This is a genomic window from Romboutsia lituseburensis, assembly GCF_024723825.1.
Taxonomy (GTDB): domain Bacteria; phylum Bacillota; class Clostridia; order Peptostreptococcales; family Peptostreptococcaceae; genus Romboutsia_F; species Romboutsia_F lituseburensis_A.
In genome coordinates this window covers 3,575,635-3,633,305 of sequence record NZ_JANQBQ010000001.1, presented here as the reverse complement: position 1 = coordinate 3,633,305, position 57,671 = coordinate 3,575,635, and the positions used below count along the sequence as shown (strand labels likewise).

The following is a 57,671-nucleotide window of genomic DNA, read 5'->3' as shown; positions in this document are numbered from 1 at the left end:
TTTACATTCCTCTTTAAAAACTCTCCATAGATTATTATGGTTACTTGCTGGATTTATATAGGATTCTTTATACGCATTTATATATTTTTGAGGAAGATTATTTCCTGGAAATAATTTGTTTAACTGATCAAAATAATATTGTCTTTGGTTTTGCCTAAGTGTAACACCTAACCCATAGGAAAAAACAAACTTTGCATTACTTTCATAAGCCTTCTTTATTATATTTTTTATGTTTTCTTCGCTATCATTTATAAATGGTAATATTGGCATTAATAATACACCTGCATATATGCCATTATCAGATAATTTTCTTATAGCTTCAAATCGTCTAGAGCTTTCACATACATTTGGTTCTATTTTTTTGCAAAGATTATCATCATAAGTTGTTATAGTTATTTTTATTAAAGCCGGTGAATGAGATTGTATTCTTTTTAATATATCTATATCTCTTACAACTAGATCACTTTTGGTTGCTATTGCTACTCCAAATCGATTACTATCTATCTCTTCTAATGCTTTTCTTGTAAGATTTAACTTTCTTTCAAATGGATTATAAGGATCACTCATTGCTCCTGTTCCTATTACACCCTTATTTCTCTTATTTCTAAGTTCATTTTTTATTATTTCTGTAGAGTTTTCTTTTGCTCTAACTCTATCAAAATTAATAATTTGATAGCAATTGCTTCTAGAATCACAATATATACACCCATGACAACAGCCTTGATATATATTCATGTTGTAATTAATTCCAAACCAATTATCATTATTCTTAGCCTGAGATACAATTGTTTTTGCCTTTATATATTGCATAACATCTTCATCCCTTTTTAATTATTATAAATTTTATTTAATACAAGCTTATATTAAATATATATTTATATTACCATAACAAAATAAAAGAGTCTTAATTTTAAAATTAAGACTCTTTTATTTTTAATTTATATTTTTTACTCAATACTAATTTTTTCATTAACTTTAGATTTATGCTCTTTATATATTTTAGTTCCTGGTATATAAATACATACTGTAGCTATAATTACAAATATAGTTATAATTATAACTTCATTATTAATTTTTGATACTAAAAATCCATTTACTACTGATCCAAAGAAATTAGTTACTATATGTACTATAATACATGCAAAAAGAGATTCATAGTGAAGATATACTATGGCCAATGCTATTCCCAGTATAGATGCATATATGCCTTGAACTATATTTCCATGCACTATACCAAATACTAATGCTTGAACTAGAATAGCTCCAATAATATTAAAGTTTTTCTTCAAATATCCAAAAATAAATCCTCTAAAAAATATTTCTTCAAATATAGGAGCACATATTACTATACTAAATAATTGTAAATATGATCCTGTTGCATTTGAAATTGTTTTGCTGACTTCTAAATAACTAGGGAATATAGTAGATAAAATAATTCCTGTTAATGCTACTATTCCATCCATTCCAATTCCTAAAATAAATAAATTAATTATAGTACTAAAACTTATTTTTTTGAAACAGTCTCTTTGAATCAACTTTTTTTTGATCGCTGGAATTAACACAATCAAGAATAATACATCTCCAATTAATACAATTGTATACATATTATTCTTAATATGCTCTTGCATAAAAACTTCACTAACAACTTTTCCAGTTTGAGCACTTTCATAAATTCCATATATAAATGCATAACCAATACTTGATATCCCTACTGCTAATTGCCATAAAATAATAAGTCCTAATACTACACCTATTGCCTTTAAATATTTTTTCATTTTTTACTCCTTTTAACCCTATAATCATTACTTTAATAATAAAGCACTTATAAAAATCACCCTTTTATTTATTTTTTAAATCTCAATGTTTTAATGTTGTAAATATATCACTATGATTTTATTTTTTCAATAATTTTTACATGAATGGGTATTTAAAAGGTATAAATGGTATATAAAAAAGTAATTTATTATAATAAATTATTTTTTATACCCTTGTTTAATATATTTTCATAATCTATAAATTCATAAATATCTTTTTTAAACACATGTGAAAACTTAAGAAGTTCTTCTATCGATAAATCCTCTATTGATTTATTATTATCCTCACAATAAATTACAATACTTCCAACAATTCTGTGAGCATCTCTAAATGCAACACCTTCTTTTACTAAGTAATCTGCTACTTCAGTTGCATTTAAGAATCCATGTTTTACTGCTTTTTTCATATTTTCATCATTTATTTTTATAGTAGCAATCATTTTTTCCATTATAGAAATACACATATTTATAGTGTTTACACTGTCAAAGAATCCTTCTTTATCTTCTTGCATATCCTTATTGTAAGCAAGTGGCAAACCCTTCATAACAGTTAAAAGACCAAATAAATTTCCATATACTCTACCTGTTTTACCTCTTATTAACTCTGCCCCATCTGGATTTTTCTTTTGTGGCATTATGCTGCTCCCTGTTGTATATAAGTCATCAATCTCAACAAACTTAAATTCTTGGCTACTCCATAGTATAAGCTCTTCGCTTAGTCTACTCAAGTGCATCATGATTATAGAAAAACTACTCATTAATTCAAGTAAATAATCTCTATCACTTACTCCATCAATATAGTTTTCTACAACTCTTTTAAATCCTAACTTTTCTTTGGTTATATCTCTATCAATGCTATGAGTAGTTCCTGCTAATGCACCACACCCAAGAGGTGATTCATCTAATATTTCCAGTGCATTTTTTAATCTCTTCTCATCTCTATCAAACATACTATAGTAAGCCATTAAATGATGTTTGAAAGTTACAACTTGAGCTCTTTGTAAATGGGTATATCCAGGCATTATACAGTCATTTCTATATGCAACTTCTTTAATTGTATTTTTTAAGTTTTTTATTAATTCAATTATATTTATTGTACTTTCTTTTGCATATAATCTCATATCAGTTGCTACTTGATCATTTCTACTGCGTGCCGTATGAAGCTTTTTACCTACATCGCCTATATTTTGTATTAAATTAATTTCGATAAAGCTATGTATATCTTCATAATTTCCTTCTAACTTTAACTCTCCATTTTCTATGTCATCGTATATTTTATTTAATCCATTAATTATAGCTGTTCCTTCTTCTTCAGTTAGCAAATTACAATAAATTTGCATGTAAACATGTGCTATACTACCTTGAATATCTTTTTGGTATAATACATTATCATAATCAAAAGATTTATTAAATTCCTCCATCAACTTGTTTTCTTCTTTTCTAAAACGTCCACCCCATAGTTTCATTTTGACCACCTCTTTTAAATTTTTGTATTAAAAAATCTCTTGGCTTAAATAACCAAGAGACGAATTCTATCCGTGTTACCACTCTTATTGATAAATTAGCTTAATAATTTAAATAAAAAATGTGATTTGCTTAAACATAAAAAAATCCCTTGGTTATAAAACCAAGAGACGAAATGTTCCGCGTTACCACTCTTATTAATAAGTTTAACTTATCCACTCTATTCTCTTAAGGCGAGATTGTCCTAATACCATACTTATTTTCAAGTATTCTTCTCCAAAGCTCTCTTCAATATAAATAGCATTACTAGACTCACACCAACTCTAGCTCGCTGAAACCTAATTTATATCTACTTTCTTCTTCATCAAATTTATCTGTATTTAATTAATAAATATTGTAGTTATATGACTATAAATAGTCAATAACTTTTTTATTTTTTTAGCTATGACTTATATTATTGATTAGAATATTTAAATTTATACATTAATTTTAAATAAAAAATCTATAGACTAGATTTAACCTATAGACTTTTATATCTCTGATAACTCATTGATAGTATATCCATTTTCATCATCGCACTCTTTATCTTTTAAAATTTTATTTGTCTTATATGCAAACACCGCTGTAACCATAACTGTTAATAAATCAGCTATAGGTTGAGTTAGCAATACTCCTTCCATGCCTATTATACTAGGTAATATGAACACTATTGGTACAAAAAACAATCCTTGTCTTGATGTACCTACTAATAAAGCTTGTTTAGGCATACCTAAAGATTGATATAAAGCAGCATACATTTGAGTAAATCCTAATAGAGGATACATAAGTATTGTTGTTCTTAATGTTTTTACCCCTATGTTTATAACTTCAGGATCATTACTAAATAAGTGAATTGCAGATGGTGCAAATACCATAAGTACGATAGTTGCTAAAGTCGAAAATATAGTAGTTCTTTTTATGGATATTTTTATTGATTGTCTTAACTTACCATAATTTTTTGCTCCATAGTTATAACTTGCAATTGGCTGAAATCCTTGATTGTAGCCAAGCACAACAAATATTACTAATGATGATAATTTTAAAGAAATTCCAAGTGCAGCTATTAAAGCTTCTCCATATGGTTTAGCTGCTATATTTAAAAGTCCCATAGATATACTTATTAAACCTTGTGTTAAAAAAGTTGAAAATCCGACTGAAAGTATTTGCTTATAAATATCCTTTGAAAATCTAAAATTTGATATACTAACCTTTAAATAACCCTTTTTGCTTATAAAGTATATTAATAGTATAGCTACAGATACGCATTGGCTAAGTACAGTTGCTACAGCTGCTCCTGCCACCCCCATATCTAATCCAAACATAAATATAGGATCCAGTATTATATTTATTACAGCACTTATAGCAACTACATTAGCACTAACTTTTATATTACCTTCTGATCTTACTATATTTGCCATTGTAGGAATCAATATTGGTAAACTAGCTCCTATCGCAATCGGCTTAGCATATTCTAGTGCGTATGGCATTATACTATCCGTTGCACCTAATAATTTTAATAACGGTTCTAAAAATATTAAAATTAATATTGTAAAAACTCCACCTAATACAATAGCTGATATTATAGCAGTTGAAGCAACTTTATCCGCTTCTTCTTTATCTTTAGCACCTAACAATCTCGCAATATATGAAGACGATCCTACTCCTATCATTTGACCTATTGCATTAATTAATATAAATAATGGAAAAACTACAGATACTGCACCCATAGCTAATGTATCATTTAAAAAGCCTACAAATGCAGTATCTACAATATTATATGCTGCACTTATCAAACTCGCTATTATACCTGGTATAGCAAACTTCCATATAACTTTTCCAATATCATCTGATTCCATCATATTGACTCTATCGACATTTGAATTCAAGTTTAATCACTCCCAATTTCTTATTTTATATTATCATCTTATCAAAATAGGGAGTTTATCGTTAATATATATATTCTATTACTGGTTATAACTAAAATTTATAACTAAACATGAAATCTATCTTTGATTCAATTTCTGAGTTATAAGTTCTATAAATAATTTAGCTTCATCTGATAACTCTTCTCTTTTTCTTTTAATCCATCCAATTTTAAATTCTACATTGCTATCAACAAGTGGTATAGCCCTTATACCTTTTGTTTTATCAATACTATTCCATATAGATGCAAATGTATATACATCTGTCCCTAGTATAAAATTAGCTATTGTTTCTTTATCATTTAAGTATATAGCTTTTTTTCTATTAAAGTAAGGAATTGTATTTATTTCAACATTATATGCAAGTACTGATATTGGCTCCTCTACTAAATAAATACATACCATATCCTTTAATTCATATGGATATATAATCTCATTGTTATATAAAGGATTTTTTTCACCAACATATATATGCATTTTATCTTTAGCTATTTCATTAAATTCTAATTTATGTATTTCTAGTATGTTATTCCATAACTTTCCTTGAAGATTTGATACTATTATAATCCCAATCTCAGAATCCATATTTGCAACATCCTGAATTATCTTTTCTGTATGCGTTTCTTTTAATGCCATTTTTATATTTTTGCTATCTATTTCACTATAAATTTTAATTAATACGTCTGATACATCAAAAGATTTAGCACAAGAAACATCTAGTATAAATTTTTTTTCTTTAGATAAATTTGAATACATATTTTCTATATTTTCTACCTGGTTAACAATATATTTTGCATGGTTTAAAAACTCCTTACCTTCTTTGGTTAATTCCACACCTCTATTTGTTCTATTAAAAATTTTTATATTAAGTTCATTTTCTAATTTTACTATAGCATTGCTTAAATTTGGTTGAGATACAAATAAATTTTGTGCGGCTTTATTTATAGATCCAGTTTCCGCTATTTCAATCAAGTACTTTAGCTGATTAATCTGCAAACAATCACCTCATTTCTTTCAATATTTTTAATATTAATATATCATTAATTTTATATTTGTTTAAATTTATTTATTATTTATTTTTTACATATTTTAAATATGTATGACAATTTTGTAAATTTTTTACAATTAATTTATGCTATAATGATTTCAAATTTCAGTTTTAAGGGAGAGATTAAAATTGATAAAAAATAACGAATCCTATATCAGATGTTTTTAAATATTTAGCAGTTTCAGTGCTATTCATGTTTATATGTTTTATATTTGGTCAAATGTTTTTACCTGAAAGTATCGCTTATTTAGCTAACTTTATTATGATATTGTTATTATTATTCTTAGTAATTATGGCTATTTGCTCTAAGAAAAATGCTATACCGACTAGGTTTTCAATGAATTTTGTTTATCTTTTTACATTCATTGATGGTATTACAATGTATCCTATACTACAAATGTATATAGGTGATTTAGGCTCTATTATCGTTATAAATATACTTATAGGAGTAATTGTACTATTTTCAGCTTTATCGTTTATATCTTAAAAAAGGAAGCTGGACATTACTTAGATCTTGGAAAAATTTTATTTCCTTGTTTATTAGCATTATTAGCATTGATTATATTCAATATCTTTTTTAATTTTAAAATATTCAATATTTTTGTAAGCATATTAGGTATATCAATATTTGCTGGATATATTTTATATGATATTAGTTTATTAAAATATGATATAGAACAAGGAAATATAGTAGATAGAGATGATTTATCTATACATGTTTTAAATCTTTACCTAGATTTTGTAAATTTACTTTTAGATTTATTAAGACTAGTGAGAGAGTTTGTAAAATAATATAAATTAAATATATTAACAATACTATTTAAAATTCAAAAGGTATGAAAATTTTTTTCATACCTTTTATAATTTAATATATCTGTAATTTGCTAACTAAAATACTACACCTGATTTTAGTATTATATTTGCATATGGAGTAAATTCTCCGGTTCTAACTATTGCCATAGATTCTTTAGTCATAACTTTAAAATCTTCATGAGCTACTTTAGTTATTTTTACATTTTTAAATCTTTTTTCTATTTCTTTATACATTTCGCTACTTACTGATTCTATTTCAGTTGCTATTACTATTTCTTCTACTTGTAGTTCTTCAAGTACTGCATCTAATGTATCTAAAAATGTTGGTATTCCATGTTTTAATGCTAAATCTATTCTTTCTACATTCTTTGGTATTGGAAGACCACTATCACATATTGTTAGCATATCTGTATGACCCATTTTTGCTATAACTGATGATATTTCGCTATTTATTAATACTGATTTTTTCATTTTGTTACCTCCTAAAATTTATAATTTGACACTTCATTTAATTTATTATCTAGTGCTAAATTTAATATTATAAATTTATTTAATTGTTATTTTTTTCATATTATAAAATTCATAATATCGTTTTCTTAATCTTATAATATAATATTTTTTTATAATAATCAATCTTTTTTACACATAATTTACATATTTTTTACACATTAATTTTATTAAAATTACATTTAATCTTTTTTATTAAAGAGCTTTACCTAATAATTTTGGTAATATTTTTTATTACGTACACAAGTATATTTATTTCAAATATAATTATCTTTTGATTTTTTCCGATCCTCTACTTATTAAATATGGCTTTAATACTATATTTTGAGTCGAATGTGGCTCATACTCATTTATCTTTTTTTGTATTAAGTCAAATGCAATCTTACCCATTTGTGCCGTTGGCCTGGCAATTACGCTTATTCCTAGCCCTACATAATTCAAAAATTCTAAATCATCAAATCCTACAAGTGATATATCTTTTCCAATTTTTATATTCTTTTCATTTAATGCATTTATACACCCTAACATCATCATATTGTTACTAACAAATATAGCTGTAACATCTTTATTATTTTTTAATATATTTACTGTTTGTGTATAACCTGAATCAACATGAAAATCGCCCTCATATATATATTCATCTTTTATTGATATACCATTTAAGGTTAAAACTTCCTTGTATCCCTCTAATCTTTCAATACTAGGTTTATTATATAAAGGTCCTGTTATTATTGCAATATCTTTATGCCCTGAATTAATTAATAAATCTACTCCATCAAATGCACCCTTTTTGTCATCTATGAATACTCCATCAAAGTTACTATAAATCAAATCTCTATCTACAAGAACCACAGGAATATTTAAGCTTTTCAACTTCTCAGAGTATTTTTTACTATTTTTTAAATTACTTGAACAGGGTGTAATTATTACTCCTCCTATATCAAAATTAGATAGTGAGTCTATTATTTGAAATTCTCTATTTATATTCTCATTACTATCAAAAGAAATTAAATTATACTCATTTTTTATTGATTCTTCATTTATTCCTTTTAATATATCTACAAAGAACCAATCTGATAAGTCAGGTAATATTAAAGCTATATTTTTTGTGTGTAAGTTTCCATCTTCACTTTTTAATTCATTTATTGCATTCTTTATTAATTCTTTCGTTTCTGACTTTACATACCCAGAACTATTTAAATATCTAGATACAGTTGCAATAGAAACACCAGATTTATTAGCTATATCTTTAATTTTAAGATTCATATTCTCCCTCTTTTCATATATATTGTACATTTAAGTTTATTCCCAAGTTCCAGTATCATTTTCCTGATTTGATTTTATAATACTTATATATCTTTATCAAGATATTTTACATATGTTTTACATATTTTTTTCAGTTTAATCATGTATATTCAGCTACATTTTAAATACTTTTATCATATTTAATTAATTTTATATTCGCTTCGCTCATAGAGCCAACGACTTCGTCCATTGCTCTTAAAATATCATTTTTTACGCTAGACACAATGTATGACATCACTCAGCTACAGTAATTATTAACATATTCTAAATCCTTAAACGTAAAAAAACACACCCTTTAAAGGGTGTGGTCTATATTTAAAATTCTTTATTAGAATTCTGCATTCTTTGGAGTTCTTGGGAATGGTATTACGTCTCTGATATTTGACATACCAGTCATATACATTATGATTCTTTCAAATCCTAATCCGAATCCTGAGTGAGTAGCTGTTCCGAACTTTCTAAGTTCTAAGTACCACCAGTAATCTTCTTTGTTTAATCCCATTTCTTCTATTCTTTCAAGTAATTTATCTTCTCTTTCTTCTCTTTGAGATCCTCCAACTATTTCTCCAACTCCTGGAACTAATAAGTCCATAGCTCTAACAGTTTTTCCATCTTCATTCATTCTCATGTAGAATGCTTTTATATCTTTTGGGTAGTCAGTAACGAATACTGGAGCCTTGAATATCTCTTCTGTTAAGTATCTTTCATGCTCTGTTTGAAGATCATCTCCCCAATTAACTGGATATTCAAACTCATGACCTGATTCTTGTAGCATTTCTACAGCTTTTGTATAAGAAAGTCTTGTAAATTCAGAATTTACTACATTGTTTAATCTTTCTAATAATCCTTTATCTATGAAGCTATTGAAGAATTCCATTTCTTCTGGAGCATTTTCCATTACGTAGCTTATTACGTATTTTATCATGTCTTCAGCTAATTCCATGTTATCTTCTAAGTCAGCAAAACATATTTCAGGCTCTATCATCCAGAATTCTGATGCATGTCTTTGTGTGAATGAGTTTTCCGCTCTGAAAGTTGGCCCAAATGTATAAACATTTCTAAATGCAAGTGCCATTATTTCAGCATTTAATTGACCACTTACTGTTAAGTTTGCTTCTTTTCCAAAGAAATCTTTAGAGTAATCTATTTTTCCTTCTTCAGTTGTTGGGATGTCTTGTAAATCCATAGTAGTTATTCTAAACATTTCTCCAGCACCTTCACAGTCACTTCCTGTTATGATTGGAGAATGTGCATATACAAAGTTTCTATCTTGGAAGAACTTGTGTATAGCATACGCTGCTAAACTTCTTACTCTGAATACCGCAGAGAAAGTGTTACTTCTTGGTCTTAAGTGAGCTATTGTTCTTAAGTATTCTAATGTATGTCTTTTCTTTTGTAGTGGGTATGAACTATCAGATTCACCTTCTACTACTACATTAGTTGCATGTATTTCAACTGGTTGCTTAGCACCTTCTGTTGAAACTAATTCACCTTCTACTAATATTGATGAACTTATTGGTAATTTACCTATTTCTTTGAAATTTTCTAATTTATCTTCAGCTATTACTATTTGCATATTTTTAAAGAAACTACCGTCATTTAATTCTATGAATCCGAAGTTTTTAGATGTTCTAGATGTTCTTATCCATCCAGCTACTTTTACAGTTTTTCCTACGTACTCTTCTTTGCTTCTGTATAATTCTTTTACAGTTAAAAATTCTTGTTGCATTTTAATTCCTCCTCATTAATTTAAGTAATTTTTCGAACTATTTTATATACATTTTTTTATGAATGTGATTTTTAGTTCTTAAATATTAGTTTTGATGTATAAGGATGTAGCTTTATATAATAAAAAAGCCCCTCATCCCTATAAAAAAGGGACGAAAGACTTGTTATTCTCTCGCGGTACCACCCTAGTTGCCAAATATTTGACCTCTTAGTTAAGCATTGCTTACAGTCTGTAACGGGACCTCCCGTCTAAGCCTACTCTCATTTGATTTCGGTTAGAGACTCCGAGATGTTCTTCAATATAAATTTCGTACTGAGCTTGCACCATCCTCAATTCGCTAAAACTACCTTTTATATTTACTCTTCTCTTCATAGTCTTTGCATTAATAGTATTTCAATTATTTAAGAAGATTATACCAACTTATATTTTTTAAGTCAATGCTTTATTTTTTTAGTTTTATCTTATTTTATGCTATATTTTCCATACATATTTTTTATTTTTTTAACCCTTTACTTGTTTTTTTTAAATAAAACATTGATAATACAATTTTGTATAATTATATAATAAACTAAAAATGATATTATACTAAATATATTTATTTATATATTTTGTTATATTTTCTTTTATATTTCTTTTTTTGTATATCATTTTCAAAAGCTAAATCTAAACATCTATCATCGAGCATGATATAACATATTTTTTTATTTTTATTTATTATAAAATAGTGTCCCATACTTTTTACATTAAGACCCACTTCATGACCACATAAATGTAATATTAGATTTTTATAATCTATATCATTTACTTTACAATGTAAGTAATAATGGAGAATCCTTTCATCATCTTCTAAATTATATTCTTCATTATCTTGTATTGTTATGCAATTTAAATTTTTTATAAGTTTTTTATTTTTTACATAGTTTCTAATTCTTACAGACTCTTTATTTATATTATCTTTTTCTTCATACACATTCATTATAAGTATAATATCATCGTCTTTTTCATAAATATCTTCAAATATTTCAAGAGCCTTATTATAACAATATCCTATATATCTTTTATCATCAGTAAAATATTTATAACATAATTCTATAGTTAATATGTGTTTTCCCTCTTCACCTTTAAGTTTTAATATAGGAAATTCATTTTTAATATATTCTCTAAGTGAATTCATTTTATTTCCCCCTTTTTATTACTTTAAGATATTAAAAATAAATTTTAGAAAAATTAAAGTAAAAATTTATTTTTACTTTAATAAATAATATTTTACATAAAAAAAGTAGCAAAATAAATATTTATTTTGCTACCTTTCTAACTAATTAACTTGTTTTATGAAGTCTTCTTGTGAAGATGCTGTTACTAAGTCATCTTCTACATATCCTACAAATTCACTGCCGCATTCACCTATACACATATCTTCTACTTCTTTTCCTAATAGTGCATTTTTTAAATCATCTATACTCATTCCAGAACACATTGAACATACTTTTATCATAACTAAATACCTCCTAAATTTTTGTTTAACTAAGTTGTCTTTTACATTAATATATATACACCACAATTAACTTTTTAAACAAAAAAGTTAAAATTAAATTATTTTTTTTATTTTATTAAATTTAATTTATAGTATTCGTTTAATCCTTAAACTTTACCAAATATAATATTAAAAATTACTGCCTTTTGATTATTTTTTAATATTTAATCAATACTCATAGTTAGGAGGTGAATTTTATGAAATATCTTCTAATCTTTCTAATTGTTTTATCATTTATAGCTCCATCTACTAAAGATGATGATTCTTTTAAAAATATATTTAGAGATAGTTTTTATAATTATATAACTTGCTTAGATAATAGTGTAGATTACTTAGTCGAAAATGTTCCTGCATTTTCTAGCATAGCTGAAATGCCATATGAAAAAGCTTATGCAAGCATTATGAAAGATAGGCATTTAATTAAGCACTTAGTTTCATCTGGTGAAACTTTAGATGACATTATAAGGCTTTATAATAACAATATTGATGATATAGAAAATTTTAGGAAAGTCGTTTATAAGGAAAATGAAGGACTTATATCTGAAGACTATCAAGTACAATCAGGTTCATATATTGCAGTCCCTTGCGAATAATTAGTATCAAAATAACAGTTTGTTAAATATTATAATATGTAAATCATAATATTTAAGGGGGAGAGTAATTTGAAAAGTGATTCAAGGGTATACAATGAAAACTATTCAATAATTAGATTTTTACATGCTGTTCCTAGGGGTAAACCTGTAGATATTTATTTTAATAATAGTTTATTTTTTAATAGAATATTATTTACTCAGTTTACACCATATATATATGTACCCGAAGGAACATATGAGGTGACTGTATTTAAAGCAGGAACTAGGGAAAATCCTATGCTAATAGCAAGTTTAGAAATTCAAAGAGATAAAATGTCTACACTAGCTATGACTGGATATGAAGGAGATTTAGAATTATTACTTATTGATGAAGCTAAAGAAGAATCAGAAAATAGAGATTTATCAAAAGTTAGAATAATTCATTTATCGCCTAATTTACCAGAATTAAATATTTATTTAAATGATGAATTGACTTTTCCAAAAGTGGATTTTAGAGAAGTTACAGAATATGTTGAAATTCCTGCTTATAATATTTATACTCTTGATATTTTACTTGAAAAATCAGGCAGACTTCTTAGAAGTAACCAAATAGCAGTAAATGTGGATAGAGTATATTCTTTATATTTACTAGGTAATTTTGCAAACTTCCAGGTATTTCAATCAAGAGATGGCACAGCATTTGTAAATACAGTTGTTAGAGATTAAATAAAAAATCCGCTTCACTTAAACCACTGCATAGGAGCTACACTTCATGTCGCCAAACGACTTCGTCCGTTGCTGAAAAATGTAAAATACCTCAAAGTATTAGATATTTTATCTATTTACTTTGAGGCTTTTTTAGAGATATTATTTATCTATAATCTACTTCCGTCATCAACCCACTCTTTAGCTTCTTCAACATTACTTAAAGATGGTATTGACACTTTACTTTCTGGCTTTAACTTATCTATATCAGCCCAAGCAGCTGTCTGTGCATTATTTGTTGGTCTGTGCTTAGTAAGTCTTTTGTTATTAGCACCACTTAATGCTTTAGCTTTTTTACTTTGCAAAATAATCACCTCTTTTTTTCTTTTGTATTATTTTTAACCAATAATACTCATAAAATACTTCCTATTCAAGGTTATTTGCAATTTGGATTATAGTTTGCTTTAAATCCAGCTTTCCATACCCACTAGAAATATTTGGATATATATATATATCTTTTTTACTTGCACCTAACATTAAATATGTTTTTATCGTCTCTGTAAATAAAGATATCTTACTATAAAAGCTCTGTGTTTTAAAATATTCTAAAAGTAATGATATTACACCACAAACTACAGACGTACTTACTCCAGTTCCAGTTGCCGTATTATACGATTTATTTTTAAATGGAGCTATTATATCAACGCCTGGAGCAACAATATCAGGCTTTATCATTCTATTTTTAACAGGCCCTTTTGAAGATCCTATCCATATGCTATCAGTCTTATCGTTATAGCAACCTATAGTAATTATATTTTCTGTAGTTGCACACAATGTTATAGTTGAACTTGAATTAGGATCTATAAATCTTGTTTCAGTAGATATAAGGTTTTTATTTGGTAAATATATGTCGTAATCTCCATTTACTATATATTCAGGTAATATTCTCAAAGTCCATATCCCAGGCTTTATATCAATTAAGTTTATAACTAATTCCTGATTTCCAGTTTCTAACCATGGATATACAAACCTCATCTCATATTTTGTATCTTCTATATTAAATCGCCCTCTATATAAATAATATTCAGGAGAATATTGAATAATATAGCTTAGCTCTCCTGATGGAGATATTAATGATGCACTTATTTTATCAGGTCCAGTTGTGCATAATACTATGTCTAGATTTATCTGCTCTCCAACTTGTATTATAATATCTTGATTATCATTTATACCTTTCACGTTACCTTCATAGTGTATATCTGTATTGCCTTCATTTCCAGCCCCTCCAACTACTATGATTCCAGATTGTTTTAAATCTGAAAACGAATCTAGAAATGTTGCAAGCATTATTGCGGAAGATCTTAATCCAACTGTCAAATTTATAATCATCTGATTATCTTGTTTCTTCCATATATCTATTGCATATTTTATAGCAGCCAAAAAATCAGATTGCTGATAATTTATTTTTCCTTCACGGTAAGTATCTTTGTACTCTTTTAATTTTATTATTAATAACTCACTATCTATCGCCACACCTTTGAATTCTGGAATTTTATTTCCATATCCAGAGCATATTCCTGCTGCTATTGTTCCTGTTCCTATGGTATCTTTAGTTAAACTATCATCTTTATTTTTTAACGCTTTATTTATTTCATCTCTCTTAAATTCAGTTCCAAAAAATATGCCCTCTGGAGATTTTCCAGTTTCTAAATTTTGATCCCAAATAGCTATAATTTTACTTGTTCCATCTTCATTTATAAAATCTGGATGAGAATAATCTATTCCTGAATCAATTATTACTATTGTATTTTTTTTTCCACTTAATGTTAAATATGGATTAGTATACACATAATCTGTGCCTGCTGCTATTGTAACACTTTGACCTTGTTTTACATTATTTGTTATCTCAATTAATGTACTCATAGGTGCCGATCGTTGCCACCATGCTATAGTTTTTATGCTATTTAAGTTTTTTTCTTCAAAATCATCATTAACATATATGACTGCTAATTGGTCATTTAAAATAACATATTTCATGGTCTCATATTTTTTTAAGTCTTGTTCCATTTTAAAAATATTACCTTTAGGAATTGCTAGATATGATTTGCTCATAATATAAACAACCTCTCTATTTTAATTGCTCAAACATATTCTTTATGTTTAATAAACCATATCCATAATTTTCATTCGGATAATTTATATTTTTATTCTTTACTGCTCCTGCCTTGACAAAAGTATTTATCTTTTGTACAAAAGCTTTATCTGGGTAATTATCTTCCTCTAAGATATATTGCATAAAAAGAGCTACAGCTCCAGTTACTTGTGCCGCTGCCGCCGCTGTACCTGTTATATTTCCATACTTATTACCAGGGTATGGAGCTATAATTTTAACTCCTGGTGCGACTACATCTGGCTTTGACATTCCATTTATATTAGGTCCTCTAGAAGATGTTGGCCACAAACTATTATTTATAGTATCATATGCACCAACAGTTATAATATCTTCTAGTGTAGCCGGATAATTTATAGTGTAATTTGGATCTACATCTCTAAATTTTGTTCCATTTTTTATAAATACTCTATTTGGTAAATACATCTGATACATACCATTAGTTATATATTCTCCTACTAATTTAATTTTCCAAATTCCCTTTTTTACATTTATTAAAGTTATGTTAGCTTGCTGCTGACCCGAATATGTCGTTGGATAAATATAATTTATTATATATTGTGTGGACTCAAAATCAAATTTACCAGTAATTATACTATAATTAGATACAGGCTGCATCTTACTAACTTCTCCACTTGGGGATAATATACCTACATTTATCTTATCAGGTCTAGTTACCCATAGCTGTATATCTATACGCTCCTCATCTTCTGATAATTCTAATTCTACTATTTTTTCTTCTCCATTAAAATTTATCCGTCCTGATGTATGTGTTTGGGTATTTCCTTCATCTCCAGCACCTCTTACCTCGCATATTCCTTGTGTAAAAAATGTAGTTTTACTTAATACTCTTTGTGTAATAGCAACTAAATCATTGCTACCCAAAGACCCATTTATTACCAAAGACATTCCTAGTTCTTGTGCTTTTTCATAAACATACATCCCCGCTGCAAAATATGTCGCATTGTTATAATACTTTCCTATTTTATTTAATTTGACAACTATTAATTCAGATTCTTCAGCTATCCCTTCATAATCACCATTTACAGTTTTCAATCCAGAACATATTCCACTTAGCATAGTTCCACTGCCTTCTTCATCAGTTGATAATGTGGCATCTTTATTTTTAATAGCTTCGTTAATTTGATCTCTTGTATACTCTGTTCCTATATAGTATCCTTTTGGAGGATTTCCTTCTTTAGTTTGATCCCATAGATAAAGAATTTTAGATGTTCCATCAGGATATATAAAAGCATCATGTAGATAATCTATACCGCTATCTATAATGGCTATAGCAACACCTCTTCCATTTACGACTATATTGGGATTATTTTTAAAAAAAGTTGCATCTATATCTTCTAATACTGATACTGCTTGTGTTGTTCCTTGTTCAACCTTTGATAGTAATGCTATTTTTGTAAACGGCTCTACTGATATTACAGATTTTAAAGCCATTATATGTTCTATATTATCTAAATTTGATCCAATTATAAACACTACGCATAAACTCTCATTTATTTTATATAAATAATATCCTGTATTTAACTTTTTAAATTCATCTTCAAATTCAGGTTTATGGAGTATATTTATTCCACCTAAAATACCATGCTTAAATACATCTTTTAAATCAAAAGGAATTGTAATTTTATTTTCATCATTTGTTTGTTTACCTATATCTTCCTCAGGTGTTCTTTTATATTTTTTTATGTTTTTATTTTTTGTTATTTTTCTTTTTTTTTTAGTTTTTTTAGTAGATCTGTAGTATTCCTCTTGATTTATACTTTGTATTGTTGTTAAACTTATTTGAGATAAATCTAAAAATCCATAGCCCATTGAGTTGTTCGGATAGGTATTTCCAGTAGTACGCCTTGCATGTTTAGTTAACAATGCTTTCATTTTTTGAGAATATAAATATAAATCATTTTTATTAACTATTCCCCACTCCATCAAAAGAGCTACTGATCCTGTCACATGGGGTGTTGCCATACTTGTTCCGGTTAATGCACCTGTGTTTCCTCCTGGTAAAACAGATACAATGTCTTCTCCTGGTGCTAATAAATCGGGCTTATAAATCCCATTTTCTATATCTCCCTCTCCAGAAAATATAGATACATTATCTGTTCTAGAGTTAAAACTCCCTACAGTTATAACTTTGCTAGCTGTTCCTGGAACAGTTACAGTAGCTCGTTTTGTAGGGCTAACGAATCTTGTTTCTTTACTCAGTCCTTCTGATGTTGGCAAGTATATATTAACATTTCCTGAAATAACATCTATTGGTATAAATACAATTTTCCAAATTCCTTGATTTATATATTCAACTGAACTCATTTGAATTGTTATTCTTCTTATTAGTGAGTATGGAGGTATAGGATAAAAATACCCCTTTATTCTTGTCTGATCTATAACATTTTTTACTTCTCCAGAAGTTAAAGATATTGATTGCGTTTGCTTGTTTGATGGGCTTATTAAATATACATAAAAATTGTCTATATAGTCTGGCCATATATTAATATTTAATAATTTTTCATTTGGTCCTACTATAAATTCAACTTCAAATTTTTCTGAACCTTTTATATTTATATTTTTATGGCCGCCCTTATCTGCGTTGTTTCCAGATGCTACACAAATATTATTTTTCCAAAATCCAGCCATTTCATCTATATATTGTTCAAATAATGATAAACCTTTATGAGATCCTTCATTACTACCATAGCTTATATTTATAGATATTGGCATTTTTAATTCTAGTGCTTTATCTAGTACAAATTTAATAGCTCTCATAAATTCTGTACTTTTTGAAAAAGAATCTGTCTGCCTTCTTCCAACTCTTACAACTATCATTCTAGCCTCTTGTGCTATTTGGCTACAAATACCAGCTACATGAGTGCCATGGCTACTTGTTGTAGATATTGGTATATTAATCTCTCCTTTTATTGCTTTGTTTATATCTTCATTAGTATATAAAGTACCTTCATTAAACCCTTGTGGTGGATTACTCCCTATTGATTGGTCCCAATAATACAGTATTTTAGAGTTACCATCTTTATCTCTAAATTGTGACAAAGTATAATCTATACCTGAATCTATAACACCTAGTATTGTTCCTTTTCCGGTCAAATTATATCTTTGTTTAAATCTAGTTATTCCAGTTGCTGAAAAACTCTGAGTATCTTGAGTTTCTAATATAAATGGTTTTTCTACATATTCAATTTCCTCATATTCTAATAATCTATTTATTTTTTCTTCAGTATCTGCAATTATTATTGCATAATTATATCCTAAAAGTTCTATAGATACTTCCAGTTCATCTCTGATCCTAAGTATATTTCCATTATATTTAACTACAACTTCATAATCCATATCTGCTTCCTCCTTTCTTTATAATTTTTTGATTTAAAGTAATATATTAATTTTATTACTCTAAAATTTCTGAAATTGCTTTTAACGTTTGTTTTAAATCTAAAATTCCAAATCCTTGGACTATATTGGGAAATACGTAAGTTTCTGGTTTAGTAGCTCCTAACATTAAATATGTTTTTAAAACTTGGGTATACATAGATCTTCTGCTAAATATGCTCTGCTGTGTTATATAGTCCATTAAAATAGCTAATACACCACTCACCATCGAACTACTAACCCCTGTTCCCGTTGCCTTATTATAACTTTGATTAATATATGGTGCTATTATATCAACCCCCGGAGCTACTATATCCGGTTTTATTCTCCATCCATTGACAGGACCTTTTGACGATCCTATCCAAATACTATCTGTTTTATTATTAAATGTACCTATTGTAATTACATTTTCTATAACACCATAAGATGTTATAGTTTCAGTTGATTGAGGATCTAAAAAACGTGTATTTTCAGATATTAAATTTTTATTTGGAAGATAAACATCATAAATTCCATTTATTATAAATTCTGGTTTTAATCTTAAAATCCATACACCTGGTTTTATATCATAAAGATCCATAAATAATTTTTGTGATCCTGTTTCTATCCAAGGATATACAAATTGCATTTCGTAGGATGTATTTTCTAAGTTAAATCTACCTGTATATGCATAGTTATCTGGGGCATAAACTATTTCATAACTTAGCTCTCCTGATGGTGATATTAATAGCGCTCTAACTTTATCCGGTCCAGTAACATATATATATAACTCTAAATTTCGTTGATTTCCAACTTGAATAACTATATCTTGGTAGACATCTGTACTTTGCATAACTCCATGATAATGTATATCTGTATTTGCTTCATTCCCAGCCCCCCCAACTACAATTACGCCTGAGTTGCGTAAATAAGAAAATGTATCTAAAAATGATGCCTCTACAGAAGAAACTGATGCTTTTCCTACAGTCATATTTATTACTATATTCTTTTTTTGGTCCTCTGATTTATATATATCTTCAACAAACTTTATTGCTGCTAAAAAATCAGCCGACTGATAATTTCTTTTTCCATTATCAAATCTATTTTTATATTCTTTTAGTTTAACAACTACAAGTTCACTATCTATTGCTATACCACTATAATTTGAATTTAAAGTTCCTCTACCACAAGCTATACCCGCTGCTATTGTTCCAGTACCAACATTGTCTTCAGTCAATGAAGAGTCATTTTCCGTTATTGCTTTATTTATATCATCTCTAGTAATCTTACTACCAAATAAACATCCATCTGGTGGAGTTCCCTCTTTAGTTTGATCCCATATTGCTAAAATTTTGCTTGTTCCATCCTTAGTCATAAAATCTGGATGCAAATAATCTATTCCAGAATCTATAATCGCAATTATTGTTTTTTTTCCAGTAATATTAAGATATGGATTATTATATATAAAGTCAATTCCTGATGCTGCTGATACTGAGTCGCCACCTTCTATGCCTTCATTTATTTGTATTAATGAACTCATAGGACTAGATCTTTGCCACCAAGATATTACATCTATATTATTTAATTTTTCTTCTCTGAAGGTTAATGGCAAATAAACACTTGCAATTTGACTATTTAAAATTATATATTTATCTATCCCATTAGATTTTAAAGTACTTTCAAGTTCCTCTTTACTACTTTGGTAAACTATGAGATATGCTCTTTCCATATATACACCTCCATTACCTTAACTGGTCAAATACACCCTTTATATTTAGCAAACCATATCCATATCCATAATTTGGATAACTAATATTTACACTTCTTTTAGCTCCTGCTCTTAAATATGTTCTTATTTGTTGTACAAATCCTCTATTCATATATCTTCTATCTACTAAAGTATATTGAAAATAAAGAGCCACTGCACCACATGTATATGCTGCAGCTACAGATGTGCCTGTTATAGTTCCATATTTATTTCCTGGATAAGGTGCTATAATATCAACTCCAGGTGCTACTATAGCTGGCTTTAATGAGCCTTCTACAGTAGGTCCTTTTGATGATTGTGGCCACAGAGTATTATTTTTAGTATCATAAGCGCCAACGCTAATTATATCTTCATATACAGCTGGATAATTTATTGTATTTTGTGAATCTGGATCTCTAAATTTCGTTCCTGGTTTTAAAAAAACTCTATTTTGCAAATACACTTCATATTTTCCATTAGTTATATATTGACCTACTAATCGTAATTTCCAAATTCCTTTAGTTACATTAAGTAATGTAATAGTAGCTTGCTGTTGACCAGAGTATAAAGTTGGATATATATATGTTATTAAATATTCAGTACCTTCTAAATCAAATAGACCTGATATTTCATTATAATTTGATACTTCTAATAATCTACTAACTTCATTAGATGGTGAAACTACACCTACTTTAATTTTATCAGGTCTACTTACTATAACTTGTATTTCTAATAATGGCTCATCTTCTGCTATTTCTATTTCTATTTCTTGAATATCTTCTTTAAATTTCATTTGACCTGATGTATGAGTTTGAGCGTTCCCTTCATTGCCTGTAGCCGCTATAAGGCATACACCTCTTGTAAAAAAAGTTCTTTCTTCTATCACTCTTGAGTTAAGTTGAACCATATTATTAGTTCCCATTGAAATATTTATTACAACAGGTGTTCTTAGTTCTAATGATTTTTGAGTTATATATTCTATAGCAGCATACAACATTGCATTATTATAATAGCCATTAATTTTCCTCATTTTTATAACTATTAATTCTGCATCTTCTGCTACACCTGTATATTCCTTATTTAAATTTCCTAGACCAGCGCAAATACCACTTAGCATTGTTCCACTACCTTCCTCATCTACAGATAAAGTGGCATCACTACTTTGTATAGCTTTATTAATATCTTCTCTTGTGTATTCTGTTCCGATTGCAAATCCATTAGGTGGGTTTCCATCTTTAGATTGATCCCATAAAAATGCTACTTTACTAGTTCTATCTGGATATATAAAATCTTCATGTAAATAATCTATTCCCGAGTCTATTATTGCTATAAATACCCCTTTGCCCGTTATAGATACATTTGGATTATTTTTAAAATAATTAGCACCTATATCTTCTAAGGCCACTGTACCACCTGTAGTTCCCTGCTTTACTTCACTCATTTTTGCCAACCTTGCAAAATACTCTGATCTTTTTATATTGCCAAGTGTTAAAACTTCATCTATATACCATAAGTTTGACGGATTGGTAAATACGATTCCAAAGGTATCAGATATTTTAAAATATTTATATATTGCTTCTAATTTACTAAGTGCTTCTTCTAGTCCTGGGCCATGTATTAAATTAAATCCAACCTGAAGTTGCTCAATTCCCTTTAACAACTGCCTTGCATATTTATAATCTTTTTTTAGTTTGTTTTTTTTTTTCTTTCTATACATTAAATTCTCTTTGTTTATTTTTATTATAATATCTAAATTTGTATATGATATATACATATATCCATATCCTGAGGCATTGCTAGGATATTGAATATTACTTTTTCTTCTAGCCGTTCTAATAAAAAATGCTTTTAGTTTCTGTCCATATAAAGTTTCATCATTTTTTTGTACTATTCCCCATTGAAACATCAAGGCCACAATACCTGTAGCATGAGCTGCTGATATACTAGTTCCACTTAGTGCCTCTCCATCACCACCAGGTAATAGTAAAGTTACACCTTCTCCTGGAGCTAATAAATCTGGTTTGAACATACATCTTTCTATATCTCCTTGACCAGAAAATTCAGAAACTAAATCTGTCTTTGTATTATAGCTTCCTATTGTAAATACTTGCTTTGCGCTTGCAGGAAGAGTTATTGTTAATTTTTTAGTTGGTGATATAAATTTAGTATCTTTGCTCAATCGTTCAACCTCTGATAAATATATATCTATGTTGCCCGTAATAACAGTTATAGGAGAAAAAATTATTTTCCATACGCCAGGCATTATATATTCGTCTGAACTTAATTGTATTATAAGCCTTCTGATCAATTGATCTGGAGGTACTGAGAAGTAAAATCCTTTTATCTTTGTATTATCTATAATATTTTTAATTTCACCTGAGGTTAATGAAATAGGTTTAGTACTTTGGTTTGAAGGACTTACTAAATAAACAGAAAAATTATCTGCAAAATCTGGCCATATGTTTATATTTAATGTTTTTTCATTTTGACCTACAACAAATTCTACTTCTGTTTTACTTATTTTATCTTTAATTGTAATATTCTTATGTCTTCCTTTATTTGCGTTATTTCCAGCTGCAACTATAATATTAGTCTTCCAATAAGAACTCATTTGATTTATATATTGTTCAAATAAAGTCGTACCTGTGTGCGCACCTTCGCTACTTCCATAACTTATATTTAATGCAACAGGCATATTAAGTTCTTTAGATTTTGTTAATATAAATTCTATTGATCTCATAAAATCTGTACTTTTTGCAATTAAACAATCATTATTTTTACCAACTCTTACAACTATTAGATTTGCCTCTGGAGCAATTTCAGCACTTATACCAGCAATATGTGTTCCATGTTTACTAGTTTTCGATATAGGTATTATATTTTTCCCCTCTAGAGATTCATTTATATCATTGTTGTTGTATAAAGTTCCAGCTTTAAATCCTTCAGGGGGATTCCCTTCTATGCACTGATCCCAGTAATAAAGTATTTTTGATTTACCTTCTTTATCTTTAAATTGAGGTAATCTATAGTCAATTCCTGAATCAATTATTCCAAGTATGACCCCACTCCCAGTTAAGTTTGTGTTTTGTTTAAAACTTACTATACCTGTACTTGTGAAACTTTCTATATCTTGTGCATCTAATACAATAGGTGTTTCTATATGTTCAATCTGAGGGTAACTTAATAGCTCACCTAGAGTCTCTTGGGACTTTGCAGTTATAATTGCAAAGTTACATCCTAACAGTTCTACTGATACATTTAACTTTGACTCTAAAACTAATATATCTCCGTGATACTTAACTACAACCTCATACTCTATTTTAATCCTCTCCTCCACATATAAAATATACAGTGCATATATTTTAAATTTATGTTTTAAATATTTATTTTATTTATATCTTCTAAAATTATTCTTGAACTTTAATGAATATTTTTTCTTAAGTATTTTATTTATAAATATTAATTATATGTAGGAAATATTAATATTTTTATTGTATAATACATATATTGATTGAATTTAATATTTTTAATCGATAATCTGAATTGAAAGGGATGTGTTGCGTTGAAGGATAAAAAATTTCATCTAAGTGTTGTTATAACAGTTGTTATATCATATCTTTTAATAAAGGTTATAGATAGCTATGAATACTTCTTTGGAATATTTGGTTTACTTTTATCTCTTTTGACTCCTTTTGTGATTGCATTTGTATTAGCATATATTTTTAATCCTATTGTGAGTTTTTTAGAAGATAAATTAAATATTAAAAGAATTTTTGCTTTACTTATTACATATGGTTTTTTAATTTTACTAATAGGTTCATTTATTTTATTTACAGCACCTATAATAATAAGTAGTATTGCTGATATGGTGAGCCAATTCCCACTGTATGTAGAAAAAACACAATCTTTCTTTATTGATTTAGGTAATAGCTTAAAAAATGTTGATCCTAAGACTTTAAAAGAGGTAGGAGATAAAATTATGTCTGCTATGCCTGAGATAGGTAATTTCCTTATAGGGTATATTGGTCAAATATTTAATACAACATTCTCTATATCTAAATTTATTGTTCAATTTGTTTTAGCGTTTATAATTTGTTTTTATATAATTTTAGAAAAAGAAACGTTCTTTAATTTTTATAAAAAAGTACTTTATATAACATTGGGCGAAAAATATGCAAAATTAACTTTAGATGTAGGTCATACTCTAAATACTAATATAGGTAAATACTTTACTGGGAAGATATTAGACTCATTTATTGTTGGTTTATTATCTGCTATAGGTCTTTATTTCTTAAAGTCTAAGTATGCTTTATTATTTGGTACTTTAATTGGTATTATGAATTTAATACCATACTTTGGACCAGTAATAGGTATGACACCTGTAGTTATAATAAACTCATTCTATGACCCTAAAATCGCATTATTCTCACTTGTTTATCTACTTTTAGTTCAACAATTAGAAGTTGCTGTAATTGAACCTAAGATAGTAGGGGGACAATTAGGACTTAGTCCATTTTTAACAATACTTGCAGTTACTGTAGGTGGTGGATTCTTTGGTATTCCAGGTATGATTTTATCAGTTCCTATAATGGGTGTTGTAAAAATATATCTTGGTGAATACATAGAATTTAAGCATAAAAATATGAACTTTGAAATTGATTAATATTAATTATATAAAAAGTCTTCTACATTATAGTTTAATTAGAAGGCTTTTTACGTTTATAAATTTTTATTTTAATAACAAATCCTTACGTATTTTAATCTATTAAGTAATCTCTATGCTTCATATCACCAATGATTTCATTAATTGCTTAAAATATTATTTCTTAATACAATGCCTAATCCCTATCATTTATTTACGAAAAGCTCATTGATATAAATAATGTTAATTCACTTATCTATATTTGTAAAGTAATCATAATTTTCTTATACTAAAAAATATTCTTTTATTGTTATAATTTTGAACTATTTTGTTAATATTTAAGATTAGATACTATTAAATTTATAACTAAGTTTTAGTTAAAAATTTAGTATCTAACTATAAATATTAAGGATGTGTATTATGAAAAGAAAACTTATATTTCCAGTACTACTACTTACATGTACATGCTTAGCTATGCCAATTTCTCAAACAGCATTTGCATCACAACATAAATATAATAAAATTAAGCATACAAAATCTGTTTCACACAAACAATTGACTAAAGAAGAGGCTGAAAAACTTCTTTTAGAATATAATAATAAAGTAAAATACATATATCAAGGAGATGCTAACCAATTTAAAGCATTAAAAGAAAAAAATCTTCAAGGCTATGTTTTCTTACCAGATGTTGATACTGATATAGGATACTTTGTAGATAAAAATACATGTAGTATTTACTTCTTCCATCCTAGTGGATATCTTGAACTAGTTGGAGAAACTAAAAATAACTAAATTTTTGCTTAATTTACTTTCAAAAGTATAAAGTCAAATAATAGTCTATCCGTATAAATTTAATAAGTATTCTAATTTAAATCTTTTTAAATTATAGTACCAGACCTATATATTTATCAAGTTAAAAGGGGGAAATAAATTTATGGTCAATTCTGATGTTGGATCCATTGACGTTGACTCGGATACGCTTAAGAGATATGACTTACAAAATCATTTAGGGGAAATGTTTTTAAAATTCGGATTAACTCGAGAAGTTCTTCTTGTTAGTCAAAAACTTGATGAACTAATCTTGAAAGAACAGATCGATTTGTTTAATAAATAAGGAATGACTTATAAGCCATTCCTTTAATTTATTTTATAATATTATCTATTGCCTGCTTTATATCTACAGCTGGCTTGTCTTCAACTTTTACAACTTCACCTTCCCATGTTCTTATCATTATATAATCTGTGCCTTTTGATATTAAATATTGTGGTAACAGTGGAGTTTTTCCTTTTCCTTTAGGTGCATTTATTATATAAGTTGGTATCGCCATACCTGATGTATAACCTCTTAAATATTCCATTATTTCAAGTCCTGCATCTACCGATGTATTAAAATGAGTCGTTCCTCTTACATGTTTGCTATGGAATATATAATATGGTCTTACTCTTATTTTTAATAATTCATGGTTTAAGCATCTCATAACATATTTATCATTATTTACACCATTTAAAAGTACAGCTTGATTTCCTAATGGAACTCCATTGTTAGCTAACTTTTCACAAGCGTTTTTAGTTTCTTCGGTTACTTCCATTGGATGATTAAAGTGTGTATTTATATATATAGGATGATACTTTTTAATCATTTCACAGAATTCATCTGTTATTCTTTGAGGCATTGTAACTAAAGTTCTACTACCCAATCTTATATAATCAACATGATTTATACTTCTTAGTTCACTAATTATCCACTCTAACATTTCATCATTTAATGTTAATGGGTCTCCCCCAGTTACAAGTACATCTCTTATTTCCTCGTTGTTTCTAACATAATCGATTGACTCTTGTATAACTTTTTTTGTTCTATGACAATCTTCTTGTCCGATATTTCTTCTTCGTTGGCAATGTCTACAATACATCGCGCATTCATTTGTAACATTTATTATTAATCTATCTGGATACCTTCTTGTAATGCTTCCTGCTGGATTTGTAAATTCTTCTCCCATTGGATCTAAATCTTCGATTGAATCATCTAATTCTATATATGATGGTATTGACATTAGCTTTATTGGATCATATGAGTCGTCTGAATCAATTAAGCTTAAATAGTATGGTGATATTGCCCATCTAAATTGACTTTGTACTTTTCTTATTTGCTCTATTTCTTTTTCTGTTAAATTAAGTATTTTTGACAATGTATCTACCTCTGTTATTCTATTTGATAATTGCCATTTATAGTTACTCCAGTCTTCTTCTGTTGCACCTAATATACTTAATATATGTTGTTTTCTTTTATTAATTTCATCTTGCTTTTCTATTCCTTTTGAAATTGATGACTTTATTTTAGTATAATCTTCAATTCTTGATTTAAGTTCTTTTGCCCTTTGTAATGATATTTCTTTTTGCTTGTTCATAAGTCACTTTAATACTAAGAATTTTCTTAGTATTTCCCCCTCTCCTTATGCAGTATTTTTATTTAGATATGTTCTAAAATTAGAATATATTTATTCGTTACTGAATACAATCTTGCAAATTCATTTTATATTAAAATATATAATAACATATAAAGTGTCATTTTTCAATGCTTATATACGTTTTTTACTATTAATTTCTTAATATTAGATGTTTAATAAAATTTATTAAACCAATATTTTATCATTTATTTTAATATTTTAAAAAATAAAAAGAGCATATATGCAATTTAACATATATACTCTTTCTTAATCTTAAGTATTTTCTTCTATTTTCTTGCTTAACCTAGCCATCATATTTTTAGAGAAATTAGATATATCTTCTGGTATACACGTATACGTTGAAAGTACTGTGTAGATTTCCAAAGCTCTTTTATAGTCTTTCTTTCCTGTGTATGCTTTATAAGCTTCTTCAGCTAAGTCTTTACATGCTAGATTTATTTTTTCATATCTTCGTCTCAATATAACATCTCCCCTAAAATACAGTATATATATACTTATATGTGTATATATACTACTTTATTACTCTATTGGAGTGTCCTCAGCTGGTTTGTTTTCTTCTTCTCCACCAGAATTATCTTCATTTGAATCAAATTTAATATTTACAATATTACTTTTTCCTGAGTATTTATCATCCTTATTAGCTCTTACATAGAATTCTAAGTCTACACTTGAGTCGCTAAGATTCATAGTATACTCATTTGATCCAATATTACTTTCAAGTAATTCATATCCACTGTTACCTAATAAGTTATTTTTTACAAATATACTATATTGAGCTCCTTCAATTCCTATATCATCCCAAGTAAACCTTGCAACTTTATTTTCTTTATCTACGTAAACAGATAAATTTTTGACTGATAAATTTTGTATATCAGTTTGTTGCGGCTTAATGCTTATTATATTACTTGGTCCTGTTGTAAAGTCTTTAGATTTACCAACAACATATATATTAATATCTGGAAGCTCTCCATTTACTAAATCTACTTCTATAGTCGTTGATACCTTTTTATTAGTTTTAATGTTATCTTCTTTTATTTTTACATTTTTTACTATTTTGTAATTACTTTCTTCCAATGAGTTATTTTTCAGATATACGTCATAATCAAATATTCCGTCTAAATAATCCCATTCCAGGAATATTCTCAATTTATTTCCTACTATTTGGTGACTATGTCTTAAGTTTTTAATTTTATTATCTGATGAAATTTTATTGGTTACTTTTATAGTAACTACTTTCTCTTTATTGTCACAAGTTATTTTAACTTTTTCTTTTCCAGATCGTATACCTTGAATTGTTCCATTTCTCTCATCTAAAGCGATGCTTCTTTCTACAGATAACTTTCTACCTAATAATTGATATTCAACTTTCGGTGGCTTTAGCCCTTTGGGGCTTGTTATAATACTAGGATTTAACTGTTTACTTTCTCCTATTCCTATTTCTATAGTATCTTCTATATCAATATGAGCTACTTTTGCACGTATATTATAACGTAATTTTTCTTCTTTATCTTGTGCCTTTACAGTTACAGTTGCTCTTCCAACACCTACCGCTTCTAATTTATTCCCACTTATTTTCACCACATTTTCATCAGAACTTTCGTATGTTGCTTTTTCCTTTTCTTTAAATCTATTATAATCAACCTCTATAACTGTATTTATTTTGGATTTATCTCCTACATATACCAAGCTGTTTTCAGGCTCTACTAATAGTTTTTGTACTTTAGGGTTTACAACTTTTATATTTACTTTTCTCAATGCTCTTGAATTTTTCATTATAGCAATTGAAGATGTTCCCTCTTTAAGCGCTACAAGCTTATTACCTTCTTTTATTTTAGTTACTTTCTTATTATCTAATACATTAAACCAAATATTAGGTTTTTTAGCATATGTAGGTATATAAATATAATCTCCACTAGATAAAGTTACCTCTTCATTTAGTTTCATTACAAATTGGTCTATATCCTCAACATAATCGCCTTTAGAAATCTTTAACTCTACTCCCCTAACCATAGGCCGTAAAATCCCAAATTTAAAAAGGTAATACTGAGTTATGATTAGTATTGGTATAGATATTATTATAAAAAGCTTAATTTGCTTTTTATCTGGTGTAAATCTCATCTAATCACATCCTTTTATGACTATTCGTTTTACCTTTAATTTAATTCCTTATTTTTATATAAATATCCTCCAAATTAACTAGCTTAATTTTAGACATTTTAATAAAAAATATTTTAAATTTCATTATAAATATTTATACTAGTTGATTTTAATTGCATGAATTTTTATAAAAGTAAATCTATTTATTTTTTCATTTAGATTATACTCAAAACCCATAGAATCTAATCATTAGCTTTATTATATAGAAATAACTATAAAAATAAAACCTCTCTTTTATTTTTATAAAAGAATTTTCAATGAAATTTTTGACAATCAATTAATCTTATTTTCTAACAATTATTTACAATTAATAACATTTTCATTTTAACATAAATCATTATTTTATTTAATGATAATTATTTATTATATCAATTTTACCAATTGTAGGTAAAGTATTATACTTAAATCAAGATAGATATATTAATATTTTGATTTTTAAATTTAGTACTGTATTTATTATATTTTTACAATTTACGGTAAATAATATAATAGTATAGCAAAACTTTAATGAGGTGGAAAAATGGATAAATTTAAAGAATTATTATTAAACGAGTTCCCTAACTTCAAAGAACAATCTTTGAAATTACTAAATGGCGAAATAAATAAAATGGCATATAAAGGCTTTTCTGGCGGATATGGAGTTTATGCACAAAGAGATTTAAAATCATTTATGATAAGACTTAGGGTGTCTGCAGGTGTTTTATCTAAATCTCAACTTAATAAAATATATAAAATGGCTCTTAATCATAAACTTGAAAAAATACACTTAACAACAAGACAGGCAATACAACTTCATGACCTTTCTATAGATTCTATAGTAGATGTTATGGAAGAAGGAATAAAAAATGATATATTTACTAGAGGTGGCGGTGGAAACTTCCCTAGAAATGTAGGATTATCTCCACTTTCAGGTGTTGATCCTAAGGAAGTATTTGATGTAACACCTTATGCAATTGCTACTGATAAATATTTTATAAAAAATTCTACTACATATCATTTACCTAGAAAATTAAAAGTTTCTTATTCTAGTAGCTATACTGATGCAGCTCATTGTAGTATACAAGATTTAGGTTTTGTTGCAACAATGAAGGATAATGAACCATACTTTAGAGTTTTCTTAGGTGGTGGTTTAGGTAAAAATCCTAAAGTAGCTTTAGAACTTGATGAAGTTATAAAACCTAAAGATGCACTTTATTGCGTTCAAGGTATGATAGAGTTATTTATGGCTGAAGGAAACTATGAAAATAAGAACAAAGCTAGAGTTAGATATATGGTAGAAAAACTTGGTGAAGAAGAATTCTTAGAAAAATTCAAAGAATACTGTGCCAAAGTTAAAGAAAAAGATGGTTTATGCCTAAATGTTGATCCAATTGATTATTCTAAACCAGGATGTAAAATTGATTTATGTGATCCTAGGTTAATTCCTCAAAAGCAAGATGGTTTATATACAGTTTATATACACCCAATAGGAGGCCAGTTATATCTTAAAGATTTAAAAGTTTTACTTAATGAATTAGATAAAGTTAAAAATCCTATGATAAGACTTGGGATGACTGAAGGATTATATATATTAAACTTAGATGGAAATGAAGCTAAAAGAATGCTTGAAGTTAGTAAAACTATGACTTGTAACTCTCATTTAGAGCAAAGTGTATCTTGTATAGGTGTTCCTATATGCCAAATGGGTATACAAAACAGTCAAAAAATGCTAAACGAAATAATAGATTACTTTAGATCTCAAAATAATGAGGATATTCTAAATAGAGCGCCTAAACTTCACATCTCTGGATGTCCAAATTCATGTGGAGTACATCAAGTAAGTAGCATAGGTCTATGTGGTAAAAAGAAAAACATAGATGGTGTATCAACTGATGCATTTGAGCTTACTGTTGGTGGTAGCTTTGAAATTGGAAAAACTAAATTAGGTAAATCATTAGGTGATTTTAAAGCTAGTGATTTACCTGAAGTTCTTTATAAAATATGTGAAGTAGCCCCAAAAGATTTTTATGACTGGGCTAACTCATGTCCAAAAGAACTAAATGAAATAATAGATAAATATAAAATATAACTTGTTATATACTAAAAAATGCTAATACTCAAATAAGTATTAGCATTTTTCAATCTAAAGTAAATTTATAGTTAAGGTTTATATATAAATAAATTGTGATATATTTAATTTCTTATAAAAAAGAGTTATCTCCATTTTTTAATTAATCCTAAGAATAACTCTTTTTATGTATTATCTATCTTTTACATCAACATTATATTTTTCTACTAAGTTATCTACAACATTATTTTGTTTTTCATAAGATAATTTAGTTATTAAATCATTTTTTATAGTATCAAAATCTTCTTGTTTTTCATCAGTCTTTTTGATTATATGATATCCAAATTGACTTTCTATAACATCTTTGCTAACCTCTCCTACTTTAAGTGAAAATGCTGCTTTTTCAAAAGGTTCTACCATTTGTCCTTTTCCAAAGAAATCTAAATCTCCACCATTTTCAGCACTTGAATCTTGAGAGTAGTTTTTAGCTAACTCAGCAAAATCTTCACCACTTTGAGCTTTCTTTAATATTTCTTCGGCTTTTTCTTTATTCTTTTTCTTTTGATCTGCACTTACTTCTTTACCATCTGAGCCTGTATTTTGTATTAATATATGAGATGCTCTTACTTTTAAGAACTCGTCCTTATTTTTATCATAGTAATTTTTAGCTTCTTTTTCTGATACTTCTGAAGCTTTTTTCATATATTTCATTGCTATTACTTCTTTTTCCACATCTTTTCTAACATCTTCTTTAGTAAGCTTAAATTGTTTTAAGTAATCTTCTTCTGATAATCCGAATTGTTGTGTTATGCTCGACATTAAATTAGTATATTCAGAATCAACCTCTTCTTTAGTAGCTGTCATTTTTTCACTCTTACCTTCTAAATATAACACCTCTGTTGTAGTCATATAATCAATCATACTTTCTTCATAAGCTTTTACTTGATCACTTGCCATTTCAGTTTTTCCGTTTAAATAGAATAAAGGCTGCATTCTACCGCTAAGTTCTTTCTCTGTTATTTTTGTATCTCCTACAGTAGCTATTACCTTACTACCATAGCTTTTATGTGTCGCCGGCAATTTTCTTCCTGTATCTTTACCGACCGTATATCCTGCTCCTAAGCATAATACTCCAACTATAGCCCCTATAACTATTGCTTTAGTACTTTTATTATCTTTTTTTAATTCTTTCGATTCAATATTTTCAGTTTCTTTCATTACTTCTTCTGTATCATTTTCATGAACATTATTAACCTCTTCTTGGTTTATTTTCACTTCTTCTTCATTATTTGGCTTTAAGTTTTTTTCTTCTGACATTTATGCCTCCTTAATATTTTATTTATTATTACATTATAATAATTTTACATTATATTTATTTTAAATGTGTGAAAGCTAAGTGAAAGTGCTATGAATTTACTATGAATTTAAATATTTCTTAAACTATATCTTATTTCATATCTTCCAACTTTAGTATCTTTATTTTTAAGCATGTCCACTACTTGACTTTTTTCTTTTTTGATATAGTCCGCGCATTCATCTAAAGACTTAAATATTTCTATTACTTCCCCTTTTTTATCTACAAGTTCTATTTTCTTTTTTCCTCCCCTTTTAATTATAGACTTATATTTTCTAAAGTAATCATCATATTCTTCATCTATACATTCAAATGTATAATGCATTTTAACAGGTTCTAATTTTTCACTACATAAAATATCTTCTCTTTGATCTTCAGATATTTTGGCTGTAAATATTTTATTATTTAAACACGTAAGTATTTGTGAAGGTGTTTTGTTGCTGTCTAAATAGTTTATATAATCTAATTCATCTAGGTTTAGAGACTTTACTAAATACTTTATTGCATCTCCAAAATAATCTGTAAATCCATATTTTAAATTTTCTTGTATGTACTCTTCTGGGATTTTTAATTTTTTGCTGCATTCTTTATGAGTATTAAAAATTTGTTCTTCTTTAGTATATACATCTATTACTTTAATAGATTTTCCTCGTTTTATTTTTATATCTTTTATGTAATCTAAATCTTCTTTAGTAAATTCTTCTATTACTTTTACTTCTTCAATTTTTTCTATGTAGTTTATATCTGCTTCAGATTTTTGAATGGTTATTGCAATTTCAGCATTAGCATTATAGTCTATGTTTTCAATTATATCTTCTTTACATTTAATGCTATTTTGATCTAATATTTTACTTTGTGATACATTATTACTAACTGTTATTTTATTATCATTTTTTTCTTCTTTTATATTATTTACCAATAATTCCTGCGAAACATTATTATTTATTTCTTCATACTCATATTCTTTATTTGACTCTTTTTTTTCATAATCCTCTTCTAATGATACAATGTCTAGATCATTTGTATCATTAGAATTACACTCTTCATTTAATTTATCTTGTGCGTTTTCTGATTGTTGATTTCCTATGATATTTTTATCGTTCGAATCTTTTATATTAGTATTTTCAATACTATTATCACTTTCCTCTGCTACATCTTTTTGATTTAATATTACTTCATCATTTTTATTTTCTTTAATTGGTTCTTTCGTATCTTTATTTTGTTCTACGAAACTTTTTACACGGTTAAAAAAATTTTTTATCAATATACATTCTCCTCCCTAAAACTAGTCAATCTTAAAATGATTTTGAGTATTATGTCCTATATTATATTACTAAAATCTCCTCTATTAGTAAACTGATTCCATGTTTTTAATTTAAAACTATTTTGTAAATCTATTTATTTACTTTTTATTTATTTAAAATATGTGGTTAGAGTCTTATTCTTTGTCAAATAATAAACTATACTTTTTATTTATTTTAATAATGGTATACTATTTTTAAATGAATAGCATCCATTTTTTAGCACCTGGTGTTATTACCTATCTATATTTTTTTATATTTATTTGTTATAATTAAATAAATATAATTTACTATGTGCTAAAGAAAAATCTTGTTCTAAAATTTTAAAATAGAATTTTGTTGAAATCCAGTTTTTAAAAATAATTATCCTTAAATAGATAATTTATAATATTTTAGCATTATAAAAAAATTTGACGTAAAGGTGGTAGTTTATGTTTGATAACTTAATTGAAGCTAATAAATGTATTGTTTGTAAGAATGCTAGATGTCAAAAAAATTGTCCTATAGACACTCCTATTCCACAAATAATAAGTTTATATAAAGAAGGTAAATATGAAGAGGCCGGAAAAATTTTATTTGAAAATAACCCCCTATCTGCTATATGTGCAATAGTTTGTCCTCATGAAAATCAATGTAAAGGTAACTGTATAAAAGGTATAAAGGGAGAACCTGTTCGTTTCCATGATATAGAATATGAAATATCTACTAAATATCTAGAAAATATTAAACTAGAAAAGCCTAAGCAAAATGGAGTTAAGGTTGCTGTAGTTGGATCAGGTCCTGCTGGTATAACAGTTGCACTAAACTTAGCTCTTAGAGGTTATAGTGTTACTATATTTGAAAAAAATGAAAGAATTGGTGGTATTTTAACATATGGTATACCTGCATTTAGATTACCTAGATTTAACATTAATCTATTAGAAAAAAGATTAAAGGAGCTTGGTGTTAAAATTAAATTCAATGCTTTAATTGGGCCAGTTGTTACTTTAAGCAAATTATTTGAAGATGGTTATAAGTCTATATTTATAGGTACTGGAGTATGGAATCCAAGAAGATTAGATATAAAAGGGGAAACTTTTGGTCATGTTCATTATGCTATTGATTATTTAAGAAGCCCTAATAGATATGACCTAGGAAATAAAGTTGTTGTAATAGGTGCTGGTAATGTAGCTATGGATGCAGCTAGAAGTGCTAAGTATTTTGGTGCGAATGAAGTTTATGTAGCTTATAGAAGAGGCTTTAAAAATATGACCGCTACTAAACATGAAATTTCTGAAGCTAAAGAAGAAGGTGTTTTATTTAAAACATTCAAAGCACCATCTGAAATAGTAGATGACGGTATAATTTTTGAAGATACTAAATTAATAGAAAATGAAGATGGTACTACGTCATTAGTTACAGTTGAAGATAGTAAAGAATTATTCGAATGTGATAGTATATTAATTGCTGTTAGTCAAAGTCCTAAAAATACCATTGTTATTAATAATAAAGGTCTTGATGTAAAAAAAGGTGGTCTTTTATTAACAGACGAGGCTGGTCTTACTACAAGAGAAGGTGTATATGCTTGTGGTGATGTAACAAATGGTGCTAAAACTGTTATACAAGCTGTAGTTGATGCTAAAAATGTCTGTGATTCAATGGATAAGTACTTGCAACAATTTATATATATTTTGAAATAAATAAAAATCCTATAGAATAGACTTTTTATTGTCTATTCTATAGGATACATTTTAATCTTCTATTCTAAAAGGATTTTTTGTTTATTTAAATGTTAGCTTTTTATTAGTTGAATTTAGTTTTTTATATATAAATGGTATCATTATTATAGTTCCAACTAAAGCATCTATCATATCTATCATAGTATCAACTAACCCTCCAGCTTGAGTGTGCATACCTAAGAATTTATCAATAAAAAACTCAGATATCTCCCATAAACTTGCAACGCCCATACTAAACATAAAAACATAAATAATTATAAAGTATTTATTTATATTTTTAAGATCATTGTCACTATGGAAGAATGTAATTATAGAAAATGCTATACTAGATGTTATAAGACCTGACCATAGATGTAAAAAATCATCATAATGATTTATATCATAAAATCCATAGCATGATCCTAAAAGAGATGATATCATCACAAATAGTGCACTTACTATATACAAATTATTATCAATTAGTCTAGTAAACTTTTTATGAACAAAATATAAAATTATAGTTCCTACTGTACAAATAGAAGCAATTAATATATTCATAGTATTTTTATCTTTTACAAAAATAGCTATAGACCATAAATATATTATCAATAATAAAATAGTAATGTATTTTGTTGTATTTTTATTTCCCATACTAATCTCCCAACTTTCTGTGTTTATTATAAGCCTATCATAACAAATCCTTTTATAAATTTATTTTTATATGATTTTTACCTTCTCCATATCTTTTTAAAGGCTTTACAGTAGGACCTTCTAAAATATTGCCTTTATAATCATATCTAGATGCATGACATGGACAATCCCAAGTCTTCTCAGCTGAATTAAATGTAAGTTCACAGCCTAAGTGCGGACAAGTTATATCTACTATATATAGTTCACCATCAAAGTGTCTATAGGCTCCATATCTTTTGTTATCTTCTAATACAACTATTTCACTAGTTCCTTCTTGTATTGGAAAATTATCACTTCCATACTTTAACTTTCCTTCTATATATTTTAATGCTACATTTAAGTTTTCTTTATAAAAATCTGTAGTTAAGTAACTACCCTTTCTAGATGGATTAAACAAGTCTTCATATTTAGATTCTTTTTTTATTATAAGCTTACTGATTATCATAGCGGATAATGTTCCACCTGTCATCCCCCATTTTGAAAATCCAGTTGCCACATAAACATTTTTTTCTTTTTTATTTATATTTCCTATATAAGGTACGTTATCATAACTCATATAATCCTGAGCCGACCATTGATATTTAAAATTTTTAATATTAAATCTTTCTTTAGCATATTCTTTTAGCTTATCGTAAATTTCTCCTTCATTTTTACATTGGCCAACCTTATGATCTCCTCCTCCAAATATTAATAGCTTTCTACCATCGTCCTCACAAGTTCTAAGTGTTATGCCTCTTTCTTCAACACCTAGAAATATGCCAGGCATAATATCTTCTTCTAGTTTAGCAGCTATTAAATAAGATCTATCTGCTTTTTCTTTTGCAAAATAAAAATTTTTCCCATCATACCAAGGAACATGAGAAGCTATTACTACATTTTTAGCGCAAATAACCTTTTCTTGACTTGTTTTTATAGTACAAATATCCCCTTTTCTAAAATTAACTCCTGCTGTATTTTCATATACCTTAACACCTAGTTCTACGCATTTTTTTAATAATGAATCTAAGTATTTTTTAGGATTAAACTCTCCTTGATTTTTGAATTTTATAGCTCCTTTAGAGTCTATTGGTAAATCTAATGTTTCATAGTATTCACAATCAATTCCTAATTTTTTACAAGTATCATACTCTTCTTTTAATTCTTCTAAATAATTTTCATTTTGAGACAATATATAAGAATCTACTCTTTTAAAATTACACTTTATATTGTTTTCATTTATTATATCTTCTATTAAATTAATAGCTTCTTCATTGCCCTCATAATATAGCTTTGCTTTATAATCTCCATACTTTTGACTTATTTTTGAATATATAATCCCGTGTTGAGATGTTACTTTTCCTGTGTTTCTGCCAGAGGAACCATATCCTATTTTATTAGCATCTATAAGAGTTGCTTTTATACCTTGCTTAGCTAATAGATATGCTGTTGTAACTCCAACTATACCTCCTCCTACTATTAATGTATCTACATTTATGTCTTTATCTAAACTTTTTAATTCATTGTGTTTAGAACTTGATATCCAATAAGATTCATTCATTTTTATTCTCCTTATTTTTTTAATTTGTCCATAATATAGTATATTTCCCATTAAAATAAGTAATTATTATAAAAAGAAGCTATTTTTTATGCTTAAGGATATCATGATACTTCATTTTCTGTTGATAAATCATGAAAGTAAGTTATATCAATAAATTGGCTTTGAGCATAAAAAACATTTTGAGCAACAGACGAAGTCGTTAGCGACAGGAACGAAGCGACTTTTTTATAATAGAATTAATTTATTTAAAATATATTGGAGGACTTTATGAATATAATCCAAAAACCAGACTTATATCACGGATTTAATAAAAATAAAGATTTTTTTGAAGGATGGTATTTTAAAATAGTTGATAAAAATAATTTATATAAATTTGCCTTTATTCCAGGCATATCTTTAGGTAGGACACCTTATGAACATCATAGTTTTATTCAAATAGTTGATGGTTTTAATATAAAATATAATTATTTAAAATTTAATAAAGATGAATTTAAATTTAATAATAATGATTTTAAAATAGGTATAAAATCAAATGTATTCGCTCTTGATAATATAATTTTAAATTTAAAGTATGATAATAAATCTATAAAAGGTAAATTAAAATTCAAAAACATAGTTAAGTGGAAAGATTCATTTATAAATCCTGGAAGTATGGGATTTTATAATTATTTAAGCTTCATGGAATGCTATAGCCAGGTATGTGTCTTAAATGGTGATATAGTTGGTCAATTAGAAATAGATAATAAATTAATCGATTTTAGTGGTGGAAAAATCTACATCGAAAAAAATTGGGGTAAAAGCTTCCCCAAGTCATGGATATGGATTCAAAGCAATAGTTTTAGAAATAAGGATGTAAGCATTACTTGCTCTCTTGCAACTATACCATTTCCTATAAAAGACTTTAGAGGCTTTTTAATAGGATTAACTATTGGCAAAACTTTTTTAAGCTTCACTACAATTAATAAAAGTAAACTAGAGCTAAAATATATTGGTAAAGATATCGAGCTTGTAGTTTCTAGAGGCGATTTGAGATTAACACTAAAAACTTATACGAAAAAAAATGACTTTATATTATGCATGGGTCCTAAAAATGGAGATATGATTCCTTTAGTAAATGAAACTCTAAACGGACGAGTTGATGTTATTTTAGAAAACACTAAAAATAATAAAGTTTTATTTAAAGATATAGGATACAGTACAGGTGTGGAATATGGTGGTGATTTAATAAATATAATATACTAATAATGTCATTTTTTACTTTCACAAAGATGTTGATATTACTATACTTCATAGCTTATCCACAGTTTTTGATGTGTTATAATTCCCTTAATCATAAAAAGTGGCTAAAATACTATTATGCATCTTAGCCACCTTTATTATTTATTTGTTATTTGTTATTTGTTATAACTTTATTATTTATAAAGTTTATTATTCTATCAAAGTATTCATCTCCTACTTTATCATAGGCATTAACATGTTGTACATTATCTACTAACCATAACTCTTTATTATTGTGAGGTATATTATCGTATATTATTTTGCTACTTTCTGGTGCACATACCTTATCTTCTTTTCCATGTATTAAAAACATAGGAACTGTTATATTTTGAACAGCTTCATATGGTTTAACGTCATCATAACTAAATCCTGATTTAACTTTAGTATAAATATTACCCATAGCTCTTGCATATCCTACTGGTAATAATGGTATATTTTTATCTTCTATGCCTAATCTTATTGCATCTGCCATTTCATGATATGGTGAATCTGCTATATAAAAATCTACATATTTATTTTTTTCATTTATTTTAGAATGCATAACAACTGTCGCTGCCCCCATAGAGTGACCATGAGCCCCTAATAATCCATTAGGATACTTTTGTTTAATATACTTTGCTACATTATCTAAATCATATCTTTCATATAATCCAAAAGTATAATCATCTCCGCCTGTATTTCCTGTATGCCTTTGATTGTATAGTACTACATTATATCCTCTTTCTAAATATTCAAATGCTTTTTCTAAGTATTCATAATAATAGCTTTCTATTCCATGAACAAGTATTATAGTATTCTCTGTTTCTTTATTAGATTTTATAAACATAGTTTCAACTTCATATCCATTTTGAGGTGAATCTATCATTATATCTTCATGCTTATAATTTTTTAAATTTTCTAATGGTTTATTTTCTCTATTTGAAAATACTTCCATTACATCTTCATTTTTTATTGTTTGCTCAGAACCTACTGAACCGTCATAAACTAAATAACCAACTACAACTGATATTATTAAAAATGTTAAAACTAATATAGATGTACTTATTATAAGTGCTTTTTTCTTTTTTGATGTCATATATTTCTCCTTTTTATCACCTGGTACTAATATCAGTATACAATATTTTTTAAAATTTTTCTATATAAATGTAATATTAAAATATCAGCCTTATGATATCTACAACGCTTTTATTATTGCATTGTAATTTATGGCTTTTCATACTGTATAAATAATAAATTAATAACCCCAGCTTACAACTTTCCATTTTTCACTTTTACTATCTCTAACTAAATCCCACTGCCAATCAGTATAAGTTGAGTTAGGCTCTAAGCTACCATCTCCTCCTGAGCTACCTACATCAAAATTAGACATTAATACAATTGTATTTTCATCAGTATTACCAACTTCATATCCACCACCATATTCTAAATGGTCTTGAGTTAGCTTATTCGATTTTTCTTCATCATACCATATATCAGTAAGTGTACATCCATCAAAGCTTTTAAAGTTTTCTTTTGTACATTCTATAGCTTCCTTTATTTCTTCTTCGCTAAACTTTTCAGATTTTCCAATAGTTACTTTAGCATTATTTACTCTATCCTCTATGCTACAACCAGCTAAAGAAAATAACGTTAAAATTATAATAAAAAAGTAGATTCCTTTTTTCATATTAACCTTCACCCCCTTTAGTTTTTATCTTGTGCCATTAGACATTATACCAAATTTTACCTATATGTAAAAAATATTTAATTTTAAAGCTAATTTTATATAAATCTTATTTTTAATTTAAACCTTCCTAATTACGCTAAAATCATTTTAAAGATGTTAATTTATCACTTAAATCATTTTTTTCATAATGTATAATAAAACTTTTATTTGGAGGTATATTATGAAAATTAAATACTTAGCTTTAGGAGCATTGATGGCTGTTATTAGTTCTATATTTCAGTGTATACCTGCTTTCTTTTCTGAGATTTTTATAATCTTAACTATTTTTAGTTCCATACCAATTTATATAATAACTAGAAAACATTTAACTCTAGGCTTTTTAAGTTATATAGTTGCTTTTATACTAATAACTTTTATAAACCCACATGAAAATCTGATATTTTTATTTACAAACGGTCTTTTAGGATTAGTACTTGGATTTTTTAACAACTATATAGATAATAAGTATTTGATTTGTACAATTTCAGGGATAATATTGTTATTATCAATAAATGCGGTGACTTTTATTATTGGTATTAATTTAATTGGATTTGCTTACTCATTTAATTTATTATCTCAGTGTCTTATCTTGGTATTTGGTTTTGTTTATTGTTTTGTTTTAAATTTCATATGTTCCTTAATTTATAAAAGAATTGAAAATGCTATAAATTAATAAAAAGCCTAACTTTTAATAATATAAAAGTTAGGCTTTTTATTAATTAACTACTTCAGTCTCTATACTTGTTCTCGATTCATGATTTATATGTCTTATCCATTTTTTACTTAAAAGTCTAGTTATACACCAAAGACCTTTTATTGCTTCGTCTATTTTTAAAGTAATAAGGTAGTAAATTTAATACAATTGCTGCTACATAACCTAATGGTATAGATACCAGACATAAAAATAGTACATCTGCTATCATTAAAAACTTAGTGTCTCCACCAGCTCTAAGTATACCTTTTGTAAGTATTGTTGATACAGACATAAATACAACTAAGAATGATGCAGAATTCATTAATTGATGTGCAACTGATTTTGTGTAGTCTGATATATCAAATATTTTATAAGTTTTATTTTCTATGAAGCTTACTATATACTCCACCCTTTTTAATTAACTCTTCATGAGTTCCTCTTTCTTCAATTCCATTATCTGTTAAAACTATTATTTCATCTGCATTTTTAATAGTAGATAATCTATGAGCTACAACCAAGTTAGTTCTATCACTACTTAATTCTTCAAGAGATTTTTGTATTTCATATTCAGTTACATTATCAAGTGCTGATGTAGCTTCATCTAATATCATTATAGGAGGATTTTTTAAGAATATTCTAGCTATAGATACTCTTTGTTTTTGTCCACCTGATAATTTTACGCCTCTTTCACCAATATACGTATCATAGCCTTCTGGTAAACTTTGTATAAAATCATGTATTTTAGCTTTTTTACAGGCTTCAATTACTTCTTCTTCACTTGCATTAGTTTTACCTATTACTATATTATCTCTTATAGTACCTGTAAATAAGAACACATCTTGGGCTACTACACCTATATTTTTTCTAAGAGAATCTAAGCTTACATCTTTAACATCTATTCCATCTATCTTTATACTTCCTTCTTCAAAATCAAAGAATCTTGGTATAAGATTACATAGTGTAGTTTTTCCTCCACCAGACGGACCAACTAATGCTATAGTTTTTCCAGCTTCTACTGATAAGCTCAAGTTACTTAATACCTCATTGTTATTTTCATATCTAAACGAAACATTCTCTATTTCTATATTACCTTCTACATTTTTTAATTCGATTGGGTTTTCACATTCTTTTTCAGTTTCTTCATTTATTATCTCTATGAATCTTTCAAATCCAGTCATACCGTTTTGGTATTGTTCTGTAAAGTTTATTAATTTTCTAATCGGCTGTATGAACATCTTTACATAAAGTAAATATGCAGCAAAATCACCTAAAGTTATACGGTTCATATAAGTAAAATAACCTGCTATTATTAAAACTACTAATTCAAGAATATCTATAAGTAAAAACATTCCTGAGAAGTACTCAGCCATTACTTTATATGCACTTTCTCTTGCATGTTTAAATATGTTATTACTTTCATTAAATTTTTCTAATTCTTCTTTTTGAGTACAAAATGACTTTGTAACTTTCATACCAGCTATACTATTTTCAAGAGTTGCATTAACATCACCTGTTCTTACTCTAGTTTCTTTGAATGCTTTATTCATTCTCTTTCTTTGCGTTATAGCGTATAAAAGTATTATTGGTAATATTGCAAATACAATTAAAGTAAGTTCTACATTTATTCCTATTAATATGAAAAATGCTCCTACTAACATTACTAATGATATAAATAAGTCCTCAGGACCATGATGTGCTAATTCTGAAACTTCCATAAGGTCGTTTATAATTCTAGACATTATGACACCACTTTTATTGTCATTAAAATATGCGTTAGGTAACTTTTGAAGATGTGTAAATACATAACTTCTCATATCTGCCTGCATTCTTACACCTACCACATGGCCCCAATACTGCATAAAGTAATTAAGACCTGCCTTTAAAATAAATATTCCTAGTAAAGTTACTGCAAATACTAAAAGCATTCTTGTATCTTTATTTGGAACAACATCGTCCATTATATTTCTTGTTATCATAGGATATACTAAATCACATAATGCTACTGTAAATGCTGCTAGTAAATCTAGTGCAAATAGCTTTTTATATGGCCTATAATATTTTATAAATTCTTTTAACATTTTCAAACCTCCTCTTCCTTATATTTATACACTTTTCGACACGTATATAAACTAACTTTACTTAAATTATATATTATTAAATTTTTTTATTTACTATACTGTTTTTATTTTATATAAAAATATTTATTAAATAACCTTTATATAAAAATTTAAAGTTGTATGATAGCTAAACTTTAGATATCATACAACTTTAATACTTACTATTATTTATTTATTGCTTTAGATATTTCATCTATCATGTTATTTGTAGATATAAATCCACCGTCACTTAAATACCAAGCATGTGTATCTAAATAAACTATATTATTTTCTTTAGCTACTTTTGTATTGTTTATTAAATCATTATTTAAAATTTCAGCTGCTGGCTTTTGATCTTTATCGCTAGATATAACTGACTTATCTATTACAAACATATAATCAGAATCTTGGCTTGCTACATATTCAAATGAAACATCTTGTCCATGGTCTGCTGTTTTAACATTTTCATCAGTATTTTTAAATCCTAAGTTTTTGTATATTAAACCAAATCTTGAATCTTTACCAAACACACTTAAAGTACCATCACTAACCATTAAAGTAGTTGCTTTATAACCTTTATCAGTTATTTGTTTATTTATTTTCTCTATTTTTTTATCTATTTTAGCTAACTCTTGATCTACTTTTTCTTCTTTATTAAATATATCACCTAAAACTTCCATGTTATGGCTAAAGCTTTCCATATACTTTCCATCTTCCTTAGATAGTGATATAGTTGGTGCTATTTGATTTAGTTTATCATAAAAACTATGTTGTCTTCCATTTATTATTATTAAATCTGGGTCAAGCTCATTTATTTTTTCTAAATCTGGCTCTTTTAATCCTCCTACGTTTGCGTATTGGTCTCCTTCATACTTATTTAAATATTTAGGTATAGAAGAACCTTTAGCAACTCCAACTACTCCATCTATATCTAAAGTTTCCATTGCATCTAGTGCTGCGTAATCAAATACTACTATTTTTTCTGGATTTTCAGCAACTTCTGTACTTCCTAAGGCATGTTCTACTTTTACAACTTCCTTAGTATTTTCCTTAACTTCTTCTTTTCCTTTATTTGAAAATACTAACATACCTCCTATTATTCCAACTATTGCTAATCCTGATATTAATGCTACTTTTTTATTCATTTTATTTTGTCCTCTCTTATTTTTATATTATTGATTGATTTATTTTATTACTTTGTATTGATTATCTTTATCAATACATATTTAAAATTTTTTAGAAATAAACACAAATCTTTTCTCCGTTTATTTCAGTTATATTAAACTCCATTTCGTAAATCGATTCTAGAGTTTCTTTATTTATTATTTCATCACGAGTTCCATAACTAGCTATTTTACCATCTTTAAGAGCTACTATGTAATCTGAATAACAAGATGTATAGTTTATATCATGCATTACTAAAACAACTGTTTTTCCTAATTCATCACATAAATTTCTAAGTACTTTCATCATTTCTACTGAGTGCTTCATATCTAGATTGTTAAGTGGTTCATCTAAAAATACATATTCCGTATTTTGAGCTATAACCATTGCTATATATGCCCTTTGCTTTTGACCTCCACTTAGTTCATCTAAGTATTTATCTTCTATATTTTTAAGTTTCATATACTCAATAGCTTCATCGATATACTTATTATCTTCATCAGTAAGTCTTCCTTGGCTATGCGGGAATCTTCCAAAGCTAACTAACTCTCTTATTGTAAGTTTTAAATTTACATTATTAGATTGTTTAAGTATAGCGATCTTTTTAGATAGTTCCTTGTTATTCCATTCATCTAGATTTCTTCCATCTATTATTATCTTTCCTCCATCTTTTTTCATAAGTCTAGTTATCATCGATAAAGCAGTACTTTTACCAGCTCCATTTGGACCTATAAATGAAGTTATCTTTCCTTTTTCTATATTTATAGAAACATTATCTACAACAGTTTTATTTGAATATTTTTTTATTAAATCTTTTACTACTATCATTATGCTTTGCTCTCCTTTAATAATAAGTATATAAAGTATATTCCACCTATAAAGTTTATAATTACGCTTAGAGTTGTATTTAAGCCAAATACTCTTTCTACTAAGAATTGTCCGCCTACCAATGTTAATACACTTACTAATACAGATGCCGTTACTAAATATGAATGTTTATAAGTATTTAACACTTGCTTAGTTACATTTACTACAATCAACCCTAAGAAGGTAATCGGACCAACTAATGCTGTAGATACTGATACTAAAATTGATACAACTACTATCATTTTCTTTACAACACTATCATAATCTACACCTAAGTTTATTGCATGATCTTTACCTAAACTTATAACATCTAAATACTTTAAATCATCATAAATAAACGGAACTATACCTATTATAATTAAAAATGCTATTACTATAATTTTAGTGTTAACATTTCCAAAACTTGCATATAAACTATTTTGAAGTGCTGCGTATTCATTTGGATCTATTACTACTTGCATAAATGTTGACATGCTTTTAAACAATGTTCCAAATATTATACCTACTAGTAATAAAAAGAATATATTGTTGTTACTTTTTTCAAATAAGTTTTTGTAAAGAACAAAACTCGCTACAACCATTACTGTTACTGATAATAAAAAGTTGCTACTTTTATTAGTTACAAAACTACTTTCAACGCCTACGAAAAACACTATTATTGTTTGAACTAATACATATAATGAATCTAGACCTAATACACTTGGAGTTAATATATTATTATTAGTTATAGTTTGGAAAATCATAGATGAAAAAGCTATACATCCTCCTGTTAAAATTATTGCTACTAATTTTGGTATTCTCTGACTCATTGCGTAGTCAAAATGGTTAGGATTTACTCCTGATGTTAAAAACAAAGCTGAAAATACTGCAATCATTGCTAATAATATGTAAAGTATTCTTTTTTGCTTGTTTTCTTTATTTATATATAAATTACTCTTACTAGGTAATTTATTGCTAGAACTAACTTGCATATGACTTCCTCCTTAATATCATGTATAAAAACATTGCACTTCCGATAACACCTACTGTAAGACCTATTGGTATTTCATATGGATATATTATTATTCTTGAGAATATATCACAACTTAAAACAAATATTGCTCCAAATAGTCCTGTATGCCATATGCTATCTTTTATGTTGTCTCCTTTATACATAGAAACTATATTAGGAACTATTAAACCTATAAATGGAATGCTTCCAACAGTTATAACAACACTTGCTGTTACTACTGCTACTATAGTCAATCCAATATTTACTATTTTATTATAATTAAGACCTAAATTTGTTGCAAAATCTTCTCCCATACCTGCTATAGTAAATTTATTTGCATATAAATATGCAATAACTATTAGTGGTATTGTTATATACAACATTTCATAATTACCTTTAAGTATCATAGCAAAGTTACCTTGCATCCAAGCTGATATATCTTGCATTAAGTTGTACTTATAAGCTATAAATGTAGTCATTGATCCAATTATATTACCAAACATGATCCCAACTAGCGGTACAAAGACTGCATTTTTAAACTGTAATCTTTTTAAAATATTCATAAATAAAAATGTTCCTATCAGTGAGAAAATAAATGAAATTATCATTTTTCCTCCCATACCAGCTTTAGGAATTAATAGCATTGCAAATACTAATCCTAATTGAGCTGCATCTATTGTTGCACCTGTTGTGGGTGATACAAATTTATTTTTACTTATTTGCTGCATTATAAGACCACATATACTCATACCCATACCTGCAACTAATATACTTATTAATCTTGGTACCCTACTTATAAGCAAAACATTTAGCTGATCATTACTTAATCTAAATATATCTGTTATTTTAATATCATGTACTCCTAGAAATACGGAGATTAATGATAATAATATCAATAAAATTATTAAGTGCCTCTTTTTCATAATGCCTCCTACTTTATCTGTTATGTGATAATTAATACCCACTGATATTCATTCTCAAACACTTTATTCTTATTTTATTGATAAAAATTATCATTGTCAATATTATTTTATAAAATAATCATTTAAAATACACATTATTATTGTTTTTTCAGTGTTTTTAGCTTAAATATTTTTTATGTTTAAGTAAATTTTTTATTTTATTTTTTAATAAAAAATTCGCTTCGCTCATGGCGCCAATGACTTCGTCCGTTGCTTAAAATGTCATTTCTTACGTACTATAAGTTTATTGATATATCAATATTTGAACTACTTATCCACAGTTATAATGTAATCATAATTTCCTTATACGTAAAAATAGAGTTATCTTAAAATACCTTATAATTAGGTATTTTAAGATAACTCTTAGAATAAATTATTGTATATTATTTTTATATTTACAGTTTTTACAGTTTTTATTACAAGTATCTATTTGTTCTAAACAATCTATAAAAGCTTGCTTACTACTATTTTGGACTTTTATAATAGGAATATTTTTGCGCTTAGCATCTTTTAAGGCGGTTTCAACCATATTATGAGATATCGTTGACATCAAAAGTACTATTGCATCTGGGTTTCCTATTCTTTTTTTCAGCTTGGATGGCATAGTTGTATAAATTTTTGACCTATACCCCTTTTCCTTACTCATAAGCTTGTATTCTCTCTCCATTCCTTCATGTCCACCTAATATTAATATACTCATCTCTTTATCCTCTCCTTAAAATTTAATACACTTATGCTTAAACGCTCATTTTTAATGTTTTATATTCTTCTACTTTCCCATTAAAGCTTAATGTTTTAAGTTTAGAATATAAAACTCTTAGTATTATAAATATTACTATTGTACCAATTGCTAAGTTTATAAGATTTGTGCTATTAAATCCTCTTGTAAATAAACTTCCTATTTGATAAACATAAAAAGCTCCCGCCCATGCTAGTACAAATTGATATACAAATGATGATATTGCCATTTTAGTTCCATATTCTTTTTGCATTGTTGCAAGTGCTGCTATACATGGAGTATATAATGCACTAAATACTAAGAATCCATATGCGCTTAATCCTGTAAATAAAGTAGGTAATACAGAGTTTAAATCTCCATATAATACTTCCATTGTTGATACAACTACTTCTTTAGCTGAAAGACCTGTAATTATAGAAACACCAGCTCTCCAATCTCCAAATCCAAGTGGAGCAAATAATGGTGCTACGATATTTCCTGCATAAGCTAAGAAACTATTGTCTATTTCACTTGTAAATCCACTAAAGTTAAATGACGACAATGCCCATATTACAACAGACATAGCAAACATTATTGTAACTACTTTCACTAAGAAACCTTTTGATTTTTGCCATGTATTTTTTAATAAAGAAGATACTGTTGGTAGTGAATATTTAGGTAATTCCATTATAAACGGATCATGTTCTTTATTTTTTTGAGTTTTATTTAAAAACAATGCTACAAATATTGCAACTATAATACCTAATAAATATAAAGACATTATAACTATCGGTTGATTGTTAGGGAAGAATATAGATACAAACATTGCATATATAGGTAATTTAGCTCCACACGTCATAAGAGGTGCAATTAGTGCAGTTATCTTTCTATCTTGCTCATTTTCTAATGTTCTAGTAGCCATTATTGCTGGTGAAGAACATCCTACTCCTAAAATCATTGGTATGAATGCTTTACCTGACAATCCAACTTTACTCATTATTTTATCCATTAAAAATGCTATTCTTGCCATATATCCACTATCTTCAAATAAAGTTATTCCTAAGAATAAAGTAAATATTAATGGGAAGAATGGTAAAGTTCCGCCCATACTACCAATTACTCCATCTACTATTAATGAATGGAACCATTCACTTGAGTTTGCTAACATATTACTTACTGGACTTTGAATATAAGTTTCTATCCATCCACCACTAAGTTCTTGTAGTGGTCCACCTACCCATTCAAATGTAAATTTAAATAAAGTGTATAAAAGTCCTATAAATATTGGGTATGCTAAGATTGGATTTAAAACAATATCATCTATTTTTTCACTTATTGTCTTCTTTTTATTATCAACTATATTTGTACTTCTTTTTAAAATATCATCTATTTGAGAATAAGTTTCTTTTTCTACTTCAGAATATACTTTATATGTAGTTGGCTTTTTATAAGCTGTTTTTATAGCATGTTTTAAATTTTCTAAATCTACTTCCCTTTTAGCTACCATAGGAATTACTATACAGCCTAATTCATTTTGTATTTTATCTATGTTTATTTTTATCCCTTTAGATTCTGCACTATCAATCATATTCAATAATACAACCATAGGTTTTTTATATTTCATTAGCTGAGTTGTTAAATATAAGTTTCTTGATATATTGGATGCATCAACAACATTTACGATTACATCTACTTTTTCTGTTTCTATAAAGTTTTTAGATATTTTTTCTTCATTTGAGAAAGTATCCATTGCATATATACCTGGTAAATCAGTTATTTTTATATCTTTTCCAAAGTGCCCTTCTCTTTTTTCTATAGTTACACCTGGCCAGTTACCAACATATTGATTTAAACCAGTGATAGCGTTAAATATTGTAGTTTTTCCTACGTTTGGATTTCCTAGTAATGCTACATTTATCATTTTTCTCCCCCTTAAATTAATGTTTTTACCTGTATTTTTTGTGCCGTATTTTTTCTTATTGCCATATCAAATCCTCTAAATGTTACTACTATCGGATCGCTTAGTGGTGCTACTTTTTTTACTTGTATTTCTGTTCCTTCTACGCACCCTAGTGCTAATAATCTTTTTTTAATTTTTTCATCAGAATTAATTACTTTTATAATAGCTTTCTGACCAATCTTTAAATCATGTACAGTCATTTCATTTCCCCCATTTATATTAACAGTTATTATTAATTGATATTAATTATCACTATAAATATATAGTAACACTATCAATAATCATTTTCAACTACTTTTTTATTTTTATTGATATTTATTTTCATTAAAACGCTAATATTATTAAGTAATAACTTATTTTTATTAATATATCTCAGATGAATTTTATTTCTAAATATTGCAGTATAAATAATTTTTATGTACGGTATGATGATATTAATTAAGTTTTAGGTTATATGTATATTATTAAATATTTAATATAATAAAAAGAGATGTTTTATATTAACATCTCTTTTTATTATCTAAATTCATATTAATTTATTGTTGTTTTATAATCTGTATATCCATTTGATTTAATAACTACTTCATCTGAATTCTTAAGTTCACTTAATATTTCTATTCCATTTGAATAATTATTTCTATATCCATCATTTGCAAAATATTGTGTAGCCTTTTTTACTTCTACATTGTTTATAGTTACAGATATTATATTATCTCTCCAGCTATAGTCAATTGAATTAAATGAGTATTTTTTAGAAAAACTATTATAATCAATATTTACTTTATTCTCTAATAAAGGTGTCTCTTCATTAGAACTACTTTCATCATTTTGTACTTGTATATTCGTATTAAACGCTTCATAACTATTAGATTTTAATACTATATCATAACTTCCTACTTGATTGAAATTTTCGCCATCTATTTCTATTGAATACAGCTTATCTTTACAATTTTTAAAATCTACTTTTTTGCCATTTACATTAACTTCTTTAATATTTTTTCTATAATCTCCATTAAATACGTCTTCTACATCAATTATAATTTTTGAACTAACTTTATAAGTATTGTCCTTATTTAAAATTACATATGAAGGTACTTTTTTTAACTTGGCTTCTCCTTTTTCTAACTTACTTGGTATAAATGTTTCAATTACATCTTTGTATCCTTGTGATGTTATTATAGCGGTATATTGTGAATCAATATTTTCAAATAGCTTTGATTTGAGTACTATTTCATCTTCATTGTAGTAATAGTCTCCACTATTAGCTCCTGATTGAGTATCACTAAGTAAGTTTTTACCATTTAAACTTATTCCTTTTACTTTTTGTTTAAAATCCTTATCTAAACTAATTATTATATTTTCATTAATATCTCTTTTTAATTGAATTTGGCTGTTTTCTTTAAACATCTCAAGTTCTAATGTATTATCTTTGTATCCATTTGCTGTTATTTTAATTTTATTTATTCCCGATTCAAAATTTGTCGTATCTTTTATAATAATTTTATTATCTACTATATCATACTTATCCTTTGATATTAAGTTGTAATCTCCTATAGATATCTTTGATATATTTGATATATATTCTTTGCTTTCTCCGTCAAAAGTTATAATAATATTATTATCTACTTTTTCTACATATGATTTAGATGTAAGTTTTAAATTTTCCTGGCTATATGGTTGAATTTCTCCTAATAATCCATCTTCCAATACGTATTTTATATTATATGGTGCATTTTTATAGTCACTTTCTTTTTTGCTATCATAGTATTCTTTAAATGTTATATATTTTCCATTTATCTTAGCTTCGTTAAGCGAATTTTTGTAATTCTTATAATCAATTACTTTATTAGATTCAGGCGTAAGTATTGCATCCTTTGTCATTTGTGACCACCACGATAGTACAGCTTTTGATTCTTTAGTTTCTTCACCTATTTTTTCAAGTATCATAGCATTAGACAATAAATCAAAATCATATACTAAATTAGCTCTCATAACTTTACCACCAGCTGATCCTCCTTCAGAACTTCCTCCACCCATACTAGCTGTAGCAACTGCGTCTAGTTTTTTGACGTTCTTATTTAATTTTAATATCTGTTTTTTATTATTTGTATCTTCTAAATAGAATGTTCTTGTAAAGTCTTCATATCCATGAGCCTTTACTGTTATTGTGTGTTGACCTGGTGTTAGTTTTGATTTGCAATCATTTTCTAATGTTATTAAATTTGATACTATATGATATTCTTTGCAATCACCCATTAACTTTTGTCCATCTAGTAGAACTTCATATATTGGGTTTTGTACTGCATAATCAAAATTTTCTAGTTCAAATAATAAGTCACTATGAGCTATATAATTATAGTTTGGTGATAAGTTAATTTGGCCAGCATCTTTAACTATCTCAATTTTTGTTTTTATATCATCGTATCCTTTAGACTTTACTTTTATAATATGTTCTCCATTTCTTCCATTAATGGCTGTTGATTCTGACTTTATAACTATTTTGCCATCTTCTAAAGAGTATCTTAATTTTTCCGTTTTCTTATTATCTAGATAAACCTTTTCCACACTATAAATACTTTCTTTCCAGTCCTTTGAATTTTTATGATTTACATCATAATTTATTACTATATCTTCACCCAATTTAGATTTTTGTGAAGTTAATTTTGGTACATTATTATTTGTGTAGTCTTTTGATTTTAAATTAAAAGTTGTTTTTTGTGGATTAATTCTAACATTACCATTTTCATCATAATTTGTTTTATGGTAATCAAATACGCTGATTGGACCTGATACTAATACTTTAGATGGTGATTCATTATTTATTAGTTTTGTAAATTTCTCTCCATTTTTATTTAGTGTAATATTATCTGTAATATTTTTAGATTCTTTTTTCTGAATAATTTTTATATTTATTACTTCTTTTGGATTGACTTCAAACTTTACTATAGTACCTTCTGTGTTAACAGATTTAGGATTTATTTTATTTCCATTTAAATTAAATTCACTACTATTTATATCTCCTTTTTCTAGATATACTACTGCATATCCAGTTCCTTCTACATCTACTAATTTACTTCTTTCTTCATTTATAATCGAATTTCCCTGTGTTATTGGTGGTTTTTCAGTATTGCTACTATTTGAGTTATTATGTTTATTTCCTGACGGTATATTTAATTTTTTTGTGTATTTTATCTTAGCTTCATGAATTATTTTAACACTTTCAGCTCTTGTTATATATTCTTTTGGTCTAAATGTATTATCTTCAAATCCATTTATAATACCAATATCTGTTAAACCTTTTACATATTTAATTGCCCACTCTTGGATTTGTTTATCGTCTTTAAACTTAGTTCTACCATTATCGTTGTGCTTTAATACTACAGACACTATTTTACATGCCTCTTCTCTACTTATCTTATCATTAGGCTTAAATTTATATGTAGAATTTTCTTTGTACCCATCTATATATCCAGCTTTAACAGCTTTTTGTACCTCATGATAAAACCAGTCGCTTTTATTTACATCTGAAAATTTTTCATCTTCCTTATCTATAAATTCAAAAACACTATTAATTATTTTTATAAACTCAGCCCTTGTTATTGTGCTATTAGGTTTGAATAAATTATCACCATAGCCTTTAATATATCCATGCTTAGCAAATTCTCCTATGATACTTTCTCCCCAATGTCCTTTAGTATCATTAAACATCTCCTTATCATTTTCAAGAGCATTAATGCTTATTGTCGAAGTTAAACTGCTTAATACTAATGCCATCACTAAACTATTTGATAGCATTCTTTTCCTAAACTGTTTCATACTTTATCCCCCTTTTATAACAATGTATATAAATTAGGCTTTATATCTAACCTTTAAATGTGTCACATTTTATACTCAACAAGGTGATAGCCTACATTATTATCTAAATATATTTATTAATTTTTAAATTTTAAACTAATCATTATTGTATTTTTTTGTACTTCATCTTAATATTTAAAATTTTGAAACTAAATCTGAAAGCTATAACTTATGATAATTTAAGGATAATATCCATATTTATTATTGAAATAATAATACTTAATATATAACTAAGTTGTAAGTCTAGGCCTAGTTATAATTGTTGTATAATCTATTATTTTTAGAAATGATGTAGCCTGATTTTTAATTGTAGTTAATTGCTTTTATAATAGATTTTTAATACGTGTTAAATAACATACTGATTTTGTTTATCTTAGTTTATTTAATATCAATCAGTAATTGATATTAATTATCAATACATATATTATAGTAATACTATCGATACTTATTTTCAACTACTTTTTTATTTTTGTTGATATTGATTATCATTAAATTCATTATGTATCCAAATAAAAAACTAAATTTTTAATCATAAAAAATAACCTCCTTTGGGCAAATATGATTTACTATAAATCAAGCCAAACAAGGTTATTTTGCAAAATTTTACTATGCTATTTTAATTATTTGAATGTCCTGTTCCTTGAACTTGGTTTAACTTAAATTCATTATTTTCTATTTCAATATCATAAGCTTTACCAAATCCTTTAACTAATCTTCCGTCTTTTATAGTAAGTTTAAATAAATCAAAGTCCATAGTCCTAAGTACCATCATCATTTGACTACCATGTACTTCATCGAATAATTTAAATACTTCTTCTAAATTCTCATTAGTTTTTTCAGCTTCACAGTTGAAAGATACCCTTTCTCTTGCGAATATTGTTTTGCATTCTTTTTCATCTTCAATTGCCATTACTGCACATTTTTTATTTTCTAATAAATTATAATAATGATCTGCTGCTTTACTGATGTATATATATATTTCATTATTATCTATAACAAAAGGTGCATAGCTTATTGCTGGTTCATTGTGTTTATTTAAAGAACTTATCATTATACTTTTTTGATTTTTTAATAAATTTTCCATAGTTAATCTCCTTAAGTGTCTATTTATTGTTGTTTATCAACTGTATTTTAATATATACCCTCTCAGTAAACTCTCCAAACTTAGTTGTTTAAGTCTACTGTTATATTTTAATATTTAGTATTTTTTCTATTATATTTAAGCATCCTCTAAATCCTATATACGGAGTATAGTTATATATATTTATTTTATCTAAATTAGGATTACTTATTTGTATATCAAGCTTAGACCTATGATTCATATCTATACTAGGACCATCCCCAAGTAATATAAGCAGTTCAGCATCTTTTAAATACTTCATTCTTTCAAGCTCACTACGCCCTGATAATACTAAATCATCTTCTTCTTTATATAAAACTTCACTTCTATCTACTTCTAAGTTTAGTTCTTCTAATAAATCCTTCATTCCTAATACTGTATCGTAATCTCCAAATAAAGAACATTTTTTACTTCCTTCATAAAAATAAAACTTCCTTTTTATACTAAATATATGGCTTTTTACTTCTTCGATTTCTTTTTTATATTTATCTTCATTTAATTTAAAATCTGCTAGCGTTGATAAATCTTCAATAAATTTCATTGTATTTTTTAGACCATACAAGCTTTTATATACATAGGGTATGTTGTACTTTTCTTTCATTAACTTAGCTGCTTTAAGACTTTCTTTTCTAACAACTATATTTAAACTTGCACTTGATGCTTTTTCTATTTCCTCAATAGACGTGTTGCATGTAAATACTGTGTTTAAATCTTTATCAAACAACTCTTTCATTATTCTCTCTAACTCTTTTACATCTGATCCAAAATTATATTTGTCTATGTTGTATCCTATAATATTGTATCTATTGTTATCTTGTTTATTTTCTTTTACAACTTCTTTTACTAATAATTCTAGTATATATTCAATACCTACATTGTAATCTTCTTTTAGACCACCTGTAGGTATTGGAATAAGTTTTGCATTTACTTTATTTTTAAGCATGTTACAGACACTTTTTATATCTGCACCTATTATAGAAGATATTGACGATGCCATAACAAATATATAACTAGGTGATATATTTTCATCAATTTCTAATATAGCATTTTCAAGTCTGTCATATTTACCAAATGTAACGTCACTTTGATCCATATGAGTTGAATATATTTTTGCATTATCTTCTCCATTTAAACTTCCGATTCCCTCTACTGCATAATGAGTCGTACCTGCTGGTCCAAATTCTATCACACATGCACCTTTTATACTAGATAATGCCCATATAATTCCCATTCTGTCGTTAGCAACAGGATAATATTTATAAACTTGCATGCATCATACCTCCTATTTTTTCTTTATCAGTTTCAAATAACTTTATTAAGTCTTTCATTATTCCTATAGGAAGCTCGTATCCTATCTTTTGAGCATGAGAATCTAAAGTAATTTGAGTAAGACCTTTTTGCTTTAGAAGCATTGGATTTTCATGACCTATGTATATATTGGCTCCTATTTCATCATATAGATGTCTAAGTGGAGCTATATTTGCTATCCTACTTATGTATGGATTGAAACCTTTTTTAGATATATTTTCTTTGTATTTTATATCTTGATCATATAATTCTCTAACTTGAACAAATAAAGGTTCTAGACCTAAGTCACTTAAAAAATCTACTGTTTCAAATGCCA

Annotated in this window: 45 protein-coding genes, 1 pseudogene and 2 other annotated features (2 of these 48 only partly in view); of the genes and pseudogenes, 9 read left to right on the top strand and 37 right to left on the bottom strand. The window is 26.9% G+C overall.

What is annotated here, in order from left to right; all coding sequences use genetic code 11:
- The 5 genes from NWE74_RS17505 to NWE74_RS17485 all read right to left on the bottom strand — a co-directional run.
- On the bottom strand, window positions 1-810 hold the 5' portion of the coding sequence (locus NWE74_RS17505) for an SPL family radical SAM protein (protein WP_258244253.1). The gene continues 84 nt to the left of window position 1, outside the view; the window shows 810 of its 894 coding nt (coding positions 1-810); it begins with the start codon at window positions 808-810; its stop codon lies off the left edge, out of view.
- 137 nt (window positions 811-947) lie between these two features.
- Window positions 948-1,775, bottom strand: a complete 828-nt coding sequence (locus NWE74_RS17500) for a CPBP family intramembrane glutamic endopeptidase (RefSeq protein ID WP_258244252.1) — start codon at window positions 1,773-1,775, stop codon at window positions 948-950.
- A gap of 188 nt (window positions 1,776-1,963) precedes the next feature.
- Window positions 1,964-3,280, bottom strand: coding sequence for an argininosuccinate lyase (argH, locus tag NWE74_RS17495; RefSeq protein WP_258244251.1), 1,317 nt, complete (start codon window positions 3,278-3,280; stop codon window positions 1,964-1,966).
- Window positions 3,281-3,441: 161 nt separating this feature from the next.
- Window positions 3,442-3,652, bottom strand: a binding site (T-box leader).
- 156 nt (window positions 3,653-3,808) lie between these two features.
- On the bottom strand, window positions 3,809-5,203 hold the full coding sequence (locus NWE74_RS17490; RefSeq protein ID WP_258244250.1) for an MATE family efflux transporter: 1,395 nt from the start codon (window positions 5,201-5,203) through the stop codon (window positions 3,809-3,811).
- 117 nt (window positions 5,204-5,320) lie between these two features.
- Window positions 5,321-6,235, bottom strand: coding sequence for a LysR family transcriptional regulator (locus NWE74_RS17485; RefSeq protein ID WP_258244249.1), 915 nt, complete (start codon window positions 6,233-6,235; stop codon window positions 5,321-5,323).
- A 245-nt stretch (window positions 6,236-6,480) separates the two neighbouring features.
- Between NWE74_RS17485 and NWE74_RS19330 the strand changes: the two are divergent.
- Window positions 6,481-7,079: pseudogene (locus NWE74_RS19330) on the top strand (Bax inhibitor-1 family protein).
- 96 nt (window positions 7,080-7,175) lie between these two features.
- Here the strand turns inward: NWE74_RS19330 and rbsD are convergent.
- The 5 genes from rbsD to NWE74_RS17450 all read right to left on the bottom strand — a co-directional run bounded on the left by rbsD (window position 7,176) and on the right by NWE74_RS17450 (window position 12,136).
- Window positions 7,176-7,571, bottom strand: a complete 396-nt coding sequence (gene rbsD / locus NWE74_RS17470) for a D-ribose pyranase (RefSeq protein WP_258244247.1) — start codon at window positions 7,569-7,571, stop codon at window positions 7,176-7,178.
- Between the two features lie 303 nt (window positions 7,572-7,874).
- Entirely contained in the window at window positions 7,875-8,873 is a 999-nt protein-coding gene (locus NWE74_RS17465) for a LacI family DNA-binding transcriptional regulator (protein ID WP_258244246.1), read from the bottom strand.
- Between the two features lie 367 nt (window positions 8,874-9,240).
- Window positions 9,241-10,641, bottom strand: coding sequence for an asparagine--tRNA ligase (asnS, locus tag NWE74_RS17460; RefSeq protein WP_258244245.1), 1,401 nt, complete (start codon window positions 10,639-10,641; stop codon window positions 9,241-9,243).
- 144 nt (window positions 10,642-10,785) lie between these two features.
- Window positions 10,786-11,022: a binding site (T-box leader), on the bottom strand.
- A gap of 214 nt (window positions 11,023-11,236) precedes the next feature.
- Window positions 11,237-11,815: a DUF3885 domain-containing protein gene (locus NWE74_RS17455; protein WP_258244244.1), complete on the bottom strand. Its 579-nt coding sequence runs from the start codon at window positions 11,813-11,815 to the stop codon at window positions 11,237-11,239.
- Window positions 11,816-11,956: 141 nt separating this feature from the next.
- Window positions 11,957-12,136, bottom strand: coding sequence for a hypothetical protein (locus NWE74_RS17450; RefSeq protein WP_258244243.1), 180 nt, complete (start codon window positions 12,134-12,136; stop codon window positions 11,957-11,959).
- 236 nt (window positions 12,137-12,372) lie between these two features.
- On the opposite strand from NWE74_RS17450, the gene NWE74_RS17445 reads away from it, so the two are divergent.
- Together NWE74_RS17445 and NWE74_RS17440 are read left to right on the top strand one after the other, a co-directional pair.
- Window positions 12,373-12,768: a hypothetical protein gene (locus NWE74_RS17445; protein WP_258244242.1), complete on the top strand. Its 396-nt coding sequence runs from the start codon at window positions 12,373-12,375 to the stop codon at window positions 12,766-12,768.
- A gap of 69 nt (window positions 12,769-12,837) precedes the next feature.
- Window positions 12,838-13,473 (top strand): DUF4397 domain-containing protein, encoded by a 636-nt coding sequence (locus tag NWE74_RS17440; protein ID WP_258244241.1) that lies wholly within the window; start codon window positions 12,838-12,840, stop codon window positions 13,471-13,473.
- Between the two features lie 149 nt (window positions 13,474-13,622).
- Here the strand turns inward: NWE74_RS17440 and NWE74_RS17435 are convergent, their stop codons facing one another.
- The 5 genes from NWE74_RS17435 to cspBA (NWE74_RS17415) are packed head-to-tail and all read right to left on the bottom strand — an operon-like array spanning window position 13,623 to window position 24,081.
- Window positions 13,623-13,826 carry a DUF3787 domain-containing protein gene (locus NWE74_RS17435; protein WP_334292573.1) on the bottom strand — a complete coding sequence of 68 codons (204 nt, stop codon included), beginning with the start codon at window positions 13,824-13,826 and terminating at the stop codon, window positions 13,623-13,625.
- A 52-nt stretch (window positions 13,827-13,878) separates the two neighbouring features.
- A complete protein-coding gene (gene cspC, locus NWE74_RS17430; RefSeq protein ID WP_258244240.1) occupies window positions 13,879-15,564 on the bottom strand; it encodes a bile acid germinant receptor pseudoprotease CspC in 1,686 nt (561 codons plus the stop codon).
- Window positions 15,565-15,580: 16 nt separating this feature from the next.
- Window positions 15,581-18,982, bottom strand: a complete 3,402-nt coding sequence (cspBA, locus tag NWE74_RS17425) for a bifunctional germination protease/germinant receptor pseudoprotease CspBA (protein WP_258244239.1) — start codon at window positions 18,980-18,982, stop codon at window positions 15,581-15,583.
- Between the two features lie 55 nt (window positions 18,983-19,037).
- On the bottom strand, window positions 19,038-20,726 hold the full coding sequence (cspC, locus tag NWE74_RS17420; protein ID WP_258244238.1) for a bile acid germinant receptor pseudoprotease CspC: 1,689 nt from the start codon (window positions 20,724-20,726) through the stop codon (window positions 19,038-19,040).
- A gap of 13 nt (window positions 20,727-20,739) precedes the next feature.
- Window positions 20,740-24,081 carry a bifunctional germination protease/germinant receptor pseudoprotease CspBA gene (cspBA, locus tag NWE74_RS17415; protein ID WP_258244237.1) on the bottom strand — a complete coding sequence of 1,114 codons (3,342 nt, stop codon included), beginning with the start codon at window positions 24,079-24,081 and terminating at the stop codon, window positions 20,740-20,742.
- Window positions 24,082-24,306: 225 nt separating this feature from the next.
- Here cspBA (NWE74_RS17415) and NWE74_RS17410 point away from each other — a divergent pair, with 225 nt between their 5' ends.
- Entirely contained in the window at window positions 24,307-25,407 is a 1,101-nt protein-coding gene (locus NWE74_RS17410; protein ID WP_258244236.1) for an AI-2E family transporter, read from the top strand.
- A gap of 399 nt (window positions 25,408-25,806) precedes the next feature.
- The gene (locus NWE74_RS17405; RefSeq protein WP_258244235.1) at window positions 25,807-26,178 is read left to right on the top strand and encodes a hypothetical protein; all 372 of its coding nucleotides are present in this window, start codon (window positions 25,807-25,809) and stop codon (window positions 26,176-26,178) included.
- Between the two features lie 350 nt (window positions 26,179-26,528).
- Here NWE74_RS17405 and eam read toward each other — a convergent pair whose 3' ends face one another.
- The 3 genes from eam to NWE74_RS17390 all read right to left on the bottom strand — a co-directional run bounded on the left by eam (window position 26,529) and on the right by NWE74_RS17390 (window position 29,972).
- Window positions 26,529-27,794 carry a glutamate 2,3-aminomutase gene (gene eam, locus NWE74_RS17400; protein ID WP_258244234.1) on the bottom strand — a complete coding sequence of 422 codons (1,266 nt, stop codon included), beginning with the start codon at window positions 27,792-27,794 and terminating at the stop codon, window positions 26,529-26,531.
- 312 nt (window positions 27,795-28,106) lie between these two features.
- Window positions 28,107-28,313: a hypothetical protein gene (locus tag NWE74_RS17395; RefSeq protein ID WP_258244233.1), complete on the bottom strand. Its 207-nt coding sequence runs from the start codon at window positions 28,311-28,313 to the stop codon at window positions 28,107-28,109.
- A 60-nt stretch (window positions 28,314-28,373) separates the two neighbouring features.
- Complete coding sequence (locus tag NWE74_RS17390) at window positions 28,374-29,972, bottom strand: hypothetical protein (protein ID WP_258244232.1); 1,599 nt, start codon at window positions 29,970-29,972, stop codon at window positions 28,374-28,376.
- Window positions 29,973-30,531: 559 nt separating this feature from the next.
- Between NWE74_RS17390 and NWE74_RS17385 the strand changes: the two genes are divergently transcribed.
- Window positions 30,532-32,079, top strand: coding sequence for a nitrite/sulfite reductase (locus NWE74_RS17385; RefSeq protein ID WP_258244231.1), 1,548 nt, complete (start codon window positions 30,532-30,534; stop codon window positions 32,077-32,079).
- A 171-nt stretch (window positions 32,080-32,250) separates the two neighbouring features.
- On the opposite strand, the gene NWE74_RS17380 is transcribed toward NWE74_RS17385, so the two are convergent.
- Window positions 32,251-33,375 (bottom strand): peptidylprolyl isomerase, encoded by a 1,125-nt coding sequence (locus NWE74_RS17380; protein ID WP_258244230.1) that lies wholly within the window; start codon window positions 33,373-33,375, stop codon window positions 32,251-32,253.
- A gap of 107 nt (window positions 33,376-33,482) precedes the next feature.
- On the bottom strand, window positions 33,483-34,676 hold the full coding sequence (locus tag NWE74_RS17375) for a hypothetical protein (protein WP_258244229.1): 1,194 nt from the start codon (window positions 34,674-34,676) through the stop codon (window positions 33,483-33,485).
- 468 nt (window positions 34,677-35,144) lie between these two features.
- Here NWE74_RS17375 and NWE74_RS17370 point away from each other — a divergent pair, with 468 nt between their 5' ends.
- Window positions 35,145-36,392, top strand: a complete 1,248-nt coding sequence (locus NWE74_RS17370; protein ID WP_258244228.1) for an NAD(P)-dependent oxidoreductase — start codon at window positions 35,145-35,147, stop codon at window positions 36,390-36,392.
- 81 nt (window positions 36,393-36,473) lie between these two features.
- On the opposite strand, the gene NWE74_RS17365 is transcribed toward NWE74_RS17370, so the two are convergent.
- Together NWE74_RS17365 and NWE74_RS17360 are read right to left on the bottom strand one after the other, a co-directional pair.
- Window positions 36,474-37,061 (bottom strand): hypothetical protein, encoded by a 588-nt coding sequence (locus NWE74_RS17365; protein WP_258244227.1) that lies wholly within the window; start codon window positions 37,059-37,061, stop codon window positions 36,474-36,476.
- A 52-nt stretch (window positions 37,062-37,113) separates the two neighbouring features.
- The gene (locus NWE74_RS17360; RefSeq protein WP_258244226.1) at window positions 37,114-38,637 is read right to left on the bottom strand and encodes an FAD-dependent oxidoreductase; all 1,524 of its coding nucleotides are present in this window, start codon (window positions 38,635-38,637) and stop codon (window positions 37,114-37,116) included.
- A 267-nt stretch (window positions 38,638-38,904) separates the two neighbouring features.
- Between NWE74_RS17360 and NWE74_RS17355 the strand changes: the two genes are divergently transcribed.
- Window positions 38,905-39,879: a tocopherol cyclase family protein gene (locus NWE74_RS17355; RefSeq protein WP_258244225.1), complete on the top strand. Its 975-nt coding sequence runs from the start codon at window positions 38,905-38,907 to the stop codon at window positions 39,877-39,879.
- 145 nt (window positions 39,880-40,024) lie between these two features.
- On the opposite strand, the gene NWE74_RS17350 is transcribed toward NWE74_RS17355, so the two are convergent.
- Together NWE74_RS17350 and NWE74_RS17345 are read right to left on the bottom strand one after the other, a co-directional pair.
- Entirely contained in the window at window positions 40,025-40,990 is a 966-nt protein-coding gene (locus NWE74_RS17350) for an alpha/beta hydrolase (protein ID WP_258244224.1), read from the bottom strand.
- 159 nt (window positions 40,991-41,149) lie between these two features.
- On the bottom strand, window positions 41,150-41,581 hold the full coding sequence (locus NWE74_RS17345; RefSeq protein WP_258244223.1) for a DUF4829 domain-containing protein: 432 nt from the start codon (window positions 41,579-41,581) through the stop codon (window positions 41,150-41,152).
- 220 nt (window positions 41,582-41,801) lie between these two features.
- On the opposite strand from NWE74_RS17345, the gene NWE74_RS17340 reads away from it, so the two are divergent.
- Complete coding sequence (locus NWE74_RS17340; protein WP_258244222.1) at window positions 41,802-42,293, top strand: hypothetical protein; 492 nt, start codon at window positions 41,802-41,804, stop codon at window positions 42,291-42,293.
- A gap of 118 nt (window positions 42,294-42,411) precedes the next feature.
- On the opposite strand, the gene NWE74_RS17335 is transcribed toward NWE74_RS17340, so the two are convergent.
- The 13 genes from NWE74_RS17335 to NWE74_RS17275 form a co-directional block, all read right to left on the bottom strand.
- The gene (locus tag NWE74_RS17335) at window positions 42,412-42,723 is read right to left on the bottom strand and encodes a hypothetical protein (RefSeq protein ID WP_258244221.1); all 312 of its coding nucleotides are present in this window, start codon (window positions 42,721-42,723) and stop codon (window positions 42,412-42,414) included.
- On the bottom strand, window positions 42,692-44,392 hold the full coding sequence (locus NWE74_RS17330; RefSeq protein ID WP_258244220.1) for an ABC transporter ATP-binding protein: 1,701 nt from the start codon (window positions 44,390-44,392) through the stop codon (window positions 42,692-42,694). The genes NWE74_RS17335 and NWE74_RS17330 overlap by 32 nt, the downstream gene beginning before the upstream one ends.
- Window positions 44,393-44,595: 203 nt before the next feature.
- Complete coding sequence (locus NWE74_RS17325) at window positions 44,596-45,555, bottom strand: siderophore ABC transporter substrate-binding protein (protein WP_258244219.1); 960 nt, start codon at window positions 45,553-45,555, stop codon at window positions 44,596-44,598.
- Window positions 45,556-45,646: 91 nt separating this feature from the next.
- Entirely contained in the window at window positions 45,647-46,402 is a 756-nt protein-coding gene (locus NWE74_RS17320) for an ABC transporter ATP-binding protein (protein WP_258244218.1), read from the bottom strand.
- On the bottom strand, window positions 46,402-47,412 hold the full coding sequence (locus NWE74_RS17315; protein ID WP_330666416.1) for an iron chelate uptake ABC transporter family permease subunit: 1,011 nt from the start codon (window positions 47,410-47,412) through the stop codon (window positions 46,402-46,404). The genes NWE74_RS17320 and NWE74_RS17315 overlap by 1 nt, the downstream gene beginning before the upstream one ends.
- Complete coding sequence (locus NWE74_RS17310; protein WP_258244217.1) at window positions 47,402-48,355, bottom strand: ABC transporter permease; 954 nt, start codon at window positions 48,353-48,355, stop codon at window positions 47,402-47,404. The genes NWE74_RS17315 and NWE74_RS17310 overlap by 11 nt, the downstream gene beginning before the upstream one ends.
- A gap of 412 nt (window positions 48,356-48,767) precedes the next feature.
- Entirely contained in the window at window positions 48,768-49,094 is a 327-nt protein-coding gene (locus tag NWE74_RS17305; protein ID WP_092722695.1) for a DUF2325 domain-containing protein, read from the bottom strand.
- 37 nt (window positions 49,095-49,131) lie between these two features.
- On the bottom strand, window positions 49,132-51,033 hold the full coding sequence (gene feoB / locus NWE74_RS17300) for a ferrous iron transport protein B (protein ID WP_258244216.1): 1,902 nt from the start codon (window positions 51,031-51,033) through the stop codon (window positions 49,132-49,134).
- 11 nt (window positions 51,034-51,044) lie between these two features.
- Complete coding sequence (locus NWE74_RS17295; RefSeq protein ID WP_258244215.1) at window positions 51,045-51,272, bottom strand: FeoA family protein; 228 nt, start codon at window positions 51,270-51,272, stop codon at window positions 51,045-51,047.
- A 331-nt stretch (window positions 51,273-51,603) separates the two neighbouring features.
- Window positions 51,604-54,888: a hemoblobin-interacting domain-containing protein gene (locus NWE74_RS17290; protein ID WP_258244214.1), complete on the bottom strand. Its 3,285-nt coding sequence runs from the start codon at window positions 54,886-54,888 to the stop codon at window positions 51,604-51,606.
- A gap of 655 nt (window positions 54,889-55,543) precedes the next feature.
- Window positions 55,544-56,011 carry a HugZ family protein gene (locus NWE74_RS17285; protein WP_258244213.1) on the bottom strand — a complete coding sequence of 156 codons (468 nt, stop codon included), beginning with the start codon at window positions 56,009-56,011 and terminating at the stop codon, window positions 55,544-55,546.
- A 100-nt stretch (window positions 56,012-56,111) separates the two neighbouring features.
- Window positions 56,112-57,317 (bottom strand): nitrogenase component 1, encoded by a 1,206-nt coding sequence (locus tag NWE74_RS17280; protein ID WP_258244212.1) that lies wholly within the window; start codon window positions 57,315-57,317, stop codon window positions 56,112-56,114.
- Window positions 57,304-57,671, bottom strand: the final stretch of a protein-coding gene (locus NWE74_RS17275) for a nitrogenase component 1 (RefSeq protein ID WP_258244211.1). It continues 922 nt past the right edge of the window; 368 of the gene's 1,290 nt are visible here — the last part of the coding sequence; its start codon lies off the right edge, out of view; the stop codon is at window positions 57,304-57,306. Before NWE74_RS17275 ends, NWE74_RS17280 begins: the two co-directional genes overlap by 14 nt.

Excerpts from the sequence above, each read along its gene's own strand:
- NWE74_RS17500 (WP_258244252.1), bottom strand. The coding sequence starts at position 1,775 with ATGAAAAAATATTTAAAGGCAATAGGTGTAGTATTAGGACTTATTATT.
- argH (WP_258244251.1), bottom strand. The coding sequence starts at position 3,280 with ATGAAACTATGGGGTGGACGTTTTAGAAAAGAAGAAAACAAGTTGATG.
- rbsD (WP_258244247.1), bottom strand. The coding sequence starts at position 7,571 with ATGAAAAAATCAGTATTAATAAATAGCGAAATATCATCAGTTATAGCA.
- NWE74_RS17465 (WP_258244246.1), bottom strand. The coding sequence starts at position 8,873 with ATGAATCTTAAAATTAAAGATATAGCTAATAAATCTGGTGTTTCTATT.
- asnS (WP_258244245.1), bottom strand. The coding sequence starts at position 10,641 with ATGCAACAAGAATTTTTAACTGTAAAAGAATTATACAGAAGCAAAGAA.
- NWE74_RS17455 (WP_258244244.1), bottom strand. The coding sequence starts at position 11,815 with ATGAATTCACTTAGAGAATATATTAAAAATGAATTTCCTATATTAAAA.
- NWE74_RS17450 (WP_258244243.1), bottom strand. The coding sequence starts at position 12,136 with ATGATAAAAGTATGTTCAATGTGTTCTGGAATGAGTATAGATGATTTA.
- NWE74_RS17445 (WP_258244242.1), top strand. The coding sequence starts at position 12,373 with ATGAAATATCTTCTAATCTTTCTAATTGTTTTATCATTTATAGCTCCA.
- cspC (WP_258244240.1), bottom strand. The coding sequence starts at position 15,564 with ATGAGCAAATCATATCTAGCAATTCCTAAAGGTAATATTTTTAAAATG.
- cspBA (WP_258244239.1), bottom strand. The coding sequence starts at position 18,982 with ATGGATTATGAAGTTGTAGTTAAATATAATGGAAATATACTTAGGATC.
- cspC (WP_258244238.1), bottom strand. The coding sequence starts at position 20,726 with ATGGAAAGAGCATATCTCATAGTTTACCAAAGTAGTAAAGAGGAACTT.
- NWE74_RS17405 (WP_258244235.1), top strand. The coding sequence starts at position 25,807 with ATGAAAAGAAAACTTATATTTCCAGTACTACTACTTACATGTACATGC.
- eam (WP_258244234.1), bottom strand. The coding sequence starts at position 27,794 with ATGAACAAGCAAAAAGAAATATCATTACAAAGGGCAAAAGAACTTAAA.
- NWE74_RS17390 (WP_258244232.1), bottom strand. The coding sequence starts at position 29,972 with ATGAGATTTACACCAGATAAAAAGCAAATTAAGCTTTTTATAATAATA.
- NWE74_RS17385 (WP_258244231.1), top strand. The coding sequence starts at position 30,532 with ATGGATAAATTTAAAGAATTATTATTAAACGAGTTCCCTAACTTCAAA.
- NWE74_RS17380 (WP_258244230.1), bottom strand. The coding sequence starts at position 33,375 with ATGTCAGAAGAAAAAAACTTAAAGCCAAATAATGAAGAAGAAGTGAAA.
- NWE74_RS17370 (WP_258244228.1), top strand. The coding sequence starts at position 35,145 with ATGTTTGATAACTTAATTGAAGCTAATAAATGTATTGTTTGTAAGAAT.
- NWE74_RS17365 (WP_258244227.1), bottom strand. The coding sequence starts at position 37,061 with ATGGGAAATAAAAATACAACAAAATACATTACTATTTTATTATTGATA.
- NWE74_RS17360 (WP_258244226.1), bottom strand. The coding sequence starts at position 38,637 with ATGAATGAATCTTATTGGATATCAAGTTCTAAACACAATGAATTAAAA.
- NWE74_RS17355 (WP_258244225.1), top strand. The coding sequence starts at position 38,905 with ATGAATATAATCCAAAAACCAGACTTATATCACGGATTTAATAAAAAT.
- NWE74_RS17350 (WP_258244224.1), bottom strand. The coding sequence starts at position 40,990 with ATGACATCAAAAAAGAAAAAAGCACTTATAATAAGTACATCTATATTA.
- NWE74_RS17345 (WP_258244223.1), bottom strand. The coding sequence starts at position 41,581 with ATGAAAAAAGGAATCTACTTTTTTATTATAATTTTAACGTTATTTTCT.
- NWE74_RS17340 (WP_258244222.1), top strand. The coding sequence starts at position 41,802 with ATGAAAATTAAATACTTAGCTTTAGGAGCATTGATGGCTGTTATTAGT.
- NWE74_RS17330 (WP_258244220.1), bottom strand. The coding sequence starts at position 44,392 with ATGTTAAAAGAATTTATAAAATATTATAGGCCATATAAAAAGCTATTT.
- NWE74_RS17325 (WP_258244219.1), bottom strand. The coding sequence starts at position 45,555 with ATGAATAAAAAAGTAGCATTAATATCAGGATTAGCAATAGTTGGAATA.
- NWE74_RS17320 (WP_258244218.1), bottom strand. The coding sequence starts at position 46,402 with ATGATAGTAGTAAAAGATTTAATAAAAAAATATTCAAATAAAACTGTT.
- NWE74_RS17315 (WP_330666416.1), bottom strand. The coding sequence starts at position 47,412 with ATGCAAGTTAGTTCTAGCAATAAATTACCTAGTAAGAGTAATTTATAT.
- NWE74_RS17310 (WP_258244217.1), bottom strand. The coding sequence starts at position 48,355 with ATGAAAAAGAGGCACTTAATAATTTTATTGATATTATTATCATTAATC.
- NWE74_RS17305 (WP_092722695.1), bottom strand. The coding sequence starts at position 49,094 with ATGAGTATATTAATATTAGGTGGACATGAAGGAATGGAGAGAGAATAC.
- feoB (WP_258244216.1), bottom strand. The coding sequence starts at position 51,033 with ATGATAAATGTAGCATTACTAGGAAATCCAAACGTAGGAAAAACTACA.
- NWE74_RS17295 (WP_258244215.1), bottom strand. The coding sequence starts at position 51,272 with ATGACTGTACATGATTTAAAGATTGGTCAGAAAGCTATTATAAAAGTA.
- NWE74_RS17290 (WP_258244214.1), bottom strand. The coding sequence starts at position 54,888 with ATGAAACAGTTTAGGAAAAGAATGCTATCAAATAGTTTAGTGATGGCA.
- NWE74_RS17285 (WP_258244213.1), bottom strand. The coding sequence starts at position 56,011 with ATGGAAAATTTATTAAAAAATCAAAAAAGTATAATGATAAGTTCTTTA.
- NWE74_RS17280 (WP_258244212.1), bottom strand. The coding sequence starts at position 57,317 with ATGCAAGTTTATAAATATTATCCTGTTGCTAACGACAGAATGGGAATT.